The following is a 53543-nucleotide window of genomic DNA, read 5'->3' on the forward strand; positions in this document are numbered from 1 at the left end:
TGGTCTATCCCTTTGCGAAGCGCTTCGTGTCGATTCCGCAGGCGGTGCTCGGCATCGCATTCAGCTTCGGCATTCCCATGGCGTTTGCGGCAGTGCAAGGCCGCGTCCCGCAACTGGCCTGGTGGCTGTTGGCAGGCAACCTGTTCTGGGTGCTGGCCTATGACACCGAGTACGCGATGGTCGACCGCGACGATGACCTCAAGATCGGCATGAAGACCTCGGCCATCACCTTCGGGCGTCTCGACGTCGCCATCGTCATGGCGAGCTATGCCGTATTCCTGGTCGTGTGGGGAACTGCAGGTGCCGGCAAGGCGCTGGGCGTACTGTTTTTTGGCGCGATCGGGATCGCGGCGGCGCAGGCGCTATGGCACTGGCGACTCATCCGCAGTCGGACGCGGGACGGCTGTTTCAAGGCCTTTAGGCTCAATCATTGGCTGGGCTTCACGGTGTTCGCCGGAGTCGTGGCCGGATACGCACTGCGCTGACCCGCAGCCTTTCTCCTCAGTTAAGTCCGAACTCCTTGCCCAGTTCGGCCGCGCGACGATAAGCGGCGCGGATCGCCTCCTTGAAATTCGTCTTGAGATCGGCGCTCTCCATGGCCGAGATGGCGGCATGGGTGGTGCCGCCCTTCGAAGTGACGCGAGCCCTCAAGACCGACGGCGGTTCGGTCGCACTGCTGGCAAGGGCGGATGCACCGGTGAAGGTGCCCAGTGCCAGTCGGTGCGCCTGCTCGGGTGTCAGGCCGAGCTCTACGCCGGCTTCCGTCATCGCCTCGATGAAATAGAAGACATAGGCCGGACCGGAGCCCGAGATCGCTGTGACGGCGTCGAGAGTGCCTTCCTCGTCTACCCACATCAGGTCGCCGGTGGGGGCGAGCACCTGCTCGACCAACTTCCGGCCGACGTCGTCCACGGCATCGCGTGCAAAGAGCCCGCTCATGCCTTGTCCGACGAGGGCTGGCGTATTGGGCATGGCGCGAACCACGCGTTCCGTCCCAAGCCATCGGACGATGCTGCTGGATGGGATCCCCGCGGCCACCGAGAGATGCAGCGCATCGGGCGCCAATCCACGCACCGGTCTTGCCGCTTCGGCGAAGGTCTGCGGCTTGACGGCCCAAACGACGACCTCGCAGCGCGTCAGCGCGCTGGTCGCATCCGCGTGGGCGGCAATTCCGAAGTCATGGGCAAGCTTGGCGCGGGCCTCGGCGAAGGGTTCGACGACCTCGATGGCTTCCGGGGGAACGTCCTGCTTGATGAGTCCCCCGATGATGGCGCTCGCCATGTTGCCGCCGCCAACAAACGCGATGGGTGGCAGGGGTGTCGGCTCCCGGCGGGGCAGGAAAGTGACTGCAATGTTCATGGCTTATCCGGTGAATTCGAATGCTGCGAACTGGGTGATCTGCAGCGGATTGAAATTGTCGTCGCTCACCACGACCAGAAGGCGGTTGCCATTCGGCAGATTGGGGCCCCAGCACAGGCCCTCACTGTTGTCCAGGCGGGACAGGCCCAAGGTTGCGAAGTCGGCGACCAGCCTCTTGGGCGCGGGGTTGTGATTGTCCGGGCTCAGGGCCTCCAGGGCCAGAGTGTCCGAGGCAGCGCGGGTATCGATTTCATAGAGTCGCAGCGAATTGCCGAATCCGGCGATGTAGGCGCGCTCGAGGACCAGCATGCGGTGAGTGTCAATCATCAGCACCTCGCTGACGCCGTTGTCGGCATGGAGGCCCGGCACCAGGGGGCGTCGCGGGATGGCGTCCGGGACGTAGGCAATCTGGCGGCGGGCCTCGCCGGTCGAGAGGTCGATCTGCGTGAACCGGCAGGGCCCGCCCGGCGCCGCCACGGTGGGTACGGCGCCGTCCTGGATCAGCGCGTTTTCCATGGCCAGCCAGGCGTGGCGCCCGTCGGGCGTCAGGGCGAGCCCCTCCGGACCGAGGTTATCCCTCGTTCCGCGCCTGCCTTCGGAGTCGGGCTGAAACATGGCAGGGAGTGGGATTTCGCGAACCAGCGTGCCGTCCCGTCTCGATTCGTAGAGCGCCGGTCCGAAACCACGCGACACGTCCCCCTCGCTGGCCCAGAGCAGCGTGTCGGTGTCGCGGCGCAATCTGAGCGCTTCGGGGTCGGGAACCGGGGTGCCTGGTCGCGCATGGCGCCGCGCCGGCCATGGCGTCCCGTCGGCCTGCCGGAGGACTGTGACGCTGACTGGTCGAGGAGGGGCTTTCCGGCTGTCGACAGACCATTCCATGCTGTAGAAGCGAACAGGTGCCAGGTCTGACCGATCATCGGAGAGAAGCAGGTACTCACCTTTCATTTCGTCATAGTCGATGCCGGACAGGCCTCCTACGATCGTCCCTTGAAAATTCAACCGATGAGGCCAACGTGCTTCGGCAATAAGCAGCAGACGCTGAGGGCCGGAAGTGACGGTGACAGCGCCAGTACATGCGCCCAGCGCGCCGGTAAAAGAAATCGCCGCGGCGGCTAGTATTTGCCGCCGCGTAACAAGTGGCGTTGGAAATGAGTGCACTTCGGAAGTCTAAGGTTCCAGAAAATGCGTCCGGGGGGGTAGTTGACGGCCCCCTCAGACTGTGTGAGAATCGCAGGCTTCGCTTGAAAAGGCGAAGCTTCTGCCCAGCGGAAGCGCACCGAAGTGGTCGGTGCGTGGACGACGGGCCCAAGACTGACTGCAGAGTTGTTTCGGAAATGTCCGGGCATCGAGCAGTACAAGTTGGGAATATCACGAAATGATCCAAACTGAATCCCGGCTCGATGTGGCCGACAACACGGGCGCGAAATCCGTCCTGTGTATCAAGGTGCTCGGTGGCTCCAAGCGGCGTTACGCCAGCGTGGGCGACGTCATCAAGGTCAGCGTCAAGGAGGCTGCTCCGCGTGGTCGCGTCAAGAAGGGCGAGATTTACAGCGCAGTGGTGGTCCGCACCGCCAAGGGCATCCGTCGCAGCGACGGCTCGCTCGTCAAGTTCGACGGCAACGCGGCTGTGTTGCTCAACGCCAAGCTGGAGCCGATCGGCACCCGCATCTTCGGACCGGTCACGCGCGAACTGCGTACCGAGAAGTTCATGAAGATCGTGTCGCTTGCTCCCGAAGTTCTGTAAGGACAACAACGCCATGAACAAGATTCGCAAAGGCGACCAGGTCATCGTGTTGGCCGGGCGCGACAAGGGCAAGCGTGGGACTGTTTCCCTGCGCAAGGATGATTCGCACCTGATCATCGACGGCATCAATATCGTCAAGAAGCACACCAAGCCGAACCCGCTCAAGGGTACGACTGGTGGCATCGTCGAAAAGGCCATGCCGATTCACCAATCCAACGTGGCGATCTTCAATGCTGCGACCGGCAAGGCCGATCGCGTGGGCATCAAGGTCACGGGCGGCAAGCGCGTTCGCGTCTTCAAGTCCAGCGGCGAAGAAATCAAGGCCGCCTAAGGGGTATTCACATGGCACGTCTCCAACAACACTATCGCGAAAAGATCGCGAAAGACCTGACGGAAAAGTTCGGCTACACCTCGCCGATGCAGGTTCCGCGTCTGACCAAGATCACCCTCAACATGGGCGTCGGTGAGGCTGTCGCGGACAAGAAGGTCCTCGATAACGCTGTCGCTGATCTGACCAAGATCGCCGGCCAGAAGCCGGTGGTGACCAAGTCCAAGAAGGCCATTGCCGGCTTCAAGATTCGCGAGAATCAGCCGATTGGCTGCATGGTCACGCTGCGCGGCGTTCAGATGTATGAATTTCTGGACCGCTTCGTGACTGTGGCGCTGCCGCGCGTTCGCGACTTTCGCGGGATTTCCGGCCGTGCGTTCGATGGTCGCGGCAACTACAACATCGGCGTGAAAGAGCAGATCATCTTTCCCGAGATCGAGTACGACAAGGTCGATGCCCTGCGCGGTCTCAATATCAGCATCACGACAACGGCCAAGACCGACGAAGAGGCCAAGGCGCTTCTCGCTGGCTTCCGTTTTCCGTTCAAGAACTGAGGTGGTTTGTGGCTAAAGTAGCTTTGATCGAGCGCGAGCTCAAGAGAGAAAAACTGGTCGCAAAGTACGCCGCCAAACATGCGGAACTGAAAGCGATCGCAAACGACGCGAAGAAGAGCGACGAAGAGCGCGCCGCCGCCCGCCTCGGCCTGCAGAAGCTCCCACGCAACGCCAACCCGACGCGTCAGCGCAACCGTTGCGAAATCACCGGTCGCCCGCGTGGCACCTTCCGTCAATTCGGTCTGGCTCGCGCCAAGATTCGCGAACTGGCTTTCAACGGCGACATCCCTGGTGTCACCAAGGCCAGCTGGTAAGCCAGGCAGGAGCAAACAACATGAGCATGAGTGATCCCATTGCTGACCTGCTGACGCGTATCCGCAACGCGCAGATGGTGGCGAAGCCCACCGTGTCGGTCCCGTCTTCCAAGGTGAAGATTGCGATCGCGCAGGTCCTGAAGGACGAGGGCTATATCGACGGCTTCAAGGTCAAGACCGAAGCCGGCAGGAGCGAGCTCGAAATCGCGCTGAAGTACTACGCTGGCCGCCCGGTCATCGAGCGCATTGAGCGCGTGAGCCGTCCTGGCCTGCGTGTCTACAAAGGCAGCACGGCTATCCCGCAAGTCCAGAACGGCCTCGGCGTCGCCATCGTCACGACCCCAAAGGGCGTGATGACCGACCGCAAGGCCCGCGCTACCGGCGTTGGTGGCGAAGTTTTGTGCTACGTCGCCTAACCGAGACATCTAGGAGAAACTGAAATGTCCCGAGTAGGAAAAATGCCGATCGCCATCCCCGCTGGAGTGGATGTGTCGGTCAAGGACGACCAGATCAGCGTCAAAGGCACGGGCGGCACGCTCAGCCTGGAGCGCAATGCGCTGGTCAAGATCGTTAGCAATGACGGTAAGCTGAACTTTGAGCCTGCCAACGATTCGCGCGAAGCGAACGCGATGAGCGGAACGGTTCGGCAACTGGTGAACAACATGGTCGTCGGCGTGACCAAGGGCTTCGAGAAGAAGCTCACCTTGGTCGGCGTCGGCTACAAGGCTGCCGCGCAAGGCGCAAAGCTGAATCTGCAAGTCGGTTACTCGCATCCGGTCAACATCGACATGCCGCAAGGCATCACGGTGGCAACCCCGACGCCGACCGAAATTCTGATCAAGGGTGCCGATCGCCAACGCGTTGGTCAAATCGCCGCCGAGATCCGCGCTGTTCGTCCGCCTGAGCCCTACAAGGGCAAGGGCATCAAGTATTCGGACGAAAAGATCGTGATCAAAGAGACCAAGAAGAAGTAAGGGGCAGCAAAATGATGTTGACCAAAAAAGCACAGCGTCTTCGCCGTTCGCGCCAGACCCGCATCCGCATTGCGACGCAAGGCGTGGCGCGTCTGACTGTGAACCGCACCAATCTGCATATCTATGCCACCGTCATTTCCGACGACGGCTCGAAGGTGATTGCCACTGCATCTACGGCCGAGGCGGAGGTGCGTTCCTCGCTGGGCGGTTCCGGCAAGGGTGGCAACACTGCTGCGGCAACCGCCATCGGCAAGCGCATCGCTGAAAAGGCGAAGGCTGCAGGTGTCGATAAGGTCGCTTTCGATCGCGCAGGTTTCGCCTACCACGGCCGCGTCAAGGCGCTGGCCGACGCGGCTCGCGAAGCTGGCCTGCAGTTCTAACCGGATACGAGATTCAAAATGGCAAAGATTCAGGCAAGAACGCAGAACGAAGGCCCCGAAGACGGTTTGCGCGAGAAGATGATCGCGATCAACCGCGTCACCAAGGTGGTGAAGGGTGGTCGTATCCTTGGTTTCGCAGCTCTCACTGTGGTGGGTGACGGTGACGGTCGCGTCGGCATGGGCAAGGGCAAGTCGAAAGAAGTGCCGGCGGCTGTGCAGAAGGCAATGGAAGAAGCACGTCGCAACCTGGCGAAGATTTCGATCAAGAACGGCACGCTGCATCACCGTGTGACGGGCCATCACGGCGCCGCGTCGGTGGTCATGATCCCGGCCCCGAAGGGTACCGGCATCATCGCTGGCGGTCCGATGCGTGCCGTTTTCGAAGTGATGGGCATTACCGACATCGTGGCCAAGAGTCATGGTTCGTCGAATCCATACAACATGGTTCGCGCCACCCTCGACGGATTGAAGAATTCGACGACGGCATCCGAAGTGGCTGCCAAGCGTGGGCTGACCGTCGAAGAGCTCTTCGCGTAAACCGGGAGTATTGAGATGACGACGCAACAAGCAACCCTCAAGGTGCAACTGGTCAAGAGCCCGATCGGCACCAAGGAATCGCATCGCGCTACTGTGCGTGGCCTGGGTCTGCGCAAGCTCAATAGCGTGAGCGAATTGCAGGACACGCCCGCGGTGCGCGGCATGATCAACAAGATCAGTTATCTGGTCAAAGTACTCTAAACAGAGTCGCTGAGAGAGACGTATATGGAACTCAATGGCATCAAGCCGGCAGCCGGCGCCAAGCACGCCAAGCGCCGCGTCGGCCGTGGCATCGGCTCCGGCCTCGGCAAGACTGCGGGTCGCGGTCACAAGGGTCAGAAGTCGCGTGCAGGCGGTTTCCACAAGGTCGGCTTCGAAGGCGGTCAAATGCCGCTGCAGCGTCGTCTGCCGAAGCGTGGCTTCAAGTCGCATCTGCTGAAGTACAACGCCGAAGTGACGCTCGCCTCCCTCGAAAAGCTGGGTCTGGCGGAAGTCGACGTGCTGGCGCTGAAGCAGGCTGGTCTTGTGGGACAGATCGCCAAGGTGGTTAAGGTCATCAAATCCGGCGAACTCACCAAGGCTGTCAAGTTGACGGGTATCGGTGCCACTGCTGGCGCCAAGGCCGCGATCGAAGCGGCTGGCGGCAGCATCGCCTAAGCACACGGACTGAAAGAAATTCTTCGTGGCAACCAACGCGGCAACGCTCGCAAAAACAGGCAAGTTCGGCGACCTGCGTCGTCGGCTGGTCTTTTTGCTGCTCGCGCTTGTGGTCTATCGCATCGGCGCTCACATTCCGGTGCCGGGCATCAACCCGGACCAACTTGCGCAGCTGTTCCAGGGGCAGCAAGGCGGCATCCTGAGCCTGTTCAACATGTTTTCGGGTGGCGCATTGTCGCGTTTCACCGTCTTCGCGTTGGGCATCATGCCTTACATCTCCGCATCGATCATCATGCAGTTGATGACGTATGTGGTGCCGACCTTCGAGCAGTTGAAGAAGGAAGGCGAGGCTGGCCGTCGCAAGATCACGCAGTACACCCGCTACGGCACGTTAGCGCTCGCACTGTTCCAGTCTTTCAGCATTGCGGTCGCACTCGAGTCATCGGCTGGGTTGGTGATTTCTCCAGGATTCGGTTTTCGTATCACGGCGATGGTCAGCCTCACGGCTGGTTCCATGTTCCTGATGTGGCTCGGAGAGCAGATCACGGAGCGCGGTCTTGGAAACGGAATCTCGATCCTGATTTTCGCGGGTATTGCGGCCGGGCTTCCGAATGCGATCGGTGGATTGCTTGAGCTAGTCCGCACCGGTGCAATGAACGTGCTCGTCGCGCTGTTTATCGTCGCGGTCGTGGTATTGGTGACCTACTTCGTGGTGTTCGTGGAGCGCGGTCAACGCAAGATCCTCGTGAACTATGCGCGGCGCCAGGTGGGCAACAAGGTCTATGGCGGTCAGTCGTCTCACCTGCCGTTGAAGCTCAACATGGCAGGCGTGATTCCGCCAATTTTCGCGTCGTCGATCATCCTCTTGCCGACCACGGTGGTGGGCTGGTTCAGCACAGGCGAGAGCATGCGTTGGATCAAGGACATCGCCGGCGCGCTTCGACCCGGACAACCGATCTATGTGCTGCTGTATGCGAGCGCCATCGTGTTCTTCTGCTTCTTCTATACAGCGCTTGTGTTCAACAGTCGCGAGACTGCGGATAACCTGAAGAAAAGCGGTGCGTTCATTCCGGGCATTCGCCCGGGTGATCAGACTGCACGCTACATCGACAAGATCCTGGTTCGCTTGACGTTGGCTGGCGCGGTGTACATCACCTTCGTCTGCTTGCTGCCTGAGTTCCTGATCCTCAAATACAACGTGCCGTTCTACTTCGGCGGCACATCCTTGTTGATCATCGTGGTTGTCACGATGGACTTCATGGCCCAAGTACAGAACTACATGATGTCTCAGCAGTACGAGTCGCTGCTAAAGAAAGCCAATTTCAAGACTTCGTAGGTGTAGATGTCGAAGGACGATGTCATCCAGATGCAGGGCGAGGTTCTGGAGAACCTTCCGAATGCAACTTTCCGGGTGAAGCTGGAAAATGGGCACATCGTCCTGGGACATATTTCCGGAAAGATGCGGATGCATTACATCCGCATCCTTCCAGGTGACAAGGTCACCGTCGAGTTGACGCCCTATGACTTGAGCCGGGCGCGCATTGTGTTTCGGGCGAAATGAGTCGCCGGGTTGAAAGAGTTTTAGGAGAATGAAATGAGAGTTTCGGCTTCGGTCAAAACCATTTGCCGTAATTGCAAGATCATCCGCCGCAAAGGTGTGGTGCGTGTGATCTGTACCGACCCGCGCCACAAGCAGCGCCAGGGTTGATTGAACGAGTATTAGAGGACGCACATGGCACGTATTGCTGGCATCAACATTCCGCCGCACAAGCACGCTGAAATCGGCCTGACCGCCATTTTCGGTATCGGTCGCACCCGCGCCCGCAAGATCTGCGAAGCGAGCGGCATCGAGTATTCGAAGAAGATCAAGGATCTGACTGACGCTGATCTGGAGAAGATCCGCGACCAGATCGCACTCTTCACGATCGAAGGTGACCTGCGTCGCGAAACGACGATGAACATCAAGCGCTTGATGGACATCGGTTGCTATCGCGGCTTCCGTCATCGCCGCGGCCTGCCGATGCGCGGCCAGCGTACGCGCACCAATGCTCGCACTCGCAAGGGTCCGCGCAAGGCCGCGCAGTCCCTGAAGAAATAAGGATAGAACAGCATGGCTAAAGCTCCTGCCAATAACGCCGCGCAACGGGTGCGCAAGAAGGTCCGCAAGAACGTTGCGGATGGCATCGCACACGTGCACGCTTCGTTCAACAACACGATCATCACGATCACCGACCGTCAAGGCAATGCGTTGTCGTGGGCGTCTTCGGGTGGTCAAGGCTTCAAAGGCTCGCGCAAGTCGACTCCGTTCGCTGCGCAGGTCGCCTCCGAAGTCGCAGGGCGCGCTGCGGTCGAGCAAGGTATCAAGAACCTCGACGTCGAGATTAAGGGTCCAGGTCCTGGTCGTGAATCGTCGGTGCGCGCACTGGCGGCGCTCGGCATCCGGATCAACTCGATTGCCGACGTGACTCCGGTGCCGCACAACGGCTGCCGTCCGCAAAAGCGTCGTCGCATCTGAGGCGAAGACGTCCGGCGCAGCCTGCTTCACGGCGGCTGCGCATTTTGTTTTTCAACAAGCCCACCGCTATCGGCACGCCGCTGGTAGCTCCCGCACCATCCTGCGGTAGATGACATAAAGGAAGATCAAGTGGCACGCTATCTCGGCCCCAAGGCCAAACTCTCTCGTCGTGAAGGCACCGACCTCTTCCTGAAGAGCGCCCGTCGTTCGATTCAGGACAAGGCCAAGTTTGATTCCAAGCCCGGTCAACACGGCCGGACCTCGGGCCAGCGCACATCCGATTTCGGCCTGCAGCTGCGCGAAAAGCAGAAGGTCAAGCGCATGTACGGCGTGCTCGAAAAGCAATTCCGCCGCTACTTCGAAGAGGCCGACCGCCGTCGTGGCAACACGGGCGCTAACTTGCTCTTCATTCTGGAATCGCGTCTGGACAATGTGGTCTATCGCATGGGCTTCGGCTCGACCCGCGCCGAAGCGCGCCAATTGGTGTCGCACAAGGCAATCACGGTAAACGGCCAGTCCGTCAACATCCCGTCCTACCTGGTGAAGACCGGTGATGTGATCGCCGTGCGCGACAAGTCGAAGAAGCAGACCCGTATTGCCGAGGCACTTCAACTGGCTCAGCAAGTCGGTATCCCGGCTTGGGTCGAAGTGAATGCCGACAAAGCCGAAGGCACCTTCAAGAAGGTCCCCGATCGCGACGAATTCGCAGCCGACATTAACGAATCGTTGATCGTCGAACTCTATTCGCGTTGATTCTTTGGCTCGTGCATCTGGGTGCGGGCCGATATTTTTGTTCACGTTCCTGCCCCGCGCGTCGCTTCGGGTCAGGTGCTTCACCAGCCTTACCGGTGTAACGAGCCGGGGGTATTGAGAGGAAGTCTGCATGCAAACCACCCTGCTGAAACCCAAGACCATTCAGGTCGAGCAACTTGCGCCCAACAAGGCCAAGGTCACGCTCGAACCGTTCGAGCGCGGCTACGGCCACACTCTCGGCAACGCGCTGCGTCGCGTTCTCCTGTCGTCGATGGTCGGCTATTCGGCCACCGAAGTCACGATTGCCGGCGTGTTGCACGAGTACTCGTCGATCGATGGTGTGCAGGAAGACGTCGTCAACATTCTGCTGAACCTCAAAGGCGTGGTGTTCAAGCTCCACAACCGCGACGAAGTCACGCTGAGCCTGCGCAAGGACGGCGAGGGCGCTGTGACGGCTTCGGATATCCAGACGCCGCACGACGTCGAGATCATCAATCCGGATCATGTCATTGCCCATTTGTCCCAGGGCGGCAAGCTCGACATGCAGATCAAGGTTGAAAAGGGCCGCGGCTATGTGCCCGGTACGATGCGCCGCTATGCGGACGAGCCGACCAAGTCGATCGGCCGCATCGTTCTGGACGCTTCCTTCTCGCCGGTCAAGCGCGTTAGCTATACGGTGGAAAGCGCTCGCGTCGAACAGCGTACCGACCTGGACAAACTGCTGGTCGAGATCGAAACCAACGGTGCGATCACCGCCGAAGATGCGGTCCGCGCGTCGGCTAAAATTCTCGTTGAGCAGCTGGCGGTGTTCGCCCAACTCGAAGGTGGCGAACTCGCTGCGTTCGACGCGCCGGCACCTCGCAGCGCTCAGCAGTTCGATCCGATTCTGCTGCGCCCGGTCGATGAGCTCGAACTCACGGTGCGTTCGGCCAACTGCCTGAAGGCAGAGAACATCTACTACATCGGTGACTTGATCCAGCGCACCGAAAACGAGCTTCTCAAGACGCCGAATCTGGGTCGCAAGTCGCTCAACGAAATCAAGGAAGTGCTCGCGTCGCGCGGCCTTACCTTGGGTATGAAGCTAGAAAGCTGGCCGCCCGCCGGTCTGGACAAGCGCTGATTTTTTCGCGGCCCGCAAGGGTCCGCAGTGCACCGGGCAGTACCTGACACGGCTGCCTGTTTTTATAAAGTAAGGAAAGCACCATGCGTCACGGACACGGACTCCGCAAACTCAACCGCACCAGCTCGCACCGCCTGGCGATGCTGCAAAACATGATGAATTCGCTCATCGAGCATGAAGTCATCAAGACCACGGTCCCCAAGGCCAAGGAACTGCGTCGCGTCATCGAACCGATGATCACGCTGGCGAAGAACCCGACGGTGGCAAACAAGCGTCTCGCCTTCGACCGGCTGCGCGATCGCGACAGCGTCGTGAAGCTCTTCGGCGAACTCGGTCCCCGCTACCAGGCACGTCCGGGCGGCTATACGCGCATCCTCAAAATGGGTTTCCGCGTGGGCGACAACGCACCGATGGCGTTGGTCGAACTGGTCGATCGTCCTGAAGTGACGGAATCGACGGCAGACGAACAAAACGCCGCAGAATAAGCTATAATTCCATCTTGCCGCGCGATGGAGCAGCCTGGTAGCTCGTTGGGCTCATAACCCAAAGGTCGCAAGTTCAAATCTTGCTCGCGCAACCAAATTCCCGGCGACGCAAATCGTCGAAGAAGAAACAAAAAGCCCACTTCGGTGGGCTTTTTGCTTTTCTGAGTTCAGGACTAGCCGGGTCAGTCAGGGACCACAGCCGTCACCTCGATCTCTACCTTGGCGCGCGATTCCACCAGGGCCGCGACCTGGACGCAGGTCATCGCCGGGAAATTCTTCCCCATCGCTTGACGATAGACCGCCCCCAGTTCGCCAAGGCGACGGTTGTACTCGTCGCGATCCACCACGTACCACGTCATCCGCACCATGTGCTCGGGTCCGGCACCGGCCTCGCGCAGCACCTCGACGATGTTCCGCAGCGCCAGGCCCGTCTGTTCGATGAAATCGTCGGATTCGAATTGCTGCTGCCCATTCCATCCGATCTGCCCGCCGACGAAGACCATCGTGCCGCGCGCCGCGACGCCGTTCGCATAGCCCTTCGGGGACATCCAGCCCGGTGGCTGCAAGAGTTTGATCATGTGAATTGCCTCAGTTTGAATCGTTGAAGTTTTCCGGTTTCCGTACGCGGCAGGCTGGCCACGAATGCGACCTCCCGGGGATATTTGAAGGGCGCGATCGTGGCCTTGACGTGATCCTGCAGCGCCTTGATCAGCGCCGCATCGCCCGTGTGGCCGGGCTTGAGCACGCAGAACGCCTTGACGATCATTCCGCGCTCTTCATCGGGTTTGCCGATCACGCCGCATTCGGCGACGGCCGGGTGCTTCAGGAGCGCATCCTCGACCTCCGGCCCGCCCACGTTGTAGCCCGCGGTGACGATCATGTCGTCGGCGCGAGACTGGTAGAAGAAATAGCCGTCCTCGTCCTCGACGAACGCATCGCCAGGGTAGTTCCAGCCGTTCTTGACGTAGTCTGTCTGTCTCGGATCGTCGAGGTAGCGGCAGCCGACAGGCCCAATAAGCGCCAGTTTGCCCACGCTCCCGCGCGGTACTTCGTTGCCTTCGTCATCCACGATCCTGGCGGTAAAGCCCGGGACCGCCTTGCCGACCGCGCCGCGACGCACGTCGTCGCCAGCGGCGGAAATGTAGATGTGAAACACCTCGGTCCCGCCGATGCCGTCAAGCATCTCGATCCCCGTCGCCTGCTTCCAAAGCTGACGAGTCGCGTCTGGCAGCGCTTCGCCGGCGCTGACGCTGATCCGCAGACTCGGCACGCCCGACGCCTTGGCGAAACTCGCCATCTGTCGATAGAAGGTCGGCGCGGTGTAGCAGATCGTCGCGCCGATCTCGCGAATCACCTTGACCATGGTCTCCGGCGTGTAAGGTGCATCGTGAAAGTACACGGATGCACCGGCCCACATCGGAAAGACCAGCAGGCCGCCCAGACCGAAGGTAAAGGCCAGCGGCGGCGAGCCGACGACGATGTCATCGCCGCCCGCCCGAAGGACGTGGCGCGGCCACGTCTGGCACATCGCCAGCACGTCGCGGTGGGTCGTCACCGGCGCCTTGGGCTTGCCCGTGGTGCCGGAGGTGAAGGCCAGCAGCGCAATGTCGTCGGCAGCCGTCGGACATGCTTCGAAGACGCCGGCCTTCCCTCCTGCGCGCGCAGAGAGTGAGTCGGGCGCTTCCGGCTGGTTGAACGCGACGATGGTCTTCAACACCGGATGCACCGCCTGCGCAGTCTGCAGTTCGTCGAGCAACTTGCCCTCGCACAGCGCGACGACCGGTTGCGACTTCTCGATGATCTCGCCCAACTCCTTGGCGCGCAGCAGCGGCATGGTCGCGACCGCAATCAGGCCGGCCTTGACCACCGCCAGCCATGCGAGGGCCATCGCGACGGAGTTTCCCCCACGCAGCAGTACGCGGTTCCCTGGGACGAGGCCGAGATCCTCGGTCAGCACCTGGGCAATCTGATTGACCTCGACCGCCGCCTCCGCGTACGTGAGCGTGCGTGCTGGCGAACGCAACATCGGCTTGTCTGCAAAGCCTTTTGCCGATGCCTTGTCGAGCAACTCCTCCACCAGGTTCAACTGGTCTGGCAGCCGAAGCTCGGGCAGGTCGTACCTGAAGATCGGCAATTGATCCGCCGGCGGAAGCCGGTCGTGCACGAAGCGATCGATCTGCGCGCTAGGGGTCATTTGTTCCTCAGGACGGCCTTGCCAATGATCAGTTGCTGGACTTCCGTTGCGCCTTCATAGATGCGCAACGAGCGGATATCGCGGTAGAGGCTCTCGACCTTGGTGCCCACCTTCACGCCGAGCCCGCCATGCATCTGCAGTGCCATATCGATCACGCGGCTCGCGTTCTCGGTTGCACACATCTTCGCCATGGCGGCGGCCGCGGCGAGGTCGCCGACGGCGGGCGCGCCGCGCCGTTCGCTGTCGTCACGCATCCAGGCCGCGCGGTAGGTGAGGAGCGCCGCACTGTCGATCATTGCGGCCATCTCCCCGAGCTTCGCTTGCGTGAGCTGGAAGTCCGCCAAGGTCTGGCCGAACATCTTTCGCTTTTGCGCGTGCTGGATGGCTTCCGACAAGGCACGTCGGGCCATGCCGAGCGCGGCACCGGCGACTGAGGCGCGGAAGATGTCGAGCGTGCGCATCGCCAGCTTGAAGCCGCCGTTCAGTTCCCCGAGCTGTGCGCTGCGCGGCACGACGCACCCGTCGAAGCGCAAGGTCGCTAGCGGATGCGGCGCCATCACCTCGATGTGCCCCGAGGTATCGAGTCCGGGCGTGCTGGCATCGACGATGAATGCCGTGATGCCACGCGATCCTGCCGTTGCGTCGGTCTTCGCGAAGACGCAGTAAAAGTCGGCGATGCCGCCGTTGCTGATCCAGGTCTTCTCGCCCGTCAGGCGCCATCCGTCGGCCGTGGCTTCGGCACGCATCGCCATTGCGCCGACGTCCGAGCCGGCTTCGGGTTCGCTGAGCGCAAAGGCTGCGATCTTGTCGCCGCGACCGACAGGTGCGAGATAGTCGGCATGCTGCGCCGGGGTGCCGGCCAGCGTGATCGCCCCGCTGCCCAGCCCTTGCATCGCAAAGGCGAAGTCGGCCAGCGGCGAATGGAACGCGAGCGTCTCGCGCAACAGCACGAGCGCGCGCGAATCGAGACGGTCCAGCGCGCCGCCCGAGGCCGCCGGCACGCAGTAGCGCAGCCATCCGCCCTGCCCCAGTCGCCGGACCCAGTCACGGCAGGCGGCGCGGTCGTCGCGCTCGTCGACCGACTGGGCCGCGGCCCACGGCAGCAGCTCACGCGCCAGCGAGCGGTGCGCTTCATCGAAGAAAGGCAGCGCGAGATGCGCCGTGGAAGGATCGACAGCCGATGCAGCCATGACTCAGTCCCCTCCGAAAACGGGCTTGCGCTTGGCTGCGAAGGCCTCGTAGGCGCGCTTGAAGTCCTCGGTCTGCATGCAGATCGCCTGCGCCTGCGCTTCGGCTTCGATGGCCTGGTCGATGGTCATGGACCACTCCTGCGACAGCATCGTCTTGGTCATGCCGTGGGCGAAGCTCGGGCCGTCCGCAAGTTCGCGCGCGGTCGCGGTCGCGGCGGCGAGTAGCGCATCGCTCTCGTGCAATGCGTTGAAGAATCCCCAGGCATGTCCTTCCGCCGCCGTCATGGCGCGGCCGGTGAAGAGCAGCTCGGAGGCGCGACCCTGTCCGATCATGCGGGGCAGCAGCGCACAGGCACCCATGTCGGCGCCGGCCAATCCGACGCGGGTGAACAGAAAGGCGGTACGGGTCGAGGGCGTGCCGTAGCGCAGGTCGCAGGCCAGCGCAATCATCGCGCCCGCGCCGGCACAAACGCCGTCGATGGCACCGACGATCGGTTGTGGGCAATGCCGGATCGCCTTCACCAGGTCGCCGGTCATGCGCGTGAACTCCAGCAGTTCGGGCATGCGCATTTTGGTCAACGGGCCGATGATTTCATGCACGTCGCCACCCGAGCAGAAGTTGCCTCCCGCGCCCGTGACGACGATGGCCTTGACGTCGGTCGCGAAGCTCAGTGCGCGGAACAGATCGCGCAATTCGGCGTACGAATCGAAAGTCAGGGGGTTCTTGCGCTCGGGCCTGTTCAGCGTGACCGTGCCGACGCCAGCGTCGAACGACCACCAAAAATGCCGGGCCGCGTAGCCGGCCTTGGGTTCGAACTGCGCGCGCATGGGGCTGTCCGCGCCGATGTAGTGCTTCATAGAGTCTCCGCCATTTGTTGATGTGAGTGTTGCTTGACCTTGCCGAGCAGCTTGTGCAGCTGGCTGATTTCCTTGGGGCTCAGCGCGGAGAAGGCATCGCAGATCCACGCTTCGTGCTGCTCCGCCATGTCGTTGAAGAGCTTGCGGCCGCGCGCCGTGAGACGCACGCGCCAGGCGCGCCGGTCGCCCGCGACGTCCACGCGCTCCACGAGGCCTTCGGTCACCAGCTGATCGGTGATCCCGGTGACGTTGCCGCCGGTGACCATCATCCGGCGCGAGAGCTCGTTCATCTTCAGCCCGTCGGGCGACCGCTCCAGTTGCGACATGAGGTCGAAGCGGGGCAGCGTCGTGGTGAACTGCTCGCGCAACTCGTTGCGGACCTGCTTCTCGATCAGTTGCGTGCAGGTCAGCAAACGCAGCCAGAGCCGGAGTTCGTCGGGATGCTCGCTGTGCGCGCGTGCTTCGAGGTCCATGCTATTGCTCCTCTTCGGGCGCGCGCGGCGCTGCCGCCATTGCCGCCGCAAGCTGCTGCTGCTTGGCGATCTCGCGGTACATCTGGTCGCGGCCGCTCAGGTATTGCTTGGGCCAGTCGACGTCACGGCTCTGCAGCTTGGCCGCTTCGTGAAGCGTCCATGCCGGGTCGGCCAGGTGCGGACGGGCAACGGCGCATAGGTCGGCACGCCCCGCGGCGATGATGCTGTTGGCCTGGTCGGCATCGGTGATGGCGCCGACGGCGATCGTCGAGATGCCGACTTCGTTGCGGATGCGATCCGCGAAAGGCGTCTGGTACATGCGCCCGTACACCGGCTTCGCCGTGCGCGTGGTCTGGCCGGACGACACGTCGATGAAGTCGCAGCCCGCTTCCTTGAAAGCGCGCGCCACCACCACCGCATCTGCGTCGGTGTTGCCGCCGGGCGCCCAGTCGTGGGCCGAGATGCGCACGCTCATCGGTCGATCGGCAGGCCAGACGGCGCGCATGGCGCGGAAGACCTCGAGCGGGTAGCGGCAGCGGTTGTCGATGTCGCCGCCGTATTCGTCGGTGCGGAGGTTCGTCAGCGGGCTGATGAAGGACGACAGCAGGTAGCCGTGCGCGCAGTGCAGTTCGAGCCAGTCGAAACCGGCCTCGGCGGCGCGCCGGGTGGATTCGACGAACTGGTCGCGCAGCAGGTCCATGTCGGCGCGGGTCATCTGCGCCGGCAGCTGGTTCTGCTCGCCGTAGGCGAGCGCGCTGGCGGCCAGCAGCGGCCAGTTGCCTTCCGGCAGCGGCTCGTCCGTGCCTTCCCAGCCGACCTGCGTGGAACCCTTGGGGCCGCTGTGGCCGAGCTGCATGCCGATCTTCGCGCTCGATTGCGTGTGCACAAAGTCGACGATGCGTTTGAACGCCGCGGACTGCGCGTCGTTGTAGAGCCCGGTGCAGGCCGGCGTGATGCGGCCTTCAGGCGTCGGGCTGGTCATCTCGACGAACACCATGGCTGCGCCACCGAGCGCGCGCGCGCCGAGGTGCACCAGCAGGAAATCCTGCGGCACGCCATCGACCGCGCTGTAGGTCGCCATCGGCGACACGACGATGCGATTCTTGAGCGTCAGCCCGCGCACGGTGAGCGGCATCAGCATCGGAGGCAGGGGCTTGCCGCCCGAGAGCCACTGTTCGTAGCCGCCCAGCCATGACGTGTCGCGCAAGCGAAGGTTTTCATGGCTGATGCGCTGCGAGCGCGTGAGCAGCGAGTACGCGAACTGCTCAATCTCCATGCCCGTGTACCGATGCACGTTCTCGAACCATTCCGTCGAGTTGCGCGCCGCGTTCTGGATCTTGAGTACCTCGACGCTGCGGCGCGCCTCGTAGGCCTCGAGCACGTGGTCGATGTCGCCGCCGCCGGCGAACTCGTTGGCCAGGTCGATCGCGTCTTCGAGCGCGAGCTTGGTGCCGGAGCCGATCGAGAAGTGCGCCGTGTGTGCCGCATCGCCCATCAGCACGACCGGGACAGTCTTGCCGTTCACATTGACGCGGTGCGTCCAATGCTGGCAGACCACGCGCGGGAAGCGGATCCAGTTGGCCGACCCGCGCAGATGCGTGGCATTGCTGATCAGCGAGTGACCATCCAGGTACTTCGCGAAGAGCTTCTCGCAGAAGGCGATCGCCTCCGGCTGCTCCATCTTGTCGAGGCCGTGCGCCTGCCAGACCGCTTCCGGCGTCTCGACGATGAAGGTCGATGTCTTGTCGTCGAACTGGTAAGCGTGCGCCTGGAACCAGCCGTGCTCCGTCTTCTCGAAGGCGAAGGTGAAGGCGTCGAAGGTCTGGTTCGTGCCGAGCCAGACAAAGCGGCATTGCCGCAGGTCGACATCGGGATCGAACACGTCCGCGTAGCGCTGGCGGATGCGGCTGTTGAGGCCATCACTGGCGATCACCAGGTCGGCGTTGTACTGCGCCGCCACCGCCTGGTCGTCCGCGGCGTCCGTCTCGAACACCAGCTTGACGCCGAGGGCGAGACAACGCTCCTGCAGGATGTTGAGCAGCCGCTTGCGCCCGATGCCGCAGAAGCCATGGCCGCCCGATCGCACCTGCCCGCCCTTGAAGAACACCTGGATGTCGTCCCAGTGGTGGAACTCCCGGCCGATGATCGCCGCCGTCTCGGGGTCAGCCGCGGCCAGGTTGGCGAGGGTCTGATCGCTCAGCACCACGCCCCAGCCGAAGGTGTCGAAGGGGCGATTGCGCTCGATCACCGTGATTTCGAGGCTCGGCTGCCGCGCTTTCATCAACAACGCGAAGTACAGCCCTGCCGGGCCGCCGCCGATGCACACGATGCGCTGAAGGTTCGGGGTGAAGCTATTCATGGATAAATAGTTTAGGCATAAACAATCTGATGTCAACCCTGGAGACCCCGAGGCCGCTCGAGGAGGCCAGTTGACGCGGTTGCTTGCGCATGGCAAAAATCAATCCCATGCAAAGCCTGATTCCGAAGATCGAGTCCCAGCTTTCTTCCCTGTCCGTGCCCATCACGCTGCAATTGCCCGACGGCCGGCAGGTTGCGAAGCCCGGATCACGCGTGACACTTGCTTTCGACGAATGGTCGGCCCTCGCCAAGCTGGCGGGGCGGCAGATCGGCGCCATCGGCGAGGCCTACGTCGAGGGCCGCGTCCAGATCGAGGGGGCCATGCGCGACCTCATCGACGCGGCCGTCGGCCTGCTGCCCGGCAATCCGGCCGAGACCAACACCGGGTGGTGGAGTCGCCTGCAGCGCCGTGCCAAGTCGCGTGGCTCGCATTCCCTGGGCAAGGACGCGGCGCAGATCGAGTTCCACTACGACGTCTCGGACGACTTCTACGCGCTGTGGCTCGATGCGCGGCGGGTCTATTCCTGCGCCTATTTCCGCGAAGCGGACATGACGCTGGCCCAGGCGCAGGAGGCCAAGCTCGACCACATCTGCCGCAAGCTCATGCTGAAGCCGGGCGAGCGCTATCTCGACATCGGTTCAGGCTGGGGCGCGCTCCTGATGTGGGCCGCCGAGCACTACGGCGTGGATGCCACCGGCATCACGCTGTCGAAGAACCAGCACGCCCATGTGCAGCACCTGATCGAGGAGAAGGGCCTGCAGGGCCGCGTGCGTGTCGAACTGCGCGACTACCGCAAGCTCGACGACGACAAGCCCTTCGACAAGATTTCGTCCGTCGGGATGTTCGAGCACGTCGGCAGCGCGAACATGGCGACCTACTTCCGCAAGATACACGCGCTGCTGGCGCCGGGCGGCCTCTTGATGAACCACGGCATCACCTCCGGCCAGCTTGACTACCACCAGCTCGGCGCCGGCATGGGGGATTTCATCGAGAAGTACATCTTTCCCGGCGGCGAACTCCTGCACGTGACGCACGTGCTGCGCGAGACGGCGGCTGCGGGCCTCGAAATGGTCGACACCGAAAACCTGCGGCCGCACTACGCGCGCACGCTCTGGGCCTGGTCCGATTCGCTCGAATCCCAACTCGATGCGGCGCGCGAAGTGCTTCAGCGCGCCGGCGGACGGCAAGGCGAGAACGCCGAGCGCATCCTGCGCGCCTACCGGCTCTACCTGGCCGGGTCGGCGATGAGTTTCGAGCAGGGCTGGATCTCGCTGCACCAGATGCTGGCCACCCGCCCGGACGGCGCGGTCGACGGTCGTCCGCTGCGTGGCTCACAATCGGAGTACCCTTTTGTTCGCGACTACATCTACAAGTAAGTGAGGCACCATGCTGTATCGATTCCAATCTCGGGCGACTCCCCCCTTCGTGATGCTCGAGGTGCATGCGCGCCAGCTGTTCGAGATCATCGGCAAGACGCCGGCGCCCAAGGGTGTGATCACCGGCGAGCAGATGCCCGCTGCCATTGCCGCGCTGGAGGCCGCGATGGCCAACGAGGGGCGCAACGCGCACAACGCGGACGCTTATGCGGTCGAGGGCCATGACGAGGACGCCGAGAAGCAGCACATCGGCATCCGCCAGCGTGCGGCGCCGCTTCTTCACATGCTGAAGGACTCCCTGGCTGACGGCAAGGACGTCGTCTGGGAGGTGTAGCTCACCCCCAGGCTCGCGCACTTCGTGTCGCTCTCCACCCCCTTCCAGGGGGCAACACCGGCGGCCCGGCTGAGCCGGTTCCGCGGTATTTCTGAATCTGAGGTGTCTGCCGGCATCGCTGCCCGTTTGAAGTAAGTCGCGCTTCGGTCGTGAGCTGCGGCGGAACCGGCTTCGCCGGGCCGCGCGCGGCGCCCCCTGCAAGGGGGTGGAGAGCGACACGAAGTGCGCGAGCCTGGGGGTTAGTCGACTTTGGCGCCGGAGGCTTTCACTACCTTTGCCCACTTGGCGTGTTCGCTGTCGATCAGCTTGGCGAATTCGGCGGGGGTGTTGCCGCTGGGGATGGCGCCTTGGGCGACCATCTTTTCCTTGAGGGTGGGGGTGCCGAGGGCTTTGGCGACTTCCTGCTGGATGCGGTTGATGATGTCCGGAGAGGTGCCTGCCGGCGCAAGAAGGCCGAACCAGGAACTGGCCTCGTAGCCCTTCAGGGCCGGGCCGCCCGCTTCCTCGACGGTCGGCACGTCGGGCAGGGCGGGTGAGCGTTGCGAACTGGTCACCGCCAGCGCCTTGAGCTTCCCGCCCTTGATCTGCTGCATCGACGACGGGAGGTTGTCGAACATCACGTCGGCATTGCCGCCGACGAGGTCCAGCAGCGCCGGTCCGGATCCCCGATAGGGGATGTGCGTCATGTAGCTGCCGGTCATGGTCTTGAAAAGTTCGCCGGCCAGGTGGATCGAGGTGCCGCTGCCGCTCGATGCCATGTTGAGCTTGCCCGGGTTGGCCTTGGCGTACTTCACGAAGTCGGCGACGTTGTTGATGTTGAGCGCCTTCGCCTTGTCGACATTCATCTCCATCACGTTCGGCACGGCGGCGACCAGCGTGATGGGCGCGAAGTCCTTGATCGGGTCGAACGGCAGCTTGGGGTACAGCGCGCGGTTGATGCCGTGCGTGCCGACCGTCCCCATCAGCAGCGTGTAGCCGTCATTGGGCGATTTCGCGACGATCTCGGCGCCCACGTTGCCGCCCGCGCCGGCACGGTTGTCGACGATGAACTGCTGGCCGAAAGCCTTGGACAACTCGGGCGCGACAGCGCGCGCGAGGATGTCGGTGGTGCCGCCGGGCGCGAACGGGACCACGATGCGCACGGGCTTGGTCGGCCAGGTCGTTTGGGCCGTGGCCGTTCCTGCGGCCAGGGCCAGTGTGGCCGTCGCGGCCAGGGTCAGCGCTGTGCGGCGGCGGAAGAGGGGGGAGTGGGCCATGCTGAAATTTTTCCTGTGGATGTGAGAGGGCCGGTCGGTCGCCGGCTCGGTGTGCCTATTTTTACAGGCGAAGCGGACGGCGCGTCGCGGGTGTAAACCCCGGGCGCACGGACGCGGTTCAGTCCGGCGCGCCCGGCTCGGCAGTGCCGGAGACCGATGCGACGAGCTTGTCCAGGGTGGCGTTCATCGCGCGGAGTTCCTCCATCGCCACGCCCGCGAAGAGTTCGGCCTCGCGTTCGCGTGCCTGCGCGCTCACCGTTGCGTAGAGATCCTTGCCGATGCTGCTCAGGTAGAGCCTGTTGCGGCGCAGGTCGGTCGGATCTTCATGGCGGTGCAGCCGCTTGTGGCGCTGCAAGCCGGCCAGCGCGCGGCTGACGGCCATCTTGTCCAGCCCGGTGAGGTCCGCGACCTGCGTGGCCGTGAGGCCCGGGTGGGCGCCCAGCACGGCCATCGTGCGCCATTCGTTGAGCGTGAGCTGGTGCTGCTCGCCCACGCGCTGCTGGAAGGGCCGCGCCGTCAGGTTGACGACGCGGACCAGCTTGAAGAAGACCGAGTCTTTCAGGCCGGCAGTCATCCCTGCATCGCTCTCGCGGCATTCATGATCTGTTCGGCGCTCACGCGCGATTGCGCCTCCAGCACCGGCGCATAGCCGACGGGGATGCGCGGCGCGCCGAGGCGGGCGACGCGGCAGCCCGTCGCCTCGGCGGCGGTCGCCGCAATCTCCGCGCCGAAGCCCGCGGCCTGCACGGCCTCGTGTACCACCAGCAGGCGGCCGGTGCGGCCGCACGATGCAAGCACCGCCTCGCGGTCCCACGGCCACAGCGTGCGCAGGTCGATCAGGTCGACGGCGATGCCCTCGGCCGCGAGTGCGTCGCAGGCGGCCATGCACGTGTGCACCTGCTTGCCCCAGCTCATCAGCGTGAGCGCATCGCCCCGGCGCACGTGGGCCGCTTTCCCGAGCGGCACCGACACGCCCTCGTCCACCTTGCCGCGCACGCCCCAGAGCGTCTTGTGCTCGATGTAGACCACCGGGTCGCCGCACTGCAGCGCGGCGCGCAGCATCGAATAGTTGTCCTGCGGCGTCGACGGACATGCGACCACCACGCCCGGCAAGTGCGCGAACCAGGCTTCGAGCGACTGCGAATGCTGCGCCGCCGATGCGTCCCAGATGCCGCCGGGCATGCGGGCCACGAGCGGCACGCGGCCCTGGCCGCCGAACATGAAGCGGTTCTTGGCGGCCTGGTTCACGAGCTCGTCCATGCCGCAGAGCGCGAAGTCGACCACGCGCATCTCCACCACCGGACGCAAGCCCGCCAGCGCCATGCCCACGCCGGCGCCCATGATCGCGGCTTCGGAGATCGGCGTGTCGATCACACGCTCGCTGCCGAAGGCCTGCTGCAAGCCCCTGTACTGGCCGAAGATGCCGCCGCGGCCGACGTCTTCGCCCAGCACGACCACCTTGGCATCGGCCTCCATCTCGCGCCGCACCGCCAGCACGGCGGCCTCGGCGTAGCTGAGTTCCTGCGCGGCGGTCGATGCGGGCGTCGCGCGGCCTCCGGCCATTTCGTTCGTCAGGTCCATTGGCCCGCTCCGGTGGTCTGCACATCGGTGTAGGCGGCGCTGGCGTCCGGCCACGGCGCCGCATCCGCCGCGGCCAGCGCGGCATCGACTTCCGCATGGGCCTCGTTCTCGATCGTCTCGAGCGCGGCGGCGCTGACGCCCTCGGCCAGCAGCCGGGCCCGCGCATGCGCAATCGGATCGGTCTCGAGCGCCGCGGCCAGTTCGGCAGGGTCGCGGTACGCCGCCGGATCGACCGACACATGCCCCTTCACCCGATAGGTGAGCGCATGCAGCAGGCGCGGCCCGCTGCCGCCGCGCACTTCGGCGACCAGCCTGCCGGCCGCCGCGTGCACCGCGAACACGTCGTTGCCGTCGACCTGGGTCGATGCGATGTCCATGGCTTCGGCACGCGCCGAGGCGCCGTCGCCGGCCGTCATCGGGCCGCTCGCGGTGGTGGCGCTCCAGCGGTTGTCCTCGCAGACGAACAACACCGGCAGCCCGTACACGCGCGCCCAGTTGAGCGATTCGAGGAAGGGCCCGCGGTTGATCGCGCCGTCGCCGAAAAAGCAGACCGTGATCGCATCCTTCTTCAGGAGCTTCTGCGCGTGCGCCGCACCGACGGCGATGGGCAGGCCCGCCGCGACCACGCCGTTGGCGCCCAGCATGCCGACCGAGAAATCGGCGATGTGCATCGAGCCGCCCTTGCCGCCGTTGAAGCCCGTGGCCTTGCCGAAGAGCTCGCCCATCATCCGGCCGAGGTCCGCACCCTTGGCGAGCGTGTGGCCGTGGCCGCGGTGGGTGGAGGTGAGGTAGTCCGACGGTGCGAGGTGGGCGCAGACGCCGGCCGGCACCGCCTCCTGGCCGGTTGAAAGGTGCAGCGGACCGCGAACCTTAGCCCCGCCCGCAGCTTGCTGGCCATAGGCGCTCACGCCACCCTGGCTCGCGGTCTCGGCGGCGTTCTCGAAGGCGCGGATGCGCACCATCGTGCGGTAGAGCGCGGTGATCGTCGCGACTGAATTGTCTAAATCCATGTTGCCTCCAGCGCATGCGCAGTGCGCATTTCGAGGGAAATCGTATCGATTGTGACCAATCCCGATGTAGCGCATTTACCCGCAGGGAATGTCCCGATGCCACTTTCGGCGAAGCGCTGCGATAGTTAGTTCGGCACTCGAACTAATTCGAGCCAACGAACCATCACAAGCCTGGAGACCTGCACATGAAGCTCGCACGCACCCTGACCACCCTCGCCCTCGGGCTCACAGCCATCGGCGCATGCGCGCAGACCGTGGTGGGGGTGAGTTGGTCCAACTTCCAGGAAGAACGCTGGAAGACCGACGAAGCCGCGATCAAGGCGCAACTCGAAAAACTGGGCGCCAAGTACATCAGCGCCGACGCCGGCGGCTCGCCCGAAAAGCAGCTTGGCGACATCGAGGGCCTGATGTCCAAGGGCGCCAAGGCGCTGATCGTGCTGGCAATGGACAAGGACGCCATCCTGCCCGCCGTCAACAAGGCGATGAAGCAGAAGGTGCCGGTGGTCGCGTACGACCGGCTGATCGAAACGCCCGGCGTCTTCTACATCACCTTCGACAACGTCGAGGTCGGCCGCATGCAGGCGCGTGCGGTCTACAAGGTCCAGCCCAAGGGCAACTACGTGATGATCAAGGGCTCGCCGACCGACCCGAACGCCAACTTCCTGCGCGCCGGCCAGCAGGAGGTGATCGCCGACGCGGTGAAGAAGGGCGACATCAAGATCGTCGGCGACGAATACACCGACGGCTGGAAGCCCGAAGTGGCGCAGAAGAACATGGAGCAGATCCTCACCAAGGTCGGCAACAAGGTCGATGCCGTGGTGGCGGCCAACGACGGCACGGCCGGCGGTGCGGTCGCGGCGCTCTCGGCCAAGGGCATCCGCGGGATTCCGGTGTCGGGGCAGGACGCCGACTTCGCGGCGCTCAACCGCGTCGCGCTCGGCACGCAGACCGTCACCGTCTGGAAGGACTCGCGCGAACTTGGCCGCGAAGCCGCATCCGCCGCCGTGGCGCTCGCGCAAGGCAAGCCCGCGGACAAGGCTGCCAACTGGAGCGGCGGCGAGAAGAAGATCGCGATCTCCTCGCGCTTCCTGACGCCGGTGCCGATCACGCGGGACAACCTCGATGTGGTCGTCAAGGAAGGCTGGATCAAGAAGGACGAGCTCTGCAAGGGCGTCTCTGCCGACAAGGCCCCTGCCGCTTGTAAATGAGGCACACCCCCAGGCTTGCCCACTTCGTGTGGCCGCCTACCCCCTTGCAGGGGGCAACACCCTGCGGACCGGCGGAGCCGGATCCGCGGTGTTTCTGGAATGGAGTTTTCTAGATGAGTTCGTCTACGGGGATTTGGCGGCGCACAGGCGTCGACCTTCGGCTGCTGCTGATGTGCGTGCTGCTGGTGGTGATGGCGATCGTGTTCCACATGTTGTCGGGCGGCGTGTTCCTGTCGCCCGAGAACCTCTACAACATCGCGCAGCAGACGGCGGTGGTCGGCATCGTGTCGACCGTGATGGTGCTGATCATCGTGGCGCGCCATATCGACCTGTCGGTCGGCTCGGTGATGGGCTTCGTCGGTGTGCTGGTCGCGTACCTCCAATACACCTCGGGCTGGTCGTGGCCGGCGGCGAGCCTTGCGGGGCTGGCGGTGGCGCTGCTGGTGTCGCTCTACCAGGGCGGGCTCACGGCGGTGCTCGGCGTGCCGTCGTTCGTGGTCACGCTGGGCGGCCTCATGTCCTTTCGTGGCGCGGCCTTCCTCGTGGCCGACGGCAAGACGCAGCCGGTCAATGACGAGTTCTTCCAGCGCCTGGGCGGCGGCTACGACGGCGGGATCGGCACCACTGCGACGTGGGCGCTGGCGGCGTTCGTCGGCATCGTGCTGTTCGCGCGGATGCTGCAGAAGCGGCGCGCGCGGCAGCGTCACGAGATGCCGGTCGAACCCCTCTGGCTGGATGTGTTGCTGACAGCCGTTCCGGTCATCATCGTGTTTGCCTTCGCTGCGACGATGAACAGCTACCAGATCTCGTCGAAGACGGAGGCGCAGGGCATTCCGATCCCGGTCCTGATCTGGGCCGTGGTGGCGGTGGTGTTGTCATTCATCGTGCACCGCACGCGCTTCGGGCGCTACGTGTTCGCAATGGGCGGCAATCCGGACGCCGCCGCGCTGGTCGGCATTCCCGTCAAGCGAGTCACGCTGATGCTTTTCGCGCTGCTTGCCGTGCTGGTGACCATCGCCGCCATTGTTTCCATCGCACGGCTCAACGCTGGCACCAACTCGCTGGGCAGCGGCATGGAGCTCTACGTGATTGCCGCGGCGGTGATCGGCGGCACGGCCCTGGCCGGCGGCAGCGGTTCGATCTTCGGCTCGGTGCTGGGCGCGCTCATCATGCAATCGCTCGACAGCGGCATGCTGCTGCTCGACGTGCCGATCGGCAAGCGCATGGTCATCATCGGGCAGGTGCTGATCATCGCGGTCGTCTTCGACGTGCTCTACCGCAAGCGCTTCGGGGAGGCATGATGAACACTCCCACCCAACCCCTGGTCGAACTGCGCGACATCCACAAGGCCTTCGGCGGCGTGAAGGCGGTCGACGGCGTCAGCGTCAATCTCCATCCGGGCGAAGTCGTCGCGCTGCTCGGCCACAACGGCGCGGGCAAGTCGACGCTGATGAAGATGCTCGCGGGCGCCTACCCCATCGACGCCGGCGAGACGCTCATCGCGGGCGAGAAGGTCCACATCCGCACGCCTTCCGAAGCGCAGGCGCAAGGCATCGAGACCATCTACCAGACGCTCGCGCTCGCCGACAACCTCGATTCGGTCGCGAACCTCTTTCTCGGCCGCGAAAAGCTCACGCCATGGCGCACGCTCGATGATCACTTCATGGAAGGCCAGGCGCGCAAGGTGTTCCAGCGCCTCAACAAGAACTTCACCAACATCCGCGTGCCGGTGCGCCGGTTGTCGGGCGGGCAGCGGCAGGTGGTGGCGATCTCGCGGGCGCTGTACTTCAACGCGCGCATCCTGATCATGGACGAACCCTGCGCTGCGCTCGGCCCGGAAGAGACGGCCATGGTCGGCGCGCTGGTGCGCCAACTCAAGGCCGACGGCGTCGGCATCTTCCTGATCACGCACGACATGCCGGACGTGTTCGGCCTGAGCGATCGCCTCGCGGTCATGAAGAACGGCCGCCTCGTCGGCACCTATCGCACGGACGACGTGACCGAGGACGAGGTGCTCGGAATGATCATCGCCGGCAAGCGGCCCGAGGGGAAGGAACAGGCCCACCGGTGACCGCGCGAGTCCGTCCAGGAATACCGCGGAGCCGGCTTTGCCGGGCCGCAGGTATTGCCCCCTGGAAGGGGGTGGGCGGCCACACGAAGTGGGCAAGCCTGGGGGTTAGCTCATGATCGGCGACCAGCAACTGGTCAGGCGCATCAACCGGAGCGTCTTGCTGCGCTTGCTGCGCGCGCAGCCGGGGCTGTCACGCGCTCGGCTGGCCGCCGAAAGCGGGCTGACCAAGTCGACGGTGAGTCTTCTCGTTCGCGAGTTGCTCGACGAGGGCTGGCTCGACGAGGCCGGCGCACCCGTCGCCGACGGGCTCGGCCGGCCTTCGACGCCGCTGCGCATCAACGCCGGCGTGCGCGCATTGATCGGTGTGGAAATCGCCATCGAAGTCGTGCGCGTCGTGAGCGTGTCGCTGCAGGGCGATGTGCTGTATTCCCAAGCGCAGCCGCTCGACAACCCTACGCCTCCGGCGGTGTGCGCACAGGTCGCGCGGATGGTGTCCGACGCGCACCGGCACCTGCTTGCCTCGGGGCGCAGCCTGTCGGGCATTGGCGCCGGCATTCCCGGTGCGGTGCACGACGCTACCGGCGTGGTGCGCTTCGCACCGAACCTCGGCTGGCGCGACGTCAGCCTGCTGCCCGGCCTCACGAAGGCACTCGCGGCCAAGGGCGTGTCGGGCATCACGGTGCAACTCCAGAACGACGCCGATACTGCCGCGCTCGGCGAATACGAGTTTTCGGCCGGCGAGGGCGAGGACCCCCTGATCTACGTGAGCTGCGACGTCGGCGTCGGTGCCGGCATCGTGCTGAACGACCGTCTCTTCGTCGGCGCCCAAGGCATGGCCGGCGAGATCGGCCACACGGTGCTCCAGATGGACGGACCGCGATGCTCGTGCGGAAGGCGGGGTTGCGCCGAAGTCTTCCTCGGCTCGCGCGTGCTCGACCGCGAGGCCGGCGACCTGCGCCGCGCCGCCGGCTACCTGGGCGTCCTGCTCCAGAACCTGTGGGTCACTTTCGAACCACGCGCGATCGTCGTCGGCGGCAAGTCGTGCCAGGCGCATCCCGAGTTCCTGCGCCTCGCGATCGAGGCGGTCGGCCGCTATGCGGAAAGCGCCGGCATGCCACCCCCGGTGGTGCGCGGCGTGCGCCACGGCGAATGGGCACCCGCAATCGGTGCCGCAGCCCTAGCGCTCCACGAATACCTGCGGCCGCTCTACCCGACCGGGAGGAACAAGCTCGCCCCCAGGCTTGAGCCATGAACTCGCCCTCAGGCTACGCGCACTTCGTGTCGCTTCGCCCACCCCCTACCGGGGGCGCTGCCTCCGGCCTGGCAAAGCCAGTTCCGGGGCAGCCCTGAAATTACAAAGCCCCTCATCGAGGGGCTTTGTGTTGGTGAAACACCGCGGAAATAGTGTTCGGCTCAAGCTCACTCTCGTGTACCTGGGGCGTTCCGACCCGCGAATTCATGCTGATTGAAGTAACCCTCCCCCCTCGAGCGGGCGTTTCATTCCAGCAAGCCATGAGCCAATCGTTTCCAACCGCCACGATACCGAGCAGGTAGACGGGCAATTGGTCGGAGCCCTCCACGGGCTCGGCCAACTTTGTTAGGGATAGGGCCTTGTTTCGTCCCCAGGCGGCAAGCTGCGTAAAGGTATCTGCCAAACCGCCGAACTCAGGGTGCTGTCCGCGCCATTTGTAGAAGCCGCAGCGGTTCAGCGAATAGAAGGTGATGCGCGCTTGTTCGTCTTGGAGCATGAGTAGGCGATTGATTAGGGTACGCCTATGGTAAGCAATTGTTGCGTCGACACTTCCCAGTGCGCCGCAACGATCTTGCACAAGGGGGCGCGACATTCCTGACGCTCGCTCGATTCTTCAGCCCAAAGAGCATCTTTGGGAGGTGCCGCGTGCACGCGTAGCGTGACAGTTGCCGCCATATGGCGCGAGGGCGCTCACCACTTCGATGCGCTGGCCGATCCATCGCGCCACCGGCACCGCCCAGCTACTGCCCAGCGCGCGATAGCGCGGCCCGTCGGCAGTAGCCTTGCCTCGATGAGGTTCGGCCATGCGCCGTTCAAGCAGTGGTGATCCCTCCGGCGGGGAGCGAGACAATTCGATCCTCCATCAATCCTTTGGTGCTTGTGTCGCGATCCCAACGCCTGTTGAGCTTGTTGCAGCTTCTGCGAAGCCATCGATTTCCCGTGCCCGGCGCGCAACTCGCCGACTCACTGGGGATCAGCCTGCGCACGCTGTATCGCGACATCGCCAGCCTGCAGGCGCAGGGCGCAATCATCGAAGGCGAGCCGGGCCTCGGCTACGTTTTGAGGCCGGGCTTCATGCTGCCGCCGCTGATGTTTTCCGAAGACGAGATCGAAGCTCTCGTGCTGTCGGCTACCTGCCGTTCGGTCGCGACGAGGCCAACCTGTTCTTCAACGTAGTGGCCAAGCGATACGAGCGCGGCTCAATGGTGCTCACCAGCAACCTGCCGTTCACACAGTGGGCCGGTGCCTTCGCCGACGATCAGACGCTGACGGCGGCGATGCTCGATCGATTGCTGCACCACGCACACATCGTGCAGATCACGGGCGAGAGCTACCGTCTCAAGGACAAACGCAAGGCCGGCCAGGCAGCAAGGAGGGCAACGCCGGCGGCATGACCGGCGCGCGCTGCTCGGCCGCTTCGGCCTCCGGCCTACGCGCCCGAGCAGCGCATCAAAGGAGGCCCAGGGTGGGTCAGATTTACTTCGGCGATCAACGCTGAAAGTGGGTCAGATTTGAATCGGCGTTGACAGACAGGCCCGTCGTGCCTCCCGTGTACTGCAGGAACGCGATGGAATCGAGCGTGCTCGAGTCGGCCGACAAGGTGCGACCACGCCCTTCAGCTTGCCGTAGAGCCCGCCCAGCAGATCACCCATCGATGCAATCACGACATGTTTGATCGATGTCTGATCAATCACCTGCTCCAGCGTGGCGGCAAAATTCTCGAGAATGACGATGGCAGTAGCGCCGGAATCCTTCAGTTGATGCTCGAGGTCGCGCGCTGTGTACAGCGGGTTCACATTCACGCAGGTATACCCAGCGCGCAATATGCCGCACATGGTCACCGGGAACTGCGGGACGTTGGGAAGCATGATCGCCACGCGCGCCCCGGCGTCCAATCCGCGTGACTGCAACCAGGACCCCACAGCCGCCGACAGCACATCAAAGTTCGCCATAGGACATCCACCGTGCCATGCAAACCGTGAACGGCCGGTCGGTGTGGCGCTTGAAGGACTCCTCAAACATCTCTCCCAGTGAGCGGTACTGTTCTGGGTGAACCTCGTGCGGCACGCCGGCTGGATAGTTCTGAAGCACTGAAGTCTGCATGCGGTCTCCTTTGGCGCGGATCGAGCTCGCGTCTACCGCCAAGCGGGCTTGTCCCAAAGCGATACGGCACCGGCCACGCATGCGATAGTCGGACCATGATTGCGCGTCTTCAGAGGTTGCTGGTATTGGGATGGCTTGTGATCGCCTTGGTGTGGACCACGATCTGGTGGCGGCAATCACCGGCTGTCGCGATAGCGGGCTTGTTGGTGCTCACCTTCGCTCATGCCTGCTTCCTCGCAATCGAGTTCACGGCCAGCTATCGGGTGAGCGAGCAAGATCCCGTACCCCGAGCCAGCATCGCGCAATGCATAGGCGCGTGGTCGGCCGAGAGCTGGACTGCACCGCGTGTCTTCTTCTGGCGGCAACCATTTCGTTCGCACGCCATCTCCGACAACCTCAAGCCCGCAGCAGGGCGGGGCGCGGTGCTGATCCACGGTTTCGTCTGCAACCGCGGTTTCTGGAACCCATGGCTGCAACAACTGCAGGCGTCCGATCGCGCGTTCGTCGCGGTCAACCTCGAGCCAGCGTTCGGGTCGATCGACCGCTATGTCGAAATCATCGAGGGCGCCGTTGCCCGGGTGACGGCTGCGACGGGACTGCCGCCGCTTCTTGTCTGCCACAGCATGGGGGGCCTCGCCGCGCGAGCCTGGCTGCGCGACTCGGATGGCGCGCGCGTCCATCGCATCGTCACGATCGCCACGCCGCATCGGGGCACGTGGCTCGCGCGCTTCGGCCGGACGGTCAACGGCCGCGAGATGCGAATGGGCGGTGAGTGGCTGCGAAAGATCGAAGGGGAGCAGGCCAGCACCCGACAGGTGCCTTTCACTTGTTGGCACTCCAACTGCGACAACATCGTCTTTCCCACTTCAGTGGCCACATTGCCCGGGGCGGACAACCGTCTTCTCCCGGGTCGAGGTCACGTGGAGATGGCCTTCGACGATGAGCTGATGCGGGAAACCCTCGCACTTCTGGAGCACTGAAACGCAGCGCCTCGAGTGCGTTCAGACGATCGAGCCGCTCTCACCCGGTAGAAGCACATCCGCCTCGATATCCGGCAGCGTCGCAAGCTGCTCGTAAAGCGAAGTGAAGTCCGGCGCCGTGAGGTTGAACAGTTGGGCGAAACTGTCGATCACGAAGCAGGTGCTCTGGTAGCTGTCGATCTTGTAGCGAGTCCGCATCGCACGCAGCAGATCCAGCGGCAGGCGATGTGATGTAGTTGAACTCCTCGGACTTCCGAATCCAGTCGATCACCGGAAACTTGCGATTCGCAAGGAGCGTGAAGAACGGTAGCTCGGGAATCAATCCAGGCACCGCGACCACTTCCCATCGGGTGGCCTTGTACAGGCGCTCGTTGATCTCGTCCAACCGCGGGATGCGATCCTTGACGCCGAGCAATGGCAGCGCGTCGATAAAGGCATCGCAAGCCAAGCCTGGCAACTGCGCCGCCTAGCGTTCATACAGACGCCGATAGGGTGTCGTGGTCCGCGGGCGTGTCGCTGGCCTAGTCCTGCGGACAGGTTCAGTCGGAATGCACTGCCCCGCCGCACGAATAGTCGCCGCGAGGAGGGCGCTCGGATTGGCCGTAAACGGCGGGCATCACCGCGCCAGCGGGGGTTTCCATGGAAGCTCCGATACTTGGTTACTTGAGCCAGCGGTCCATCACCCGCTGGAAATCGCCACCCGTGACCGACAGGTGAAGCCACTGGTCGACATAGGCCTTGAAGGCCGCGTCGTCGCGCGGCAGCATCCAGGCCATTTCGCCGTACTGAAGCGGCTTTTCGGGGTTGATGGCGCAGAGGCCCGGCTTGAGCTTCTGTTGCGTGATGGCTTCGGCGGATTCGGTCACGAAGACGTCGGCGCGGTTCGCGAGGATCTCGTCGAAGATCGTGACGTTCTCGCCATGCAGCGTGAGTTTGGCGCGCTTGAAATTGGCGCGCGCAAAACGCTCGTTGCTGCCGCCGGGATTGAAGATCACGCGCACCTCGGGCTTGTCGATCAACTCGACGGTCTGGTACTTGGCGACGTCACCACAGCGAGCGATGGGCGTCTTGCCGTTCACCATGTAGGGCGTGCTGAAGAAGGCGCGCTTCTGGCGGTCGGTGGTCACCGACACACCGCCAACCGCCATGTCGCACTTGCCGGCCGCGAGGTCGGGCAGGAGATTGGCCCACGTGGTCTTGATCCATTCCGGCTTCGCGTTAAGGCTGGCGCTGAAGCTCGTCATCAGGTCGACGTCGATGCCTTCATAGCTTGCATCCGCCTTCTGGAAGCTGAACGGCCTGTAGTCGCCCGGCGTGCAGATGCGGACGACGCCGGCCTTCTGCACGGCATCGAGGCGCGACGTCGTATCGCCTTGCCGCGGCGCCATCGCACAGCCCCCCAGTGTCAAGGCCGCAGCCAGAATCCAGAGGGAAGAACGAAGCGAAGACGTCGGGCGCATGCGAAGCTCCAATGCAATAGGGGAGTTTATTGTGCGGTAGCACCCCGCGGCGAATCTGGTCGAGCTCGATGCTCTCGAACAGCGCCTTGAAGTTGCGCTCGCCGAAGCATCGTCGCCCGCGCGCTGGGTGACCTCGAAGAAGATCGGCCCAACTGGTTCTCGCTGAGGATCTGCAGCTGCATCCCCAGCGCGGTGCTGAGGAGGGTCAAGCGGCTGGAAGAAGCGTAAGTGACTGACCGCTACGTCACGCTCGTGAAGCCCGAATCGGTCGGTTTTGGGCTTGAACGCCTACCTCAACGTCCGCCGCGAGAAACACCGAGCCCCGCAAATGCAACCCGATGGACTTGTTCCGCGCCAGCGTTCAAACTTGGCCCGAGGTGGTCGAATGCGCAGCACTCACCGGGGAGATGGATTACCTCTTGGCGCGTCGTCGTCGTCGCCGACATGGGCCCCTACAGGCGCTTCATCATGGATACGCTGCTCAAGCACCCCAGCGTGCAGGACTGCAAGACCAGCTTCGTCCTCGACCGAGTGAAGGCGACGACAGCTGTGCCGGTGTAGCAACAGGCCCTTGTAGGCCGGGAACTGATATTGGGCAGTTTTTCACCAATGAAACATGAGGGTGCCCTTACGCGCTTGAGAGTCTAGGGAAAACCCTTATATTCAATGCATGCTAACCGCCAAGGCCCTCCTCCAAGCCTCACTCGGCGTCGGCTCGTTCCTGAAAGCGCCGATGGTTGAGGCGCAACCGCGCGCCGCCGCGCCCACCCCCGTGATGGTGCCGATCCGTTCGATCGGCCCGCGCGAGCGTCCTCGCATCGCGCAACACCTTCTCGCACTCGCACCGCACGACCGCTACCTCCGCTTCGGCTACGCGGCGTCGGACGAGCAGATTCAACGCTACGTCGACGGCCTCGATTTCGAGCGCGACGAACTTTTCGGCATCTACAACCGCCGTCTCGACCTGATCGCGATGGCGCACCTGGCCTTTGCGCCGGCCGAGCAGCAGCAGGACTGCGCCGAATTCGGCGTCTCCGTCTCCGAGCATGCGCGCGGACGCGGTTACGGCGCGCGCCTGTTCGAGCGTGCCGTCGTGGTCGCCCGCAACGAAGGCGTCGGCATGCTGTTCATCCACGCCCTGAGCGAAAACGCAGCGATGCTCAAGATCGCCCGCAACGCGGGTGCAACCGTCGTTCGCAGCGGCTCCGAATCCGAAGCCCACCTGGAACTCCCCGCTGCCACCTTCGACAGCCGCATGAGCGAAATCGCCATGCAGCACTTCGCCCAGGTCGACTTCCAACTCAAGACCCGCGCCAAGCAGTTCTGGGCCTTCCTGGCCGAACTCCAGGAAATCCGCAGCGGCGTCCGCTCGGCCCGCGAAAAATCAGCGCAGTAGCGACGCTCGCCCCCAGGCTTGCCCACTTCGTGTGGCCGCCCACCCCCTACCGGGGGCAATACCGGCGGCCCGGCGAAGCCGGTTCCGCGGTATTCCTGGTCGGGGAGAAGGGCGGAGACCGCTTCGCATGGCCGCGTGGCGCGCCACGTTCGCGGGCGGTCGCGGATCCGGCTCCGCCGGTCCGCAGACCGCGCCCCCTTGAGGGGGGAGGCGGCTACACGAAGTGAGCAAGCAACGGGGGTGACTCATGTATGCTCTCAATCCCCCAACTTCGCCCTCCCGCAGTGGCAGATCCTCACCCTGAACGCGCGCCCGCCGAACGCGAAGACAAGCGCAGCTTTCTCCAGAAGCTCGCCGAATTCATTCATCCCGGGCCCGACTCGCGCGACGAGCTGATTGAGACGCTCGCCGACGCCGAGGACAACGACGTGATCGGCGCCGAATCGCGCGTGATGCTCGAAGGCGTGCTCCGGATGGCCGACATGACGGCCGGCGACGTGATGGTGGCCGCGCCACGCATGGACCTGGTTAACATCGACGCGCCCTTCGATTCGCTGTTGCACCTGGTGATCGACACCGCCCACTCGCGCTTCCCCGTCTACGAGGGCGAGAAGGAAAACATCATCGGCATCCTTCTCGCGAAGGACCTGCTGAAGCTCCAGCGGGCGCCGGGCCTGAACATCCGTGCACTGCTACGTCCCGCCACCTTCGTGCCCGAGAGCAAGGGCCTGAACGATCTTCTGCGCGAGTTCCGCGGCAATCGCAATCACCTCGCAATCGTGATCGACGAGTTCGGCCGCGTCGCCGGCCTCATCACGATCGAGGACGTGCTCGAGCAGATCGTCGGCGAGATCGAGGACGAGTTCGACATCGCGGAGGACGAAGGCGACATCTTCGGCCTCGCGGATCACACCTACCGCGTCTCCGGTGACACGCCCATCGAGCGCGTGGCCGAAGCTTTCGGCATCACCTTCGACGACAAGGCGTTGAGCGAAGACTTCGACACCATCGGCGGATTGATCGCGCACGAGATGGGCCATGTGCCCAAGCGCGGCGAGCACTACGCGATCGGTGCCTTCGACTTCGTCGTGCTGCACACGAAGGGCGGCGCGGTGCGCTGGTTCAAGGTCTCGCCGGCTCGCGGCGACGACGCGGCGGATTGAAAGCGCTGATTCGCGCGCTAGGCTTCGGCCTTGCGGGGCTGACACAAGCCGCCTCCATTGCCGCGCCGTGGAACGGCCAGCCCGTGTGGTGGCTGCAACTCCTCTCGCTTGCCGCCCTGGTCTGGCAGCTCGACGAACTGCGCTCGGGCAGCGTCGTCCGCCCACTGCGCAGCGGCGCACTCTGCGGTTGGCTGTTCTCGACGGCCTGGCTGTGTGGCACCTTCTGGTGGCTCTTCATCTCGATGCACACCTACGGTGGGCTCGCGGCACCGCTCGCCGCGACCGCCGTGCTCGCGCTGTCCGCTGCACTGGCGCTTTACTACGCGCTGGCCTGCGCCTTGTTCGTGGCCCTCGCGCCAAGGAGCACGCTGCGCGCCGCTGCCTTCTTCGCCGCGCTGTGGACGCTGGCCGAGCTGCTTCGCGGCAGCTGGTTCACCGGCTTTCCGTGGGGCGCCGGCGGCTACGCGCATGTTGATGGGCCGCTGGCCGTCTACGCACCTTGGCTCGGTGTCTACGGCATCGGCGCCGTAGCTGCGGGCATCGCCACGCTGGCTGCGCTCGCCTTCCGCAATGCCCGCGGCCGCACATTCGCCGCGCCCGTTGGCCTGGCCCTACTCTTGTTGTGCGTGCCGGTCATCGTCAGCACATTGCGTGGCGCACCCGAAGACGACGTGGCCCGATCACGCGGGCGACTCGGCATCGCGCTGCTCCAGGGCAACATTCCGCAGGACGAGAAATTCATCCCAAGCGGCGGCGTTGTGACGGCCCTGCGCTGGTACGGCGAGCAATTGCAGAAGGCGACCGCGCCGCTCGTCATCACGCCTGAGACCGCCTTGCCCTTGCTGCCGTCGCAACTTCCGCCCGGCTATCTGGATGCCATCGCGGCGCGCTATGCGAGCGGCAAGCAGGCCGCCATCGTCGGACTTCCCATGGGCGACGGCCAGTCCTACAGCAACGCGGTACTGGGCTTCAAGCCGGGCGAAGCCGCGCCCTATCGCTACGAAAAGCACCACCTGGTTCCCTTCGGCGAATTCATCCCGCGCATGTTCCGTTGGTTCACCGACATGATGAACATCCCCCTCGGCGACTTCCGCAGCGGCGGTCTCGCGCAGGCGCCCTTCGTGTGGCAGGGCCAGCGCATCGCCCCCAACATCTGCTACGAGGACTTGTTCGGCGACGAGATCGGTGCGAACTTCCGCAACGAAGCCGACGCGCCGACCGTGCTGCTCAACGTGAGCAACATCGCGTGGTTCGGCGATTCGATCGCCATCGACCAGCACCTCGCCATCTCGCGCATGCGCGCGCTGGAGTTCCAGCGGCCGATGGTGCGTTCGACCAACACGGGCGCCACTGTCGTCATCGACCATCGCGGCCGGGTGACGCACGAACTGCCGCGGCTCACCCGTGGCGTGCTGGAAGTCGAAGTCGAAGGCCGCGCAGGCCTCACGCCCTATGCGATGTGGGTGTCGCGCTTCGGCCTGTGGCCCTTGTGGGGCGCGTCGCTGCTCATCATCGTGGCGACGCTTTTCTCCCGCCGTCGAAACGCCTGACCGATCGGGCCGTCACTTCGCCACGGGCCAGTCGCGCAGCTTCCCGGGATTCAGTAGCCCTTGCGGGTCGAAGCGCCTCTTCATCTCGATGATCTCCGGCGGCAACGCGCCGCCGGCTTTCCCGTCCTCGACGATGAAGACGTGCGGGTTGTTGATGCGCACGCCGCGCTCGCGGTGCATGCGGATGATCTCGTCGAGCCGCTCCTCGGTCGTGAATCGCACGAGCTGAAGCGCGCTGCAGGTGATCAAGCCATCGAGATTGCGCAGGAACTCGGCGTGCATCATCACCTCGCCGGCGAAGAGCTGCTCCATCTCCTTGATCTGCCGAACGTGCTGGCCGGGCACGAAGCTGCTTTGCAGGTACGTCAGCGACTTGTCGACCTTCAGTGCGTGCAGCGTCGTGTGGTTCCAGGTGAATTCCATCAGCGTGCGATTGCTCTTTCGAACCTCCTCGGCCGTCTTCCGATAGCTCGTCGTGCCCCCGTGGGAATGCATGAGCTGGCGCATCGGATCCTCCGACGATTCCGCCACCAGCGACAGCACCGCATGGCAGCCCCTGGGCAGATGCTCTGCGAGCTGCGCCAGATGATCAGGCACCGGGCTCGCGAAGAAGGCAACCTCGCGCTTCACGATGCCGGGCGCATGCGCCAGCGCATCCGCAAAGGCCAAGGCGTTGTCGAACGCCTCGAACACCACGAGGCTTTCGAGCCAGGGATGCCCGGGCGCGAGCGCCACCTCGAGTTCGAGAACGAGGCCGTTCGTGCCCCACAGATGGTGCATGCGCAGGGCTTCCTCGCCACGCAGCTCGGACACCTGCGGCTCGGGCTCGATCGTCATCGCGCGCAGGCCCAGCACATTGCCGGGTGCTGCGAGAGGGCCGTAGTTGATCGACCCCACGCCGCCAAAGCCGCCGCCGAACAGGCCACCCAAGGTCGCGCTGCGGTACGTCGAGGGAACACAGCGCAATTCCTGGCCGGTGGGCCTCGCGTGCTTCTCGATCTCGCCGAGCCGGATACCGGCCTGCGCGCGCGCCACCCCCGGTCGCACCCACTGCAAGGCGTTGTAGCCCGTCATGTCGAGCACGACGCCGCCCGCGAGCGGTGTCGTCTGGCCGTAATTGCCGGTGCCGCTGCCGCGAATGGTGATCGGCACATTGAGGCGCGCGCAGGCGCTCACCAGCGCGCGGATCTCGTCCTCCGTGCGCGGGCGCACGACCGCATCGGCGCGCTTGTCCTTCAGTTGCCGATCGAGCACGGGACTGAACCATGCGAAGTCCTGCGACAGCCGCGCGATGCGGCTCGGATCGGTGATCCAGTCGAGCTCCGGCAGTTCGAGATGCAGCCGCTCGATGGCGGAAACGGGGGCGTTCATGAAATCAATCCTGTGAGAGTTCGCTCGCATGCCAGGAGCCGAGCGCGAGCTTGGTGAGCCAGGCCATCAGCACGAACAGCGCGACACCTGTCAGCGAGATCAGCAGCAGCGCGGCGAACATGCGCGGGATGTTGAGCTGGAAGCCCGCCTGCAGGATCTGGTAGGCGAGACCCGCGCCCTGTCCTCCGGTGCCGGCGACGAATTCCGCCACGACCGCACCGATCAGCGCGAGACCGCTGGAAATGCGCAGGCCACCGAAGAAGTAGGGCAACGCACTCGGGATGCGCAGGCGCACCAGTTGCTGCCAGCGCGTTGCACGGTTCAATTTGAAGTAGCTCTGCAGATCGGGCTCGATGCTGCGCAGTCCCAGCGTGGTGTTGCTGATGATCGGGAACAGCGCGACCAGCGCCGCGCACACCACCATCGCAGCGGTCGGGTTCTTGACCCAGATGATGATGAGCGGCGCGACGGCCACGATCGGCGTTACCTGCAGCAGTACCGCATACGGAAAGAGGGCCGTCTCGATCAACTTGCTCTGCACGAAGAGGAAGGAGATGAGCACGCCGGCGATCGTCGCGACGACGAAAGACAGCACCGTGATCTTCAGCGTCACGAGCAAGGCCATGCCGAGCGGCACCCAGTCGGTGACGAGCGTCTGCATCATCAGGTAGGGCGAAGGCACGAGATAGGGCGGCAGCTCCATCACCGTGACCATCGCCTGCCAGAGCGCGACCAGGACGACGCCGACCATCAAGGGGTAGACCACGCGCTGGACGCGCGGCTGCTGCAGCAGTGGCGTGCGCACTGGCTTCCGGGAAGCGGGCCCCGGTGGAACCGGCCTTGGCTTTGCCGAGGACTCCGAGGTGGGGGCGGCCGGCGATTCCGTCGGGGAGGCCGCGACAGTCGCGGGTGCCAGTGCGCTCATGCAGCCACCTCGTCGTGCGCGCTGCTGGCGCGCAGCAGGCTGTCCTGCAGCTTCTTCGCGTAGCGGCTGAACTGCGGCGACACCATGAAGTCGGCGCTGCGCGGATAGGGCTCGTCGATCTCGAACTGCTCCACCACGCGGCCCGGCCGCGCCGCCATCATGATCACGCGGCTCGACAGGAACACCGCCTCATGGATCGAATGCGTCACGAAGATCACCGTCAGCTTCTTCTTGCGCCACAGATCGAGCAGTTCCGAATCCAGCTTGTGCCGCGTGATCTCGTCCAGCGCGCCGAAAGGCTCGTCCATCAGGAGCAGGTCGGGCTGTGTGACCAGTCCGCGCGCGATCGATACCCGCATCTGCATGCCGCCCGACAGTGCGCGAGGAAGGGCCGATGCGAACTTGTCGAGACCGACCAGTTCGAGCGCCTCCGCGACCCGCCCTTCCGCCTCCTTGCGGGGCACGCCGGCCAGGTCGAGCGGCAGACGCACATTGGTGCGCACGCTGGCCCATGGCATGAGCGTCGGCGACTGGAACACGAAAGCCATCCGCTTGCCGCTGGCCTCGATCTGCTGAACCGGCTTCCGCCAGACCAGCAGGCGCCCGTCGGTCGGTTCGAGCATGCCCGCAACCATCTTCAGCAGCGTGCTCTTGCCGCAGCCCGAGGGGCCAAGCAGGGTGACGAACTCGCCCTCTGCAATGGTGAGGTCGACCGGCAGCAGGGCCTGCGTGCCGTTCGGATAGGTCTTCTCGGCGGAGAGCACTTCAACTGCCGGAACGGCGTTGGAAGAGAGCGGCTGCAAAGGCAGCGTGTACGCGGCGGATTCGGGTTCGTTCATGCAGAGCCTTTCGAGGGAGGCCGAAGCCTCCGGTGTTTCAGGGCAGGACCTTCGCGTCCTTCACGAATTCGGTGGTGTAGGTCTTGGCGACCTCGACCTTCGCCGGATCGAGCAGCTTGGCGGACACGAGGAAGTCGTAGCTCGCCTTGGTGCGCGCGTCGGTGATCACGCCGATGCCCTGTGTGGCGGCATCGCCGCCGGTCACCATGCCCATCTCCTTCAGCTTGGCCACGCTGTAGGCCAGCTGGTCGTCGGTCATGTTCGGGTTGTCCTTCTTGATCAGCGCGTTGGCGGGCGCCGGGTCGGCGAGGTAGCTCTTCCAGCCTTCGGCCGAGGCCTTGACGAAGGCGGCGACCTGCTTGTTGCGCTCCTTCACGGTCTTGTCCATGCACGACACGGTGGTCGCATAGGCCGGAAAGCCGTGATCGCTGAACATCAGCACCGTGCTCTTCACCCCGGCCTTCTGGATCGCGTAGGGCTCGGACGTCAGGTAGCCCTGCTGCGCCGTGTTCTTGTCGGCGACGAAGGGCTGGATGTTGAAGGTATAGGGGCGCGTCTGTTCGTCGGTCAGGCCGAACTTGGCCTTCAGCCACGGCCAGTAGCCGCGGTTGGCCTGCGCGCCGATCAGGATAGTCTTGCCCTTGAGATCCTCGAACTTCTTGACGTCGTCGTGCGCGATCAGCACCTGCGGGTCCTTCTGGAAGAAGGCCGCGACGTTGACTACCGGCACGCCGCCTTCACGCACCTGCATCATCTGGATGTCGCTCGATCCCATGATGCAGTCGGCCTGGCCGGCGGCCATCATCTGCGTGATGTTGACCTGCGGGCCGCCCATCTTGATCGTGACGTCGAGGCCGTACTTCTTGTAGATGCCCTGGGCCACGGCCTGGTAGAAGCCGCCGTGCTCGGCTTGCGCGTACCAGTTCGTCATGTAGGTGAACTTGTCCTCGGCTTGTGCCGGTGCGGCGGCCACGAAGGCGAGCGCAGCGACAGCGGCGAGGGAGCCGAGGCGGAAGGCGAAGGATTTGCGCATGGTGTGGGACCTCTGTTGAAAACGACGGATAGAAAAGACTGGCGACGGATGCAAGGAGCGCGCCTCAGGCGGCAAGCGCGTTGTCCGGGCGCAAGGTCGACTGGATGAAGCCCTGTTCATGGCCGCGGGCCCAGGTCGCTTCCTCGCGAACGACCCAGCGCAGTGCATGCAACTCGGTCAGCGCCTGCACCCAGCTGGCGGAGAGCGTGTCCAGGATCTCCTCGCCCTGTTCGCGCGTCGCGCTGGTCGGGTCGCCGATCACGCCGCTGGGGCCGAAGTCGCGTGCAGTCCACGCGCAGGCAGGGCGACCATCGGCGGACAGCAGCTTGATCGGGAACGGCGGCGGGTAGTTGGCCGCGGCGCGCTCCATGTGCACCGTGTCGGGCGCGAGCGCGAGCATCAGCGCGGTCTCGGAATGACCGGCATGCATCGAGAGCCGCTTCTCCTGGTCGCTGATCTGCTTGCTCGACGCGTTCGGCAGGCGCGACACGCCGTGCGGCACCACGACGAAATCGCCATGGCGAAGGCGCAGCTCGCGCGCCGCCATCTCCAGCACCTGCGGCTGGCCGCCATGGCCATTGGCGAACAGCAGCTTGCGAAAGCCCGAGCGATACACCGACTCGCCGATCTCGATCACCGTCGACAGCAGCGTCGTGCCGGTCAGCGTCATCGTGCCGGGAAAGTGCAGATGCTCCTCCGACTTGCCGTAGGTGATGGTGGGCAGCGCGAAGGCGCGCACTTCCGGCGGCAGGCGTTCGAGCGCCTTGCCCATGACGCCCGACGCGATGACGCTGTCGACCGAGCAGGGCAGGTGCGGCCCGTGCTGTTCGATCGCGCCGCAAGGCAGCACGATCACCGTGTTCTCGCGATCGGGCAGCGCGTCGATCTCGGTCCAGCTCAGGTAGGGCAGGAAGCGGTGGGGCGGGATGTAGCCGTGGAGCATGGGGTGGTCCTGTGAGGGGAAATCGAGGGGTGTTGCTCAGGCGAAGCGAGCCATCGCGCGGCCGACGCGCTGCATGAAGCGCTTCAGCTGGGGTTCGGTCGCCACGTTCATGTGGTAGTGCGCGTGGTAGTCGACGCGGGCCTGCTTTCCGGTCAGCCGGCGCATGTAGCGGGTCACGATCTTCCGAGGCGGGTCGCCCATGTACCAGGCGACCCAGCGCGGACGTCCGTAGGTCACCACGGCGGAGATGCGCTGGATGTTCGTCAGCATCGGCTTCACGTTGGCCGGATCGCTCAGGTCGAAGGCCACGCCCGGCATGAAGAGGCGATCGAAGTAGCCCTTCAGCATCGCGGGCAGGCCGAAGCACCAGGTCGGGAAGCAGAACACGATCGCCTCCGCGCGCTGCAGCCGCTCGATGTATGGCTTCAGCGGCAACTGGTTGTGCGGCACCTCGTGATAGCCCAGGCGCTCCTCGCGCGAGAGCACCGGGTCGAATCGTTCGGCGTACAGATCGCAGTCGTCCACCTCGTGCCCGGCGGCGCGCAGGTTGCGCAGAACCTCCTGGTGCAGCGCCGCATGAAAGCTGGTTTCGACCGGATGGCAGTAGACGACGAGCACTCGCATGGTGTGTTTGACCGCTTAATCAGAGCAACTGGTCAGGTTATGCAAGCGACGTGCCAATCCCGTTGCACCAAAACGGGGGGTGTGGCTCCCTCTCCCAGAGGGAGAGGGAAAAAAGACCTAAGCCTTGATCCCGCAGCCGCCCAGCACGAACGCTACCAACTCGCGCGCGATCGGCTCGCGGTCGATCGGCGCATCCGTCGGCAGCCCGAGCATCACGCGCGTCTGCAGCGCGTAGTCGGCGTAGCTCTGGGTCATGGCCCAGATGTGCATCAGCAGGAGCCGTGCGTCCAGCGGCCGCATCAGCCCGCGTGCGATCCAGCCGTTGATGATGTCGACCTTCTTCTGCGTCCAGGCCCGCGCGTTCGGCCAGTAGCGCTCGAGGTTGCGGCCGCCGTCGAGCACCTCACGCGTGAAGATCCGCGAGATCTCCGGGCTGTCAAAGGCGTGGTCGAGCTTCTTGCGGATGTATTCGCCCAGCACCGCACCCGGATCGCCGGCATGGTTCTCGAACGCGAACACCACCTTCCAGTCGTGCAGCACCTGCATCAGCAGTTCTTCGTAGAGCTCTTCCTTGCCCGGGATGTAGTAGTGGAGCTGGGGCTTGGTCAGCCCCGCCCGCGCCGCGATGGCCTGCGTCGAGGTGCCCTTGAGCCCGTGCAGGCTGAATTCGGCGATCGCTGCGGTGCGGATCGCCGCGAGGATGCGCTCGCGACCGGGCCGCGCCCGGGACAGCGGGCCGTTGGGCGCCGGCATCTGTTGCGCATCCACTGCAGCGGAGGAAAGAGATTCGGAGGTCATCGATGAAAGCGGGACGTTCCGCGTGGCGATGGTAGCGCTTGCCCGAAACGCTGCGCCGCAGCATGCTTGCTGGCGTGCTGCATGACCGCATGCGCACTGGGCATCGAAAGGGTGCGTCGCAACGGCATGCTTCCAGTATCGTCTCGCCCCTTCGCCACACCGTCGTCAACAGGAGTTCCTATGTATTTCGCCTCCAGATTGCGCGCCTTCGCGGGCGCGGCCGCGCTGCTCGCCGCCAGCGCGTTGGCGCAAGCGCAGACCGCCTTGCCCAACGTCGTCATCCTCGCGACCGGCGGCACCATTGCCGGCGCCGGCGCCTCGGCCGTCAACAGCGCCACCTACTCGGCGGCCAAGGTGCCTGTGGACAAGCTGATCGCGGGCCTGCCTGAACTGTCGAAAGTCGCCACCGTGCGCGGCGAGCAGGTTTTCCAGGTCGCTTCGGAAAGCCTGACCAACGACAACCTCCTGGTTCTGGCCAAGCGTGTCTCCGCGCTTTCGAAGCAGCCCGATGTCGATGGCATCGTCATCACGCACGGCACCGACACGATCGAGGAGACCGCGTACTTCCTGACGCTCACCGTGCACACACCCAAGCCGATCATCGTCGTGGGCTCCATGCGCCCCGGCACCGCCATGTCGGCCGACGGCGCGTTGAACCTGTTCGACGCGGTGAACGTCGCGGCCAGCAAGGATGCCGTCGGCAAGGGGGTGCTCGTGGTGATGAACGACGAGATCCACACCGGGCGCGACGTTAACAAGACGGTCAACATCAAGACCGAGGCCTTCAAGAGCCAGTGGGGGCCGCTCGGCATGATCGTGGAGGGTCGCAACTACTGGTTCCGCGCACCGGTCAAGCGCCACACGATGCAGTCCGAGTTCGACATCGACACCATCACCGCCCTGCCGCCCGTCGAGATAGCGTACGGCTACCAGAGCGTGCCGGCCACTTCCATCGACGCACTCGCCAAGAGCGGCATCAAGGCGCTGGTACATGGCGGCACGGGCAACGGCTCGGTGGCCGACCGCATCGTGCCGGTGCTGCAGAAGGTGCGCGGCGACGGCATCATCGTGATTCGCAGTTCACGCGTGCCGGACGGCTTCGTCATTCGCAATGCAGAACAGCCCGACGACAAGTACGACTGGGTGGTCGCGCACGACCTGCGGCCGCAGAAGGCGCGCATCCTGGCGATGGTCGCGCTGACGAAGACGAGCGATACGAAGGAACTCCAGCGGATCTTCTGGGAGTACTAGCGAGTACACCCCCAGGCTGCGCGCACTTCGTGTCGCTTCGCCTACCCCCTTGCAGGGGGCAACACCGGCGGCCCGGCGGAGCCGGTTCCGCGGTGTTCCTGGCACACCCCCAGGCTGCGCGCACTTCGTGTCGCTTCGCCTACCCCCTTGCAGGGGGCAATACCGGCGGCCCGGCAAAGCCGGGTCCGCGGTATTTCTGAAAGGGGAGGGCTTGCCTGGGGCGGTCTTGTCTGGATCAGGAGGGGCTGGGCTGGGCGGCTCTTAAAATGATCGGTTCGCCGCGTGGGGCTTGTTGCTGCCGCGGGCATCGGGCCAAACATGCTGACCTTCCAACAAATCATTCTCAAGCTTCAGGCCTATTGGGCCGACCAGGGTTGCGCGTTGCTGCAGCCGTACGACATGGAGGTCGGGGCGGGTACTTCGCATACCGCGACCTTCCTGCGTGCGCTCGGTCCCGAACCGTGGAAGGCCGCGTATGTGCAGCCGAGCCGGCGGCCCAAGGATGGCCGCTATGGCGAGAACCCGAACCGGTTGCAGCACTATTACCAATACCAGGTGGTGCTCAAGCCGGCGCCGAGCAGCATCCTGGAGCTTTATCTCGGCTCGCTCGAAGCGCTGGGCTTTGATCTCAAGAAGAACGACATCCGCTTCGTCGAGGACGATTGGGAGAACCCGACGCTCGGCGCATGGGGCCTTGGGTGGGAGGTCTGGCTCAACGGCATGGAGGTGACGCAGTTCACCTACTTCCAGCAGGTCGGCGGCATCGACTGCCGGCCGATCACCGGCGAGATCACCTACGGGCTCGAACGGCTCGCGATGTACCTGCAGGGCGTGGACAACGTCTACAACCTGACGTGGACGGACGGACTCAGCTACGGCGACGTCTACAAGCAGAACGAGGTCGAGCAGTCGACCTACAACTTCGAGCACAGCGACGCCGACTTCCTCTTCACCGCCTTCGCCGCGCACGAGAAGCAGGCGAAGAACCTGATGGAGCAACAGCTCGCGCTGCCCGCCTACGAGCAGGTGCTCAAGGCCGCGCACAGTTTCAACCTGCTGGACGCGCGCGGCGCGATCAGCGTGACCGAGCGCGCGGCCTACATCGGCCGCATCCGCAATCTCGCGCGCAGCGTCGCGCAGAGCTACTACGAGAGCCGGGAACGGCTCGGATTCCCGATGGCGCCGCGCGAGTGGGTCGCACAGATCACGAAGAAGGCGGCCTGAGCAATGACCGACAAGAACAACCTGCTCGTCGAACTCTTCGTCGAGGAACTTCCCCCCAAGGCGCTGAAGAAGCTCGGTGATGCCTTTGCCGCCGTGTTGCGCGACCAGCTCGTCGCACAGGGCTTGGCCGATGCCGGCTCGGCGCTGACCGCCTACGCCTCGCCGCGCCGGCTTGCCGCGCACCTGACGAACGTGCTGGCGCAAGCCGCCGACAAGGCCGTCTCGCAAAAGCTCATGCCCGTGACCGTGGGCCTCGATGCCGCCGGCAATGCAACGCCCGCGCTGCTCAAGCGACTGGCCGGGCTCGGCGCCGATGCGTCGGCCGTGCCGGGGCTGCGCCGCGCCTTGGACGGCAAGGCCGAAGCGCTCTTCTACGAGAGCACCGCGAAGGGCGCGACACTGGCCGAAGGCTTGCAGAAGGCACTGTCCGAGTCGATCGCGAAGCTGCCGATCCCGAAGGTCATGAGCTACCAGCTCGAATCGGGCTGCGAACTGCCGGGCTGGACCAGCGTGAGCTTCGTGCGCCCGGCGCATGGCCTGGTCGCGTTGCATGGCGATGCGATCCTCCCGGTCGAGGCGCTGGGCCTGAAGGCGGGCCGTGAAGCACACGGGCACCGTTTCGAGGCGGCCGTCGATCCGATCGTGCTGCGCGACGCCAACAGCTATGCGCAGCAACTGACCGACGAAGGCGCCGTCATCCCCGGCTTCGAGGCGCGTCGCTTCGAGATCGCCCGCCAGTTGGCCGAAGCCGCGGTGAAGGTCGGCGGCAACACGCAGCCGATCCTCGACGACGCGCTGCTCGACGAGGTCACCGCACTGGTCGAGCGCCCGAACGTGCTGCTGTGCGAGTTCGAGCGCGAGTTTCTCGATGTGCCGCAGGAGTGCCTCATCCTCACGATGAAGGCCAACCAGAAGTACTTCCCGCTGCTCGACGCGGCCGGTCGCCTGACCAACAAGTTCCTCGTCGTGAGCAACATCCGGCCGGACGATGCGAGCGCCGTGATCGGCGGCAACGAGCGCGTGGTGCGCCCGCGCCTGGCCGATGCCAAGTTCTTCTTCGACCAGGACCGCAAGAAGTCGCTGGCCTCGCGTGTCGAGTCGCTGGCCAAGGTGGTCTATCACAACAAGCTCGGCACGCAAGGCGAACGCGTGGAGCGCGTGATGCGCATCGCGCGCGGCCTCGCTGAAAAATTGGGCGATGCGGCGCTGGCGCGTCAGGCCACGCAGGCCGCGCAGCTGGCCAAGGCCGATCTCGTGACCGACATGGTCGGCGAATTCCCCGAGCTGCAGGGCATCATGGGTCGCTACTACGCGCTGCACGACGGCCTCGATGCCGCGGTGGCCGACGCGATCGAAGACCACTACAAGCCGCGCTTTGCCGGAGACGAACTGCCGCGCAACCTCGTGGGCGTCGTGGTGGCCCTGGCCGACAAGCTCGAGACGCTGGTGGGCATGTTCGGCATCGGCAACCTGCCGACCGGCGATCGCGATCCCTTCGCGCTGCGCCGCCATGCACTGGGCGTGATCCGCATGCTGACCGAGCGCAACCTGCCGCTCGAACTGCGCGCCGTGCTCGGCGAAGCCTTCGCCGCCTTCGGTGCACCCAAGGCCGGCGATGTCGCGCTGACCGACCCGACCGACGCGCTCGAAGCCTTCATCTACGACCGCCTCGCCGGCACCTTGCGCGAGCAGGGCGCCAGCGCGCAGGAAGTCGATGCCGTGCTGGCACCACGCCCGCAGCGCCTCGGCGAAGTGCCGAAGCTGCTCGCCGCGGTGCGCGCCTTCGCCGCCCTGCCCGAAGCGCCGGCACTCGCCGCGGCCAACAAGCGCATCGGCAACATCCTGAAGAAGTCACCCGAGGCCGATGCCCACGTGAGCGTGCTGCTTCTGCAGGAGCCTGCCGAAAAAGCGCTCCACGCCGCCATGCAGCGCATCGTGCCGCAGGCCAATGCGCAGTTCGAGGAAGGCGACTACACCGCATCGCTCCAGACCCTGGCCGCGTTCCGCGAGCCCGTCGATGCGTTCTTCGATGGCGTGATGGTCAACGCCGAACAGTCCGACCTGCGCCTCAACCGCCTCGGCCTGCTGATGCTGCTGCACAACGCGATGAACCGCGTCGCGCAGCTCGAACGTCTCGCCGCCTGAACTCCGATCGGCACGCCATGAAACTCGTCATCCTCGACCGCAACGGCAGTCTGAACGTGCACCGCGAGGACTTCGTGAAAAGCGACATCGAGTGGACGCCGCTGCCCGGCGCACTCGAAGCCGTCGCCCGCCTCAACCATGCGGGCTGGCACGTCGTCATCGCATCGAACCAGTCCGGCCTGGGGCGCGGCCTGTTCGACGTCGCGTCGCTCAACGCCATGCACGCCAAGATGCACAAGATGCTGGCGGCCGTCGGGGGCCGGGTCGAAGCCGTCTTCTATTGCCCTCACAGCCCTGACGAAGGTTGCGATTGCCGCAAGCCCAAGCCGGGCCTGTTCCGCCAGATCGGCGAACGCTACGGCGTCGACCTGGCCCACGTGCCCACGGCCGGCGACAGCCTGCGCGATCTGCTGGCCGGCGCTGCCGCCGGCTGCGAGCCGCACCTGCTGCTCACCGGCATGGGCGCCGCCTGCCGTGGCGTGCCGCTGCCGCCCGAATACCCGCCCAACACGATCGTGCACGAGGACCTTGCCGCGTTCGTCGATTTCCTGCTCCAGCGAGAAGAGCAGGCCGCCCTGAAGGTCGCCGTCTGATGTCCCTGATCCGTTCCATCGTCCACGCGCTGTGGATGCTCGTCACCGTGATCCCCTGGGGGATCATCATGTGCGTCTGCTCCATCTGGCGGCGCGGCATTCCGCTGTACTGGATGGCCGTGCAATGGCTCAACTGGGCCATCGGTGGCGCGCGCGTGCTGCTCGGCATCCGCGCCCGCGTCACCGGCATGGAGAACCTGCCGACCGACAAGCTCGCCGGCGCCGTGCTCCTGGTCAAGCACCAGTCGACCTACGAGACCTTCCTCATGCCGACGCTGATGCCGCATCCGCTGGCCTTCGTGTTCAAGAAGGAACTCATCTACGTGCCCTTCTTCGGCTGGGCCATGGCGCGGCTCGACATGATCCACATCGACCGCAGCCAGCGCACGCAGGCCTTCAACAAGGTCGTCGCGCAAGGCCGCAAGCTGCTGGAGCAGGGCATCTGGATCATCATGTTCCCCGAGGGCACGCGCATTCCGCGCGGGCAGCAGGGCACCTACAAGACCGGCGGTACGCGGCTCGCCTGCGAGACCGGCGTGCCTGTCATTCCCGTCGCGGTCACATCGGCCAAGGTCTGGCCGCGCAAGGCCTTCATCAAGCGCCCGGGCGTGGTCGACGTGTCGATCGGCCCGGCCATTCCCAGCGTCGGTCGCCGCCCCGACGAACTGATGCGCGAGGTCGAGGCCTGGATCGAAAGCGAGATGCGCCGGCTCGACCCCGAGGCCTACGCGCCCGAACCGGCGACGGCATCCACGGCCGCCTGAGCCCGACCACCGACATGCGCAGCCTGCTGCAGTTCACGCTCGATCTCTTCGATGCTCCTGCCGCCGAGCCGCCGCCGGTGGCCCGGGCGCCCGAGCCGCCCGCGCCCGACAGCCACCTGCCCTCGATCTCGCTGGAAGATGCGCTGAGTCCCGCGAGCTTCGTGCATCCGCGCGCCACGCGCGAAGTCATGCTGGGCCACGCCCGCGTGGCCTATGAATTCACGCGCGGCAAACGCCGCACCATCGGCTTCGTCGTCGGCGCCGAGGGGCTGTCGGTCCGCGCGCCGCGCTGGGTGGCGCTGCGCGACGTCGACGCGGCCGTGCTCGAAAAGTCCAGCTGGATCCTGCGCAAGCTGACCGAGACGCAGCAGCGCCATGAACGGCTCGAAGCCGCACGCATTGAGTGGAAGGACGGCGTCGCCTTTCCCTTCCTGGGCCAGACGGTGACCGTCCGGCTCGACCCGCACCACGCCTTCGACGGCATCGGGGCGGTGCTCGACGCGGGCACGGAGACCGGAACGCGCATCCTGCGTCTCGCGTTGGCGAACAACGCCACGCCCGCGCAGATCCGCGACGCCGCCCAGGCCTGGCTCATGCGGCAGGCCCGTCGCATCTTCATGGAACGGCTCGATCACTTCGCGCCGCGTCTCGGGGTCAAGTGGAAGAAGCTGTCGCTGTCGAACGCATCGACGCGCTGGGGCAGCGCGAGCGCGGATGGCGCGATCCGCCTGCATTGGCGGCTGGTGCATTTCCGCATGTCGGTGATCGACTATGTGGTGGCGCATGAGCTGAGCCATCTCCGGGTGATGGACCACAGCGCGCGGTTCTGGGAGACGGTGGAGAGCGTGATGCCGGACTATGAGCTGTTGCGCAAGCAGCTCAAGGACGAGCCCGTACCGCGGTGGTGAGGCCACGGGCCTTCGCACCTTGATCCTTCCTCCGGAGCATTCCTTGTCATCCAAAGCCGCCCGCATCGCACTCTCCGCCTCGGCCGCCGCGATCGGAAGCATCGCAGCCTACTGGACCCTCCTCGCGATGAGGCAGGGACACATCCTGTTCGACGCCCGCAAGCATCCTGTCGTCCACCTGTCCGACGACTTTTCCACCTACTCCCACACGGTGCCCGGAGGGATGGTCAGAGGGTATGTCTATCACCCGCAGGGCGAGGATGCGCTGCACGACCTGTTCATCTACTTCGCCGGTCGAGGCGAGGACGTCCGGGCCACTGCGCAGGCGCTGCACTGGCTTCCCGAGGGTTTCGGGTTCGCCGCCGTCAACTACCGTGGCGTGGCCGACTCGGAAGGCCATCCTTCCGAGATCGCTTCGGTCAAGGACGCGGTCCAGTTCGCCGATCATCTCCGCCGCGCCTTCCCGAATGCACGCCTGCACGTCGTCGGTCGAAGCCTGGGCACCGGCGTGGCCATTCAGCTCGTGGCGCGACGGGACTTCTCGAGCCTGCAACTGGTCACGCCCTACGACTCGATGCTCGAGGTCGCCAAGAGGCGCTTCCCGCTGGTTCCGCTCTCCCTGTTGCTGCGGCATCAGTTCAACTCCCTCGCGCACAGCAGGGAGGTCGCCGCGAAGACCCAGGCCCTGCTGGCCGAGACGGACGATGTCGTGCTCCCTGAGCGCTCGGCGAAACTGATCGATGCCTGGCCGACGCCCATCAGCGTGCAGACGGTCGCCGGCTCCAACCACCACAACATCATGGGCCTCGAAGCGACCTGGCTCCATCTCGTCGACTTCGCATTGACGGCAGTCCTGCCCCAGCCGAAGTCCGCGTGAGCCGCGACGCCAGACCCTGAATCTGCGGGAAGCGGCCCACCTCCTGGCTGCCGGCGGGGCGATCCATGCCCTGCCAAATTCCTGCTCCGACGCGGCTTTCGGCGGCATACTTCGGGCCCGGTGATCGAAAACTCCATGGATTCCATCGAGGAGACGCTCGTGAGCAACGAAGCCAAGCCAAAGGGCCAAGGCCCGGAAGTCGAGAAGATCCGAACGCATCTTCCGATGCGCAACACGTCGAGGTCCGGCCTCATCACCTACGACGCGCGGGACCCCGACACCCGATTTCCCCCGATCGATCAGCTGCGCCCGCCCAAGGGCGCACCCAACGTGTTGATCATCCTCATCGACGATGCCGGCTTCGGTTCGGCCAGTGCCTTCGGCGGACCTTGCCAGACACCGGTCGCCGAGAAGCTCGCGGCGGGCGGCCTGAAATTCAACCGCTTCCACACGACCGCCCTCTGCTCGCCGACGCGCCAGGCCTTGCTGACCGGCCGCAACCATCACTCCTGCGGCATGGGCGGCATCACCGAGATCGCCACCGGCGCACCGGGCTACTGCTCGGTGCTTCCCAACTCCATGTCGCCGCTGGCGCGTACGCTGAGGCTCAACGGCTACTCCACGGCCCAGTTCGGCAAGTGTCACGAAGTGCCAGTATGGGAGACCAGTTCGGTGGGGCCCTTCGATGCCTGGCCGACGGGCGGTGGCGGCTTCGAGTATTTCTACGGCTTCATCGGCGGCGAGGCTAACCAGTGGTATCCGTCGCTGTACGAGGGCACCTCGCCGGTGGAGCCGAAGAAGACGCCGGAGGAGGGCTATCACCTGATGGAGGACATGACGGACAAGGCCTTGGCATGGATAGGCCAGCAGAAGGCCCTCGCTCCAGACAAGCCGTTCTTCACCTACTTCGCGCCAGGCGCGACGCACGCGCCCCATCACGTGCCCAAGGAGTGGGCCGACAAGTACAAGGGCAAGTTCGACCAGGGATGGGACAAGCTGCGCGAGGAGACCATCGCCCGCCAGAAGGCCCTGGGCGTGATTCCCCCCGATTGCGAGCTCACCGCCCGCCACGAGGAGATTCCTGCATGGGAGGCCATGCCGGAAGCCCTCAAGCCCATCCTGCGCCGACAGATGGAAGTCTATGCAGGGTTCATGGAGTTCACCGACCATCACGTCGGACGCCTGCTGGACGGCATCGAAAGATTCGGCATCCTCGACGACACCCTCGTCTACTACATCATCGGCGACAACGGCGCCTCCGCCGAAGGCACCCTGAACGGTGCCTACAACGAGATGGCCAATTTCAACGGCCTCGCCGCACTCGAAACGCCCGAGTTCCTCATGGAACGCTACGACAAGCTCGGCGGTCCGGAGTCATACAACCATTACGCCGTGGGCTGGGCGCATGCAATGAACACGCCCTACCAATGGACCAAGCAGGTCGCTTCCCATTGGGGCGGAACACGCAACGGCACCATCGTCCACTGGCCGAAGGGGATCACCGCCAAGGGCGAGATGCGCACGCAGTTCCATCACGTCATCGACATCGCGCCGACGATCCTGGAGGCCGCAGGCCTGCCCGAGCCCGTCTCCGTGAACGGCGTGCCGCAGGACCCGATCGAGGGCGTCAGCATGCTGTACACCTTTAAGGACGCGAGTGCGGCGGAGCGGCACGAGACCCAGTACTTCGAGATGTTCGGCAACCGCGGCATTT

General features: G+C 64.7%; 58 protein-coding genes, 1 tRNA gene and 6 pseudogenes (2 of these 65 running past the window's edge). 41 read left to right on the plus strand and 24 right to left on the minus strand.

Annotated features, from left to right (window positions below; genetic code table 11):
- Positions 1 to 485 carry the 3' portion of a 4-hydroxybenzoate octaprenyltransferase gene (gene ubiA, locus ACSFBL_RS23760; RefSeq protein ID WP_435518275.1) on the plus strand. It extends 355 nt beyond the left edge of the window, so 485 of the gene's 840 nt are visible here — the last part of the coding sequence; its start codon lies beyond the left edge, outside the window; the stop codon is at positions 483 to 485.
- 16 nt (positions 486 to 501) lie between these two features.
- Here the strand turns inward: ubiA and proC are convergent, their stop codons facing one another.
- Positions 502 to 1359 (minus strand): pyrroline-5-carboxylate reductase, encoded by an 858-nt coding sequence (gene proC / locus ACSFBL_RS23765; RefSeq protein ID WP_435518276.1) that lies wholly within the window; start codon positions 1357 to 1359, stop codon positions 502 to 504.
- Positions 1360 to 1362: 3 nt separating this feature from the next.
- Positions 1363 to 2517, minus strand: coding sequence for an esterase-like activity of phytase family protein (locus ACSFBL_RS23770; protein WP_435518277.1), 1155 nt, complete (start codon positions 2515 to 2517; stop codon positions 1363 to 1365).
- A 217-nt stretch (positions 2518 to 2734) separates the two neighbouring features.
- On the opposite strand from ACSFBL_RS23770, the gene rplN reads away from it, so the two are divergent.
- The 19 genes from rplN to ACSFBL_RS23865 all read left to right on the plus strand — a co-directional run bounded on the left by rplN (position 2735) and on the right by ACSFBL_RS23865 (position 11815).
- Positions 2735 to 3103, plus strand: a complete 369-nt coding sequence (rplN, locus tag ACSFBL_RS23775) for a 50S ribosomal protein L14 (RefSeq protein ID WP_435518278.1) — start codon at positions 2735 to 2737, stop codon at positions 3101 to 3103.
- 13 nt (positions 3104 to 3116) lie between these two features.
- Positions 3117 to 3434, plus strand: a complete 318-nt coding sequence (rplX, locus tag ACSFBL_RS23780; protein ID WP_435518279.1) for a 50S ribosomal protein L24 — start codon at positions 3117 to 3119, stop codon at positions 3432 to 3434.
- An 11-nt stretch (positions 3435 to 3445) separates the two neighbouring features.
- Positions 3446 to 3985 carry a 50S ribosomal protein L5 gene (gene rplE / locus ACSFBL_RS23785; RefSeq protein WP_286371087.1) on the plus strand — a complete coding sequence of 180 codons (540 nt, stop codon included), beginning with the start codon at positions 3446 to 3448 and terminating at the stop codon, positions 3983 to 3985.
- 8 nt (positions 3986 to 3993) lie between these two features.
- Positions 3994 to 4299, plus strand: a complete 306-nt coding sequence (gene rpsN / locus ACSFBL_RS23790) for a 30S ribosomal protein S14 (RefSeq protein ID WP_068674578.1) — start codon at positions 3994 to 3996, stop codon at positions 4297 to 4299.
- A 20-nt stretch (positions 4300 to 4319) separates the two neighbouring features.
- Positions 4320 to 4715, plus strand: a complete 396-nt coding sequence (gene rpsH / locus ACSFBL_RS23795) for a 30S ribosomal protein S8 (protein ID WP_435518280.1) — start codon at positions 4320 to 4322, stop codon at positions 4713 to 4715.
- A gap of 24 nt (positions 4716 to 4739) precedes the next feature.
- Positions 4740 to 5273: a 50S ribosomal protein L6 gene (rplF, locus tag ACSFBL_RS23800; protein ID WP_435518281.1), complete on the plus strand. Its 534-nt coding sequence runs from the start codon at positions 4740 to 4742 to the stop codon at positions 5271 to 5273.
- A gap of 14 nt (positions 5274 to 5287) precedes the next feature.
- Complete coding sequence (gene rplR / locus ACSFBL_RS23805; RefSeq protein ID WP_435518341.1) at positions 5288 to 5653, plus strand: 50S ribosomal protein L18; 366 nt, start codon at positions 5288 to 5290, stop codon at positions 5651 to 5653.
- Between the two features lie 18 nt (positions 5654 to 5671).
- Positions 5672 to 6190 carry a 30S ribosomal protein S5 gene (rpsE, locus tag ACSFBL_RS23810; protein ID WP_028250822.1) on the plus strand — a complete coding sequence of 173 codons (519 nt, stop codon included), beginning with the start codon at positions 5672 to 5674 and terminating at the stop codon, positions 6188 to 6190.
- 15 nt (positions 6191 to 6205) lie between these two features.
- Complete coding sequence (rpmD, locus tag ACSFBL_RS23815; RefSeq protein WP_435518282.1) at positions 6206 to 6391, plus strand: 50S ribosomal protein L30; 186 nt, start codon at positions 6206 to 6208, stop codon at positions 6389 to 6391.
- Between the two features lie 24 nt (positions 6392 to 6415).
- Positions 6416 to 6847: a 50S ribosomal protein L15 gene (gene rplO / locus ACSFBL_RS23820; protein ID WP_435518283.1), complete on the plus strand. Its 432-nt coding sequence runs from the start codon at positions 6416 to 6418 to the stop codon at positions 6845 to 6847.
- A gap of 25 nt (positions 6848 to 6872) precedes the next feature.
- Positions 6873 to 8183 carry a preprotein translocase subunit SecY gene (secY, locus tag ACSFBL_RS23825; RefSeq protein ID WP_435518284.1) on the plus strand — a complete coding sequence of 437 codons (1311 nt, stop codon included), beginning with the start codon at positions 6873 to 6875 and terminating at the stop codon, positions 8181 to 8183.
- A 6-nt stretch (positions 8184 to 8189) separates the two neighbouring features.
- A complete protein-coding gene (infA, locus tag ACSFBL_RS23830) occupies positions 8190 to 8408 on the plus strand; it encodes a translation initiation factor IF-1 (protein ID WP_086919801.1) in 219 nt (72 codons plus the stop codon).
- Positions 8409 to 8441: 33 nt separating this feature from the next.
- Positions 8442 to 8555: a 50S ribosomal protein L36 gene (rpmJ, locus tag ACSFBL_RS23835; RefSeq protein WP_038201958.1), complete on the plus strand. Its 114-nt coding sequence runs from the start codon at positions 8442 to 8444 to the stop codon at positions 8553 to 8555.
- 24 nt (positions 8556 to 8579) lie between these two features.
- Positions 8580 to 8945: a 30S ribosomal protein S13 gene (gene rpsM / locus ACSFBL_RS23840; RefSeq protein WP_019653977.1), complete on the plus strand. Its 366-nt coding sequence runs from the start codon at positions 8580 to 8582 to the stop codon at positions 8943 to 8945.
- A 12-nt stretch (positions 8946 to 8957) separates the two neighbouring features.
- On the plus strand, positions 8958 to 9362 hold the full coding sequence (gene rpsK / locus ACSFBL_RS23845; RefSeq protein WP_009124825.1) for a 30S ribosomal protein S11: 405 nt from the start codon (positions 8958 to 8960) through the stop codon (positions 9360 to 9362).
- A gap of 129 nt (positions 9363 to 9491) precedes the next feature.
- Complete coding sequence (rpsD, locus tag ACSFBL_RS23850; RefSeq protein WP_126838170.1) at positions 9492 to 10115, plus strand: 30S ribosomal protein S4; 624 nt, start codon at positions 9492 to 9494, stop codon at positions 10113 to 10115.
- A 130-nt stretch (positions 10116 to 10245) separates the two neighbouring features.
- Entirely contained in the window at positions 10246 to 11235 is a 990-nt protein-coding gene (locus ACSFBL_RS23855; RefSeq protein ID WP_158721727.1) for a DNA-directed RNA polymerase subunit alpha, read from the plus strand.
- 83 nt (positions 11236 to 11318) lie between these two features.
- Complete coding sequence (gene rplQ, locus ACSFBL_RS23860; RefSeq protein WP_435518285.1) at positions 11319 to 11720, plus strand: 50S ribosomal protein L17; 402 nt, start codon at positions 11319 to 11321, stop codon at positions 11718 to 11720.
- Between the two features lie 18 nt (positions 11721 to 11738).
- A tRNA-Met gene (locus ACSFBL_RS23865) sits at positions 11739 to 11815 on the plus strand.
- Between the two features lie 87 nt (positions 11816 to 11902).
- Here the strand turns inward: ACSFBL_RS23865 and ACSFBL_RS23870 are convergent.
- Genes ACSFBL_RS23870 through ACSFBL_RS23895 form a run of 6 tightly spaced genes read right to left on the minus strand, consistent with a single transcriptional unit; the run spans position 11903 to position 18794 of the window.
- Positions 11903 to 12298 (minus strand): RidA family protein, encoded by a 396-nt coding sequence (locus tag ACSFBL_RS23870; RefSeq protein ID WP_435518286.1) that lies wholly within the window; start codon positions 12296 to 12298, stop codon positions 11903 to 11905.
- Complete coding sequence (locus ACSFBL_RS23875; protein WP_435518287.1) at positions 12295 to 13914, minus strand: AMP-binding protein; 1620 nt, start codon at positions 13912 to 13914, stop codon at positions 12295 to 12297. Before ACSFBL_RS23875 ends, ACSFBL_RS23870 begins: the two co-directional genes overlap by 4 nt.
- The gene (locus ACSFBL_RS23880) at positions 13911 to 15104 is read right to left on the minus strand and encodes an acyl-CoA dehydrogenase family protein (protein ID WP_435518288.1); all 1194 of its coding nucleotides are present in this window, start codon (positions 15102 to 15104) and stop codon (positions 13911 to 13913) included. Before ACSFBL_RS23880 ends, ACSFBL_RS23875 begins: the two co-directional genes overlap by 4 nt.
- A 3-nt stretch (positions 15105 to 15107) precedes the next feature.
- Positions 15108 to 15962, minus strand: coding sequence for an enoyl-CoA hydratase family protein (locus ACSFBL_RS23885; RefSeq protein ID WP_435518289.1), 855 nt, complete (start codon positions 15960 to 15962; stop codon positions 15108 to 15110).
- Entirely contained in the window at positions 15959 to 16435 is a 477-nt protein-coding gene (locus tag ACSFBL_RS23890) for a MarR family winged helix-turn-helix transcriptional regulator (protein ID WP_435518290.1), read from the minus strand. Before ACSFBL_RS23890 ends, ACSFBL_RS23885 begins: the two co-directional genes overlap by 4 nt.
- Position 16436: 1 nt before the next feature.
- The gene (locus ACSFBL_RS23895; RefSeq protein WP_435518291.1) at positions 16437 to 18794 is read right to left on the minus strand and encodes a bifunctional salicylyl-CoA 5-hydroxylase/oxidoreductase; all 2358 of its coding nucleotides are present in this window, start codon (positions 18792 to 18794) and stop codon (positions 16437 to 16439) included.
- A gap of 107 nt (positions 18795 to 18901) precedes the next feature.
- Between ACSFBL_RS23895 and ACSFBL_RS23900 the strand changes: the two genes are divergently transcribed.
- Positions 18902 to 20170, plus strand: a complete 1269-nt coding sequence (locus ACSFBL_RS23900) for a class I SAM-dependent methyltransferase (RefSeq protein WP_435518292.1) — start codon at positions 18902 to 18904, stop codon at positions 20168 to 20170.
- Between the two features lie 10 nt (positions 20171 to 20180).
- The gene (locus ACSFBL_RS23905; protein ID WP_435518293.1) at positions 20181 to 20504 is read left to right on the plus strand and encodes a DUF1840 domain-containing protein; all 324 of its coding nucleotides are present in this window, start codon (positions 20181 to 20183) and stop codon (positions 20502 to 20504) included.
- Positions 20505 to 20743: 239 nt separating this feature from the next.
- Here the strand turns inward: ACSFBL_RS23905 and ACSFBL_RS23910 are convergent, their stop codons facing one another.
- The 4 genes from ACSFBL_RS23910 to ACSFBL_RS23925 all read right to left on the minus strand — a co-directional run bounded on the left by ACSFBL_RS23910 (position 20744) and on the right by ACSFBL_RS23925 (position 24351).
- Entirely contained in the window at positions 20744 to 21760 is a 1017-nt protein-coding gene (locus tag ACSFBL_RS23910; protein WP_435518294.1) for a Bug family tripartite tricarboxylate transporter substrate binding protein, read from the minus strand.
- Between the two features lie 118 nt (positions 21761 to 21878).
- Positions 21879 to 22334, minus strand: a complete 456-nt coding sequence (locus tag ACSFBL_RS23915) for a MarR family winged helix-turn-helix transcriptional regulator (protein WP_435518295.1) — start codon at positions 22332 to 22334, stop codon at positions 21879 to 21881.
- The gene (locus ACSFBL_RS23920) at positions 22331 to 23341 is read right to left on the minus strand and encodes an alpha-ketoacid dehydrogenase subunit beta (RefSeq protein ID WP_435518296.1); all 1011 of its coding nucleotides are present in this window, start codon (positions 23339 to 23341) and stop codon (positions 22331 to 22333) included. Before ACSFBL_RS23920 ends, ACSFBL_RS23915 begins: the two co-directional genes overlap by 4 nt.
- On the minus strand, positions 23332 to 24351 hold the full coding sequence (locus tag ACSFBL_RS23925; RefSeq protein WP_435518297.1) for a thiamine pyrophosphate-dependent dehydrogenase E1 component subunit alpha: 1020 nt from the start codon (positions 24349 to 24351) through the stop codon (positions 23332 to 23334). The genes ACSFBL_RS23920 and ACSFBL_RS23925 overlap by 10 nt, the downstream gene beginning before the upstream one ends.
- Positions 24352 to 24536: 185 nt before the next feature.
- Here ACSFBL_RS23925 and xylF point away from each other — a divergent pair, with 185 nt between their 5' ends.
- From xylF to ACSFBL_RS23945, 4 genes are all read left to right on the plus strand, one after another.
- On the plus strand, positions 24537 to 25559 hold the full coding sequence (gene xylF, locus ACSFBL_RS23930; protein ID WP_435518298.1) for a D-xylose ABC transporter substrate-binding protein: 1023 nt from the start codon (positions 24537 to 24539) through the stop codon (positions 25557 to 25559).
- A gap of 113 nt (positions 25560 to 25672) precedes the next feature.
- On the plus strand, positions 25673 to 26860 hold the full coding sequence (locus ACSFBL_RS23935; RefSeq protein ID WP_435518299.1) for a sugar ABC transporter permease: 1188 nt from the start codon (positions 25673 to 25675) through the stop codon (positions 26858 to 26860).
- Positions 26860 to 27630, plus strand: a complete 771-nt coding sequence (locus ACSFBL_RS23940) for an ATP-binding cassette domain-containing protein (protein ID WP_435518300.1) — start codon at positions 26860 to 26862, stop codon at positions 27628 to 27630. The genes ACSFBL_RS23935 and ACSFBL_RS23940 overlap by 1 nt, the downstream gene beginning before the upstream one ends.
- A gap of 112 nt (positions 27631 to 27742) precedes the next feature.
- Positions 27743 to 28882 (plus strand): ROK family transcriptional regulator, encoded by a 1140-nt coding sequence (locus tag ACSFBL_RS23945; protein WP_435518301.1) that lies wholly within the window; start codon positions 27743 to 27745, stop codon positions 28880 to 28882.
- A 112-nt stretch (positions 28883 to 28994) separates the two neighbouring features.
- On the opposite strand, the gene ACSFBL_RS23950 is transcribed toward ACSFBL_RS23945, so the two are convergent.
- Positions 28995 to 29378 carry a hypothetical protein gene (locus tag ACSFBL_RS23950; RefSeq protein ID WP_435518302.1) on the minus strand — a complete coding sequence of 128 codons (384 nt, stop codon included), beginning with the start codon at positions 29376 to 29378 and terminating at the stop codon, positions 28995 to 28997.
- 383 nt (positions 29379 to 29761) lie between these two features.
- On the opposite strand from ACSFBL_RS23950, the pseudogene ACSFBL_RS23955 reads away from it, so the two are divergent.
- Positions 29762 to 30007: pseudogene (locus ACSFBL_RS23955) on the plus strand (helix-turn-helix transcriptional regulator); the annotation flags it as partial.
- Positions 30007 to 30276, plus strand: a pseudogene (locus tag ACSFBL_RS23960) (ATP-binding protein); the annotation flags it as partial. The pseudogenes ACSFBL_RS23955 and ACSFBL_RS23960, both read left to right, overlap by 1 nt.
- Positions 30277 to 30382: 106 nt before the next feature.
- Here ACSFBL_RS23960 and ACSFBL_RS23965 read toward each other — a convergent pair.
- Positions 30383 to 30985, minus strand: a pseudogene (locus ACSFBL_RS23965) (AMP-binding protein); the annotation flags it as partial.
- On the opposite strand from ACSFBL_RS23965, the gene ACSFBL_RS23970 reads away from it, so the two are divergent.
- Positions 30913 to 31965, plus strand: coding sequence for an esterase/lipase family protein (locus ACSFBL_RS23970; protein WP_435518303.1), 1053 nt, complete (start codon positions 30913 to 30915; stop codon positions 31963 to 31965). The pseudogene ACSFBL_RS23965 and the gene ACSFBL_RS23970 sit on opposite strands and share 73 nt — an antisense overlap.
- A 21-nt stretch (positions 31966 to 31986) precedes the next feature.
- On the opposite strand, the pseudogene ACSFBL_RS23975 reads toward ACSFBL_RS23970, so the two are convergent.
- The 3 genes and pseudogenes from ACSFBL_RS23975 to ACSFBL_RS23985 all read right to left on the minus strand — a co-directional run.
- A pseudogene (locus tag ACSFBL_RS23975) lies at positions 31987 to 32606 on the minus strand (hypothetical protein).
- Between the two features lie 18 nt (positions 32607 to 32624).
- The gene (locus ACSFBL_RS23980; protein ID WP_435518304.1) at positions 32625 to 33425 is read right to left on the minus strand and encodes a transporter substrate-binding domain-containing protein; all 801 of its coding nucleotides are present in this window, start codon (positions 33423 to 33425) and stop codon (positions 32625 to 32627) included.
- A 37-nt stretch (positions 33426 to 33462) separates the two neighbouring features.
- Positions 33463 to 33601: pseudogene (locus tag ACSFBL_RS23985) on the minus strand (4-hydroxyphenylpyruvate dioxygenase); the annotation flags it as partial.
- 7 nt (positions 33602 to 33608) lie between these two features.
- Between ACSFBL_RS23985 and ACSFBL_RS23990 the strand changes: the two are divergent.
- From ACSFBL_RS23990 to lnt, 4 genes and pseudogenes are all read left to right on the plus strand, one after another.
- Positions 33609 to 33986, plus strand: a pseudogene (locus ACSFBL_RS23990) (Lrp/AsnC family transcriptional regulator); the annotation flags it as partial.
- A gap of 109 nt (positions 33987 to 34095) precedes the next feature.
- A complete protein-coding gene (locus ACSFBL_RS23995; protein WP_435518305.1) occupies positions 34096 to 34821 on the plus strand; it encodes a GNAT family N-acetyltransferase in 726 nt (241 codons plus the stop codon).
- Between the two features lie 284 nt (positions 34822 to 35105).
- On the plus strand, positions 35106 to 35984 hold the full coding sequence (locus tag ACSFBL_RS24000) for an HlyC/CorC family transporter (protein WP_435518306.1): 879 nt from the start codon (positions 35106 to 35108) through the stop codon (positions 35982 to 35984).
- On the plus strand, positions 35981 to 37534 hold the full coding sequence (lnt, locus tag ACSFBL_RS24005; RefSeq protein WP_435518307.1) for an apolipoprotein N-acyltransferase: 1554 nt from the start codon (positions 35981 to 35983) through the stop codon (positions 37532 to 37534). Before ACSFBL_RS24000 ends, lnt begins: the two co-directional genes overlap by 4 nt.
- 12 nt (positions 37535 to 37546) lie before the next feature.
- Here the strand turns inward: lnt and ACSFBL_RS24010 are convergent, their stop codons facing one another.
- The 7 genes from ACSFBL_RS24010 to ACSFBL_RS24040 form a co-directional block, all read right to left on the minus strand.
- Complete coding sequence (locus tag ACSFBL_RS24010; RefSeq protein WP_435518308.1) at positions 37547 to 38905, minus strand: FAD-binding oxidoreductase; 1359 nt, start codon at positions 38903 to 38905, stop codon at positions 37547 to 37549.
- 4 nt (positions 38906 to 38909) lie between these two features.
- Positions 38910 to 39830, minus strand: a complete 921-nt coding sequence (locus tag ACSFBL_RS24015; protein WP_435518309.1) for an ABC transporter permease — start codon at positions 39828 to 39830, stop codon at positions 38910 to 38912.
- A complete protein-coding gene (locus tag ACSFBL_RS24020; protein WP_435518310.1) occupies positions 39827 to 40669 on the minus strand; it encodes an ABC transporter ATP-binding protein in 843 nt (280 codons plus the stop codon). Before ACSFBL_RS24020 ends, ACSFBL_RS24015 begins: the two co-directional genes overlap by 4 nt.
- 37 nt (positions 40670 to 40706) lie before the next feature.
- Positions 40707 to 41702 carry an ABC transporter substrate-binding protein gene (locus tag ACSFBL_RS24025; protein ID WP_435518311.1) on the minus strand — a complete coding sequence of 332 codons (996 nt, stop codon included), beginning with the start codon at positions 41700 to 41702 and terminating at the stop codon, positions 40707 to 40709.
- A gap of 64 nt (positions 41703 to 41766) precedes the next feature.
- On the minus strand, positions 41767 to 42645 hold the full coding sequence (locus tag ACSFBL_RS24030; RefSeq protein WP_435518312.1) for a creatininase family protein: 879 nt from the start codon (positions 42643 to 42645) through the stop codon (positions 41767 to 41769).
- A 36-nt stretch (positions 42646 to 42681) separates the two neighbouring features.
- Positions 42682 to 43269, minus strand: a complete 588-nt coding sequence (locus ACSFBL_RS24035) for an NAD(P)H-dependent oxidoreductase (protein ID WP_435518313.1) — start codon at positions 43267 to 43269, stop codon at positions 42682 to 42684.
- Between the two features lie 117 nt (positions 43270 to 43386).
- Complete coding sequence (locus ACSFBL_RS24040; protein ID WP_435518342.1) at positions 43387 to 44022, minus strand: TetR family transcriptional regulator C-terminal domain-containing protein; 636 nt, start codon at positions 44020 to 44022, stop codon at positions 43387 to 43389.
- A 225-nt stretch (positions 44023 to 44247) separates the two neighbouring features.
- Between ACSFBL_RS24040 and ACSFBL_RS24045 the strand changes: the two genes are divergently transcribed.
- From ACSFBL_RS24045 to ACSFBL_RS24080, 8 genes are all read left to right on the plus strand, one after another.
- Positions 44248 to 45318, plus strand: coding sequence for an asparaginase (locus ACSFBL_RS24045; protein WP_435518314.1), 1071 nt, complete (start codon positions 44248 to 44250; stop codon positions 45316 to 45318).
- Between the two features lie 318 nt (positions 45319 to 45636).
- Positions 45637 to 46542 carry a glycine--tRNA ligase subunit alpha gene (gene glyQ / locus ACSFBL_RS24050; protein ID WP_435518315.1) on the plus strand — a complete coding sequence of 302 codons (906 nt, stop codon included), beginning with the start codon at positions 45637 to 45639 and terminating at the stop codon, positions 46540 to 46542.
- A gap of 3 nt (positions 46543 to 46545) precedes the next feature.
- On the plus strand, positions 46546 to 48687 hold the full coding sequence (gene glyS / locus ACSFBL_RS24055; RefSeq protein WP_435518316.1) for a glycine--tRNA ligase subunit beta: 2142 nt from the start codon (positions 46546 to 46548) through the stop codon (positions 48685 to 48687).
- A gap of 17 nt (positions 48688 to 48704) precedes the next feature.
- Positions 48705 to 49280, plus strand: coding sequence for a D-glycero-beta-D-manno-heptose 1,7-bisphosphate 7-phosphatase (gmhB, locus tag ACSFBL_RS24060; protein WP_435518317.1), 576 nt, complete (start codon positions 48705 to 48707; stop codon positions 49278 to 49280).
- Positions 49280 to 50044: a lysophospholipid acyltransferase family protein gene (locus ACSFBL_RS24065; protein ID WP_435518318.1), complete on the plus strand. Its 765-nt coding sequence runs from the start codon at positions 49280 to 49282 to the stop codon at positions 50042 to 50044. Before gmhB ends, ACSFBL_RS24065 begins: the two co-directional genes overlap by 1 nt.
- A gap of 14 nt (positions 50045 to 50058) precedes the next feature.
- On the plus strand, positions 50059 to 50952 hold the full coding sequence (locus ACSFBL_RS24070; protein WP_435518319.1) for a M48 family metallopeptidase: 894 nt from the start codon (positions 50059 to 50061) through the stop codon (positions 50950 to 50952).
- A gap of 43 nt (positions 50953 to 50995) precedes the next feature.
- Complete coding sequence (locus ACSFBL_RS24075) at positions 50996 to 51829, plus strand: alpha/beta hydrolase (RefSeq protein ID WP_435518320.1); 834 nt, start codon at positions 50996 to 50998, stop codon at positions 51827 to 51829.
- Positions 51830 to 51964: 135 nt separating this feature from the next.
- Positions 51965 to 53543, plus strand: the 5' portion of a protein-coding gene (locus ACSFBL_RS24080; RefSeq protein ID WP_435518321.1) for an arylsulfatase. The gene runs 848 nt beyond the window's last position; 1579 of the gene's 2427 nt are visible here — the first part of the coding sequence; its start codon is at positions 51965 to 51967; the stop codon falls past the right edge of the window.

It is taken from the genome of Variovorax glacialis (genome assembly GCF_051216375.1).
GTDB lineage: Bacteria > Pseudomonadota > Gammaproteobacteria > Burkholderiales > Burkholderiaceae_C > Variovorax.

What these genes read in the sequence shown, in the direction of transcription:
- proC (WP_435518276.1), bottom strand. Translation starts at nt 1,359, where the DNA reads ATGAACATTGCAGTCACTTTCCTGCCCCGCCGGGAGCCGACACCCCTG.
- rplN (WP_435518278.1), top strand. Translation starts at nt 2,735, where the DNA reads ATGATCCAAACTGAATCCCGGCTCGATGTGGCCGACAACACGGGCGCG.
- rplX (WP_435518279.1), top strand. Translation starts at nt 3,117, where the DNA reads ATGAACAAGATTCGCAAAGGCGACCAGGTCATCGTGTTGGCCGGGCGC.
- rplE (WP_286371087.1), top strand. Translation starts at nt 3,446, where the DNA reads ATGGCACGTCTCCAACAACACTATCGCGAAAAGATCGCGAAAGACCTG.
- rpsH (WP_435518280.1), top strand. Translation starts at nt 4,320, where the DNA reads ATGAGCATGAGTGATCCCATTGCTGACCTGCTGACGCGTATCCGCAAC.
- rplF (WP_435518281.1), top strand. Translation starts at nt 4,740, where the DNA reads ATGTCCCGAGTAGGAAAAATGCCGATCGCCATCCCCGCTGGAGTGGAT.
- rplR (WP_435518341.1), top strand. Translation starts at nt 5,288, where the DNA reads ATGTTGACCAAAAAAGCACAGCGTCTTCGCCGTTCGCGCCAGACCCGC.
- rpsE (WP_028250822.1), top strand. Translation starts at nt 5,672, where the DNA reads ATGGCAAAGATTCAGGCAAGAACGCAGAACGAAGGCCCCGAAGACGGT.
- rpmD (WP_435518282.1), top strand. Translation starts at nt 6,206, where the DNA reads ATGACGACGCAACAAGCAACCCTCAAGGTGCAACTGGTCAAGAGCCCG.
- rplO (WP_435518283.1), top strand. Translation starts at nt 6,416, where the DNA reads ATGGAACTCAATGGCATCAAGCCGGCAGCCGGCGCCAAGCACGCCAAG.
- infA (WP_086919801.1), top strand. Translation starts at nt 8,190, where the DNA reads ATGTCGAAGGACGATGTCATCCAGATGCAGGGCGAGGTTCTGGAGAAC.
- rpmJ (WP_038201958.1), top strand. Translation starts at nt 8,442, where the DNA reads ATGAGAGTTTCGGCTTCGGTCAAAACCATTTGCCGTAATTGCAAGATC.
- rpsM (WP_019653977.1), top strand. Translation starts at nt 8,580, where the DNA reads ATGGCACGTATTGCTGGCATCAACATTCCGCCGCACAAGCACGCTGAA.
- rpsK (WP_009124825.1), top strand. Translation starts at nt 8,958, where the DNA reads ATGGCTAAAGCTCCTGCCAATAACGCCGCGCAACGGGTGCGCAAGAAG.
- ACSFBL_RS23855 (WP_158721727.1), top strand. Translation starts at nt 10,246, where the DNA reads ATGCAAACCACCCTGCTGAAACCCAAGACCATTCAGGTCGAGCAACTT.
- rplQ (WP_435518285.1), top strand. Translation starts at nt 11,319, where the DNA reads ATGCGTCACGGACACGGACTCCGCAAACTCAACCGCACCAGCTCGCAC.
- ACSFBL_RS23870 (WP_435518286.1), bottom strand. Translation starts at nt 12,298, where the DNA reads ATGATCAAACTCTTGCAGCCACCGGGCTGGATGTCCCCGAAGGGCTAT.
- ACSFBL_RS23875 (WP_435518287.1), bottom strand. Translation starts at nt 13,914, where the DNA reads ATGACCCCTAGCGCGCAGATCGATCGCTTCGTGCACGACCGGCTTCCG.
- ACSFBL_RS23880 (WP_435518288.1), bottom strand. Translation starts at nt 15,104, where the DNA reads ATGGCTGCATCGGCTGTCGATCCTTCCACGGCGCATCTCGCGCTGCCT.
- ACSFBL_RS23885 (WP_435518289.1), bottom strand. Translation starts at nt 15,962, where the DNA reads ATGAAGCACTACATCGGCGCGGACAGCCCCATGCGCGCGCAGTTCGAA.
- ACSFBL_RS23890 (WP_435518290.1), bottom strand. Translation starts at nt 16,435, where the DNA reads ATGGACCTCGAAGCACGCGCGCACAGCGAGCATCCCGACGAACTCCGG.
- ACSFBL_RS23895 (WP_435518291.1), bottom strand. Translation starts at nt 18,794, where the DNA reads ATGAATAGCTTCACCCCGAACCTTCAGCGCATCGTGTGCATCGGCGGC.
- ACSFBL_RS23900 (WP_435518292.1), top strand. Translation starts at nt 18,902, where the DNA reads ATGCAAAGCCTGATTCCGAAGATCGAGTCCCAGCTTTCTTCCCTGTCC.
- ACSFBL_RS23905 (WP_435518293.1), top strand. Translation starts at nt 20,181, where the DNA reads ATGCTGTATCGATTCCAATCTCGGGCGACTCCCCCCTTCGTGATGCTC.
- ACSFBL_RS23910 (WP_435518294.1), bottom strand. Translation starts at nt 21,760, where the DNA reads ATGGCCCACTCCCCCCTCTTCCGCCGCCGCACAGCGCTGACCCTGGCC.
- ACSFBL_RS23915 (WP_435518295.1), bottom strand. Translation starts at nt 22,334, where the DNA reads ATGACTGCCGGCCTGAAAGACTCGGTCTTCTTCAAGCTGGTCCGCGTC.
- ACSFBL_RS23920 (WP_435518296.1), bottom strand. Translation starts at nt 23,341, where the DNA reads ATGGACCTGACGAACGAAATGGCCGGAGGCCGCGCGACGCCCGCATCG.
- ACSFBL_RS23925 (WP_435518297.1), bottom strand. Translation starts at nt 24,351, where the DNA reads ATGGATTTAGACAATTCAGTCGCGACGATCACCGCGCTCTACCGCACG.
- xylF (WP_435518298.1), top strand. Translation starts at nt 24,537, where the DNA reads ATGAAGCTCGCACGCACCCTGACCACCCTCGCCCTCGGGCTCACAGCC.
- ACSFBL_RS23935 (WP_435518299.1), top strand. Translation starts at nt 25,673, where the DNA reads ATGAGTTCGTCTACGGGGATTTGGCGGCGCACAGGCGTCGACCTTCGG.
- ACSFBL_RS23940 (WP_435518300.1), top strand. Translation starts at nt 26,860, where the DNA reads ATGAACACTCCCACCCAACCCCTGGTCGAACTGCGCGACATCCACAAG.
- ACSFBL_RS23945 (WP_435518301.1), top strand. Translation starts at nt 27,743, where the DNA reads ATGATCGGCGACCAGCAACTGGTCAGGCGCATCAACCGGAGCGTCTTG.
- ACSFBL_RS23950 (WP_435518302.1), bottom strand. Translation starts at nt 29,378, where the DNA reads ATGCTCCAAGACGAACAAGCGCGCATCACCTTCTATTCGCTGAACCGC.
- ACSFBL_RS23980 (WP_435518304.1), bottom strand. Translation starts at nt 33,425, where the DNA reads ATGCGCCCGACGTCTTCGCTTCGTTCTTCCCTCTGGATTCTGGCTGCG.
- ACSFBL_RS23995 (WP_435518305.1), top strand. Translation starts at nt 34,096, where the DNA reads ATGCTAACCGCCAAGGCCCTCCTCCAAGCCTCACTCGGCGTCGGCTCG.
- ACSFBL_RS24010 (WP_435518308.1), bottom strand. Translation starts at nt 38,905, where the DNA reads ATGAACGCCCCCGTTTCCGCCATCGAGCGGCTGCATCTCGAACTGCCG.
- ACSFBL_RS24015 (WP_435518309.1), bottom strand. Translation starts at nt 39,830, where the DNA reads ATGAGCGCACTGGCACCCGCGACTGTCGCGGCCTCCCCGACGGAATCG.
- ACSFBL_RS24020 (WP_435518310.1), bottom strand. Translation starts at nt 40,669, where the DNA reads ATGAACGAACCCGAATCCGCCGCGTACACGCTGCCTTTGCAGCCGCTC.
- ACSFBL_RS24025 (WP_435518311.1), bottom strand. Translation starts at nt 41,702, where the DNA reads ATGCGCAAATCCTTCGCCTTCCGCCTCGGCTCCCTCGCCGCTGTCGCT.
- ACSFBL_RS24030 (WP_435518312.1), bottom strand. Translation starts at nt 42,645, where the DNA reads ATGCTCCACGGCTACATCCCGCCCCACCGCTTCCTGCCCTACCTGAGC.
- ACSFBL_RS24035 (WP_435518313.1), bottom strand. Translation starts at nt 43,269, where the DNA reads ATGCGAGTGCTCGTCGTCTACTGCCATCCGGTCGAAACCAGCTTTCAT.
- ACSFBL_RS24040 (WP_435518342.1), bottom strand. Translation starts at nt 44,022, where the DNA reads ATGCCGGCGCCCAACGGCCCGCTGTCCCGGGCGCGGCCCGGTCGCGAG.
- ACSFBL_RS24045 (WP_435518314.1), top strand. Translation starts at nt 44,248, where the DNA reads ATGTATTTCGCCTCCAGATTGCGCGCCTTCGCGGGCGCGGCCGCGCTG.
- glyQ (WP_435518315.1), top strand. Translation starts at nt 45,637, where the DNA reads ATGCTGACCTTCCAACAAATCATTCTCAAGCTTCAGGCCTATTGGGCC.
- glyS (WP_435518316.1), top strand. Translation starts at nt 46,546, where the DNA reads ATGACCGACAAGAACAACCTGCTCGTCGAACTCTTCGTCGAGGAACTT.
- gmhB (WP_435518317.1), top strand. Translation starts at nt 48,705, where the DNA reads ATGAAACTCGTCATCCTCGACCGCAACGGCAGTCTGAACGTGCACCGC.
- ACSFBL_RS24065 (WP_435518318.1), top strand. Translation starts at nt 49,280, where the DNA reads ATGTCCCTGATCCGTTCCATCGTCCACGCGCTGTGGATGCTCGTCACC.
- ACSFBL_RS24070 (WP_435518319.1), top strand. Translation starts at nt 50,059, where the DNA reads ATGCGCAGCCTGCTGCAGTTCACGCTCGATCTCTTCGATGCTCCTGCC.